Consider the following 44,939-nt stretch of genomic DNA (forward strand, 5'->3'; position numbering starts at 1 on the left):
TTCCTGGCGGCATGTTGTCGAACATGGAAAACCAGCTCAAGGCCCAGGGCGCGGGCGACCGCGTCGAAGAGGTCATGCGTGAAGTACCGATTGTCCGAAAGGACGCCGGTTACCCGCCGCTGGTGACTCCGAGCTCGCAGATCGTCGGCACGCAAGCTGTGTTTAACGTACTGATGGGACGCTACAAGGTTATGACGGCTGAGTTCGCCGACCTCATGCTCGGCTATTACGGGCAGTGCCCGGGTGAGCGCAACCCAGAGCTGATCAAGCAGGCAGCGGAGCAGACCAAGAAGGAAGAAATCACGGTTCGTCCGGCTGATCTCCTCGAGCCAGAGTGGGACGACCTGGTCGAGCAGGCCAAGGAGCTCGACGGTTACAACGGCACCGCGGAAGACGTCCTGACCAACGCACTGTTCCCATCTGTCGCACCGGGATTCTTCACCACGCGCGGCGAAGGGCCGAAGAACGTCGGCAAGACCGCCGAGCAGCTCAAGCGCGAGGCAGAGCAGGCCTCTGGTGCCGCCAATGCCATTCGTGAGCCAATTCGCTACAAGGTCACCGTCGGCGGTCGCTCGCAGACCGTCCAGGTGGAACCCGCCTAGGAACATCGGGAGAAGAGATAGCAATGTCGCAAAGTTCAGCAAACCAGCCGACTTCGGCGGATGCCGTCGCGCCGGGCGTCGATGCCTCGATGGCGGAGCGCCTGGATTATTTGGATGCTCAGCGTCGCCGTGTTGAGGCCGGTGGCGGTGAAGCCCGGCAGGCCAAGCAGCACGAACGTGGGAAGATGACGGCCCGCGAGCGTATCGACAACTTCGTCGACGAGGGCACTTTCCGTGAAACCGGCATGTTCATGACTCACCGCACCACCGACTTCGGCATGGATACTGCCGACGCGCCTGCCGACGGTGTGGTCACCGGCACTGCTGCGGTTCTCGGCCGGGCAGTGCATGTGGCCTCCCAGGATTTCACGGTCATGGGTGGCTCCGCTGGTGAAACGCAGTCCCGCAAGGTTGCGGCCACCATGCGCGCTGCTGCCGACAACGGCACTCCGTTCGTTTTCATCAACGACTCCGGTGGCGCTCGCATTCAAGAGGGAATTGACTCTCTGTCGGGCTATGGCCAGGTCTTCTACAACAACGTGTGGCTATCCGGTCTGGTGCCGCAGATTTCCATCATTGCAGGCCCATGTGCTGGTGGCGCTGCCTACTCGCCAGCGCTGACCGACTTCATCATTCAGACTCGCAAGGCACAGATGTTCATCACCGGCCCGGGCGTTATTAAGTCTGTGACCGGCGAGGAAGTCACCTCCGAGCAGCTCGGTGGCGCTGATGCGCACATGGCCAAGGCCGGCAATATTGACTTCGTTGCCGACGATGACGAGCAGGCCATCCTGATTGCGCAGAAGCTCTTAAGCTTCCTGCCACAGAACAACACGGAAGAGCCGCCAATCGTGGATCCGGTATTCGACGCCGAGCCGGATCCAGAGCTCCGCGACATCGTCCCCGTCGATGGCAAGAAGGGCTACGACGTCCGCGAGGTCATCATCCGTATCGCCGACAATGGCGATTTCCTCGAGTGCCAGGCGGGTTTTGCCACCAACCTGGTTGTCGGCTTTGGTCGAGTTTTGGGCCGTACCGTGGGCTTTGTCGCCAACCAACCGAACGTGATGTCCGGTGTGCTGGACATCAATTCCTCGGACAAGGGCGCAAAGTTCATCCGCTTCTGCAATGCCTTTAACATCCCGCTGGTCACCCTGGTTGACGTTCCTGGCTTCATGCCGGGCGTCACCCAGGAGCATGGCGGCATCATCCGCCACGGCGCAAAGATGCTCTACGCATACTCCGCAGCGTCTGTGCCTAAGGTGACCGTCGTCATGCGTAAGGCCTACGGCGGTGCGTACCTGGCGATGTGCTCGAAGGACCTCGGCGCGGACTACGTATTCGCATGGCCGACCGCGGAAATTGCGGTGATGGGCGCAGAGGGTGCGGTCAACGTGGTCTTCCGAAAGGAAATTGCCGCCGCGGGCGACGAGGAAGAGCAGGCGCGCGTGCGCGACGAGCGTATCGCCGAATACAAGACACGCTTCTCGACGCCGTATGTCGCCGCCTCGCGCGGACTGGTCGACGACGTGATTGACCCGGCGGAAACCCGCCTGCGTGTGGCTGACGCACTGTCGGTTCTGCGTAACAAGCGGGAGGTTCGCCCGGCCAAGAAGCACGGATTGGGGCCACAGTAATGTCTGACGGCATCGGTGAGATTAAGGAGCTGCGAGCGCTCGTCGCTGAACTGACCGACCGGTTGGATGCGACCTCGACAAGCTTGCAGAAGGCCACGGCACGACTGAATCAGGCAGAGAGCGAGTTGGCTGAACTGCGCAAACGCGTGGACGCAGATATCCCCGAGGATACTGTCATCGCCATTTCGGCAGCAGTGTCTGCGTACCTGGGCAATCGCGGCAAGGTGAAGGCAATTCGATACAACCGCCATAAGACGTGGGCTGCGCAGGGACGCCAGATCCAGCAGCAGCGCAACCTGCGTTAGTTGGAAATTTTCGATACCCGACTTAATTGAGTCTGACTCATTGACTTTTGCTACGTGAGGATTGTTGAGCCATGAAATTGAAAGTGACTGTCGGCGGCATTGCCTACGATGTCGACGTTGAAGTAGTTGAGGAGCCCAAGCGTCTTTCGCCCATCGTGTTGGGTGGATCGTCGAGCGCTTCCGTTGAGCCGGCCACCGCTAGTGTCTCGGGTGTCTCCGCCAATTCGGTGGTGGCGCCACTGGCAGGTTCGGTCAGCAAGATTTTGGTCGAGGAAGGCCAGAAGATTGAGGCTGGGGAGGTGCTGCTCATTCTCGAGGCAATGAAGATGGAAACCGAGATTACGGCCCCGGCTGCAGGCACCGTCGGCTCTATTCATGTCGAAGTCGGCGACGCAGTGCAGGGCGGCCAGGGACTCGTCTCGATTGATTAGCCGCATTAGCCGGGGTGTAAAGATTTTGGGGTGAAGTCTTTCTAGCCCCGGTTGCTGGAAATACTTAAGGTTGCCTTAATATTTTCCTTATGAATGCCGTTCTTCTCGCCGTTTTGGTGATGCTAATCCTGGCGGTCTGCCGGGTGCACGTTGTGCTAGCGCTGTTTATTGGCGCCTTAGTCGGTGGTCTTTCCGCCGGTATGGGGCTCGATGCCACAATGGTTGCCTTCCAGGAAGGCCTCTCTGGTGGTGCGAAGATTGCCTTGAGCTATGCCATGCTGGGTGCCTTTGCCATGGCAGTGGCATCCTCTGGGTTGCCCAAATTGCTGGCCGATTGGCTGATTGCCAAGATCGGTACGGAGGATGAAGGCGCTAAATCTAAGGCAGAGGCATGGACCAAGTGGGGTATGGTCGCCGGCATTTTGGCCATGGCGATTATGTCGCAGAACCTCATCCCAGTTCACATTGCGTTTATCCCGCTGATTATTCCGCCGCTGTTGCCGGTATTTAACCGCCTCAACATCGACCGTCGAATGATTACCAGTGTGATGACCTTCGGTTTGGTCACCACCTACATGTGGGTTCCGGTCGGATTCGGTTCCATCTTCTTGAACGACATCCTGCTGGGGAACATCGAGAATGCTGGCCTTGATGTTTCCAATATCAACATCATGATGACGATGGGCATCCCGGCTCTCGGCATGCTGGCCGGTCTGGCCATTGCCGTATTTTTCTCCTACCGGAAGCCGCGGCATTACGAAGATCGGCCGATTGCCGAGTCCTCACATACGGAATCCCAGTCTGACGAACCGGTGTCGAAGTACCGAGTTATCGTTGCTCTCGTTGCAATCGTGGTGACCTTCGTCGTCCAGATTGTGATGAATTCTATGGGGACCGATGCCGATCCATTGCTGATTGGTGCACTCACTGGTCTGGCAATCTTCATGCTCACCGGTGCCGTGCGCTGGCGTGAGGCGGACGACGTGTTCACCGCCGGTATGAAGATGATGGCCCTGATTGGTTTCATCATGATTTCCGCACAGGGCTTCGCCTCGGTGATGTCGGAGTCCGGCCAGATCGAGCCGCTGGTGACCGCTACTGCAGAGCTGTTTGCGGGCAACAAGCCTGCCGCTGCATTCGCCATGCTGGTCGTTGGTCTGGTGGTCACGATGGGTATTGGTTCGTCCTTCTCGACGTTGCCGATTATCGCCATCATCTATGTGCCGTTGTGTCTGTCGCTGGGCTTCTCGCCGATGGCTACCGTCGCCATCATTGGTACTGCAGGTGCTCTAGGTGATGCTGGTTCGCCGGCATCGGACTCGACGCTCGGCCCGACGATGGGTCTCAATGCCGACGGGCAGCACGACCACATTCGCGATTCGGTTATTCCGACCTTCCTGCACTTCAACCTGCCGCTGCTGGCAGCTGGTTGGGTAGCAGCTCTGGTGCTCTAGCGCCGGGGCTTGACCGTGAGCGTGATTGTTTCAGCGGGGCTTACTGACCTGCAACCCCCTTAGTCTCCGCAACCCCCGCAATTCCGGCGATAAAGAGCTCGGTTCCCAGTGCAATGCGCTGGCGGCCGAGCTCTTTTGTCTGTGTAGCCGTATCTTCAGAGGAAATCTCGACCTCAGCGTCCTTACCGGCGGTGTTCTCGCCACTGGCATCACCATTGTCGGAAACGCCCTTGGCGCCATTTAGATTAAGCGCGATGGCTGTCTGCTGGTCGACTGTCGCACCGAGAATGAAGTACACGAGGACAGACGCGGTATCAGCCACTGATGGGGTGCTGATGGAGGTTTCGGATGCGTTCTCCAGGACGTCGGCAAGCAGTTGTTCGGGGCGAATCGTGGCGGTGCCCGTAGCGAGCGCGGCCGAGACGACCTCGGCGCCATCCCGATGAGCGGTGAGGCAGGAGTAGAGCAGCTCGGCGACGGCTTCGATGTCGGCACGCCAATCGCCTGTGGCGGAAAACTCTGTGCAGGGAGCCAAGATGCGGTCAGCGACGGCGCCCAGCAGTGCCTGCTTGGAAGGGTAGTGCCAGTACATTGCGCCAGCGGCGGTACCCAAGTGGCGAGTCAGGCGGCGGATCGTGAGATCGCCGAGTCCGTACTCATTGAGAATGGTGAGAGCTGCGTCGACAATGATGTCCTTGGTCAATTGCACACTGCCTACCGTAGACGAAAGAAGAATCATCTGGAAGATGTCTCAAGGCTGAAATGGGGAGCGTAAATCCGCGACACGACGGGAATTGAACCCTGTTCGACATTCTGTAGCTGCGGTATTAAGTTTGATAACTGAACAACTTCTGAAACGGTGTTCAAGTTTTATCCCCAGCCTCAAGGAGCGTCACCCCCATGACTCAACAGCAGCAGGACATTTTGGAACTCGCCCGAGAAAAGGTGCTCGGCCGCGGTGAGGGGCTGAACTATGAGGAGACCCTGGCAGTTCTGAACCTCGATGACGACAGCATCGAGGATCTGCTGGCACTGGCTCATGAGGTGCGCTTGAAGTGGTGCGGCGAAGAGGTCGAGGTTGAAGGCATTATCTCGCTGAAGACTGGCGGCTGCCCAGAGGACTGCCACTTCTGTTCGCAGTCGGGTCTGTTCGAGTCTCCGGTGCGTTCGGCATGGCTGGATATCCCGGCACTGGTGGACGCCGCCAAGCAGACCGCAAAGTCGGGTGCGACTGAGTTCTGCATCGTTGCTGCAGTAAAGGGGCCGGACGAGCGACTGCTCAGCCAGATGGAACAGGCCGTCGCCGCCATTCAGGCAGAGGTTGACATTAATGTGGCCGCCTCTATGGGCATTCTGACGCAGGAGCAGGTAGATCGCCTGGCCAAGGCTGGTATTCACCGCTACAACCACAACCTTGAGACTGCTAAGAGCTACTTCCCGCAGGTCGTGACCACCCACACTTGGGAAGAGCGCCATGACACCCTGCGCATGGTCGGCGAAGCCGGTATGGAGGTCTGCTGTGGCGGCATCCTGGGTATGGGAGAGACCCTTGAGCAGCGTGCCGAGTTCGCTCAGGACCTGGCGGAGCTCAACCCGACCGAGGTGCCGATGAACTTCCTCGACCCGCGTCCGGGCACTCCGTTCGCCGGTCGCGAGCCGATGCCAGCCAAGGACGCACTGCGTGCCATCGGTGCCTTCCGTCTGGCTCTGCCGAAGACCATCCTGCGTTTTGCTGGTGGTCGTGAGCTCACCTTGGGCGACCTGGGCGCAGAAAAGGGGCTGCTCGGCGGTATCAACGCTGTCATTGTCGGTAATTACCTGACCACGCTGGGCCGTCCGGCGGAGCAGGATCTGGACATGCTTGGCAAGGTACGACTTCCAATTAAGGCCCTCAATGCAACTGTCTAAGCCTCGGACATCTAGCCCGCGTGCGACGCGGGGTAAGAAAGTCGACTCCACGGAGCTGCTCCAGGCCATGGTGCTGGGAGACGATCCCAAGTTCGATCCTTTTACCGGCGCCGACCTCGAAGCTGGTGAAGTGCGCGAACGCTCCTATGGTGCAAAAGCTGGACTGGAGGCGCCTCGATTCTGCCAGCTCTGTGGGCGCCGGATGGTGGTGCAGGTGCGTCCGGACGGCTGGACTGCAAAGTGCTCGCGCCACGGCGAAGTGGACTCCGTTATGTTGGAGCAGCGATAAAAGGCGCTGGTTGTGCTAGTGCGCCATTCGGGCACGCTAGTACTGGATGTGCGCCGTGAGGTAAGTTAGTCAACTATGACCATGAAAAATACCCGAGTCCCGCACGTTGAAAAGCAGAGCGTGGCAATGGCCTCGGGTATTGTTCTCTTCTCCGTTGTAACGGGAACGATAGCCGGAGTGGCCTGGGCATTCCTGCGCCCCAAGCAGCAGGTGCAAATGCTCCCAGATAACCAACTGGCGATTATTCAGGAAACGGTTGACGCTGGTTTTATCGGGCTGCTCTGGTTTGTTGCTGTCACTGCCATCAGCGGCCTGGTGCTGGGAATTACTACCTTCCGAAACCGTGCCATCACGACTCCTGTGCAGATGCTCACGGCAATTGGATGGGCAGGTTTCTCCGCGTTGATGAGCGCAGCAGTGACGTACCTCGTCGGTCAGTCGGTTGCGGCATTGCTCCAGCCGGATCTGGCGGGAATGCAGCCGGGCGATAAGTTCTCGGTGATTCCAGACTTCAAAACCTATGTAGCACTGCTGGTCGCGCCACTGGTTGCCATGCTCGCACTGTGGTCCCGGGTGCTGTTCCAAACGGACTTCACGGAAGGCAACGAGAGCGCTGCAGACAATGCTACGGACGCAGATTCGGTCACTAAGTGAGACGGTGATGTTCGGCGCGGGGGCCGTCGTAAAGCACTAATTCCTACTGAACAGGGGTAGTTATTGGGAAATAGGCTTATACAAGCCTTACAATTTTGGGAAATAGGTTCGTCCTCGATGTCAGTATTCGCCCCGATTTAGGGGCTTTTTCGATATTGTGTGGCGAGCTTAGGTCTCTTGCACTTGCCCGTTTGAGTCCGCTGCGAATGCCTCCGGGGACCGTTGCCGGTAACGGTGACGGCGTTTTCTCCGGTCGTAGCCACAGCCCATTGAAGTAAGGACGTAGTTTTCCGTGAATACCAGCCTTGCGGCCAATGCTTCCAGCCTGCCGCGCCTCGAATCGGATCTGTACGAATCGGTAGTCGATAAAGATGGCCGCTACGGTGGCGTAATTGCAGATGAACGCTGGGCCCAGGAGATTAAGCGCCTCGCCCGCGAACGCAATGCCGTAATTCTTGCGCACAACTACCAGCTGCCGGAGATTCAGGATATTGCCGACTACACCGGCGACTCCCTCGGACTTTCCCGCATCGCTGCGGAAACCGATGCCGACGTCATCGTCTTCTGTGGTGTCCACTTCATGGCGGAAACCGCCAAAATTCTGAGCCCTGAGAAGACCGTCCTTATTCCGGACGAGCGCGCCGGCTGCTCCCTGGCGGACTCCATCACCGCAGATGAACTGGCCGAGTGGAAGGCAGAGAATCCCGGCGCACTGGTAGTCAGCTACGTCAACACCACGGCAGACGTAAAGGCTCTGACCGACATCTGCTGTACTTCCTCCAACGCCGTCGACGTGGTCAAGTCCATCCCGGAAGACCAGGAGATCCTGTTCAACCCGGATCAGTTCCTCGGCGCACACGTCCGCCGTGAGACCGGCCGCGACAACATCAAGGTATGGGCTGGTGAGTGCCACGTCCACGCCAACATCAACGGTGAGGAACTCGCGCACCGCGCGGAAGAGAACGCCGATTCGCAGCTGTTCATTCACCCGGAGTGCGGTTGCGCGAACTCTGCGATTTACCTCGCAGGTGAAGGCACCATCGAGCCCGAGCGCGTGCAGATGCTCTCCACCGGCGAGATGCTGACCGAGGCGCAGAAGCTGAAGGAGAACAAGCCCAACGGCAAGGTGCTCGTGGCCACTGAGGTGGGCATGCTCCACCAGCTGCGCAAGGCCGCACCGGATGTCGACTTTGAGCCGGTCAACGACCGCGCTTCCTGCTCGTACATGAAGCTCATCACTCCGGCGGCTCTGCTGCGCTGCCTCGTTGAGGGCACTGATGAAGTCGATGTCGAGCCGGATGTCGCCGACAAGGCGCGCGCTTCGGTCGAGCGCATGATCGCCATCGGTAACCCAGGCGGAGGCGAGTAACACGTTTGGTCTGCGCCCATCATTCGACAGTTGGACACTGACGTGTGACTTCCTCGTCATCGGCGGGGGAGTCGCAGGGCTCAGTGCTGCGCGTCGGGCTCTTGAGCTCGGCCTCGACGTGCTGGTTATCGACAGCGTCGAGTGGCGCGTCGGTGCCCGCAAACAGCTGCGTTTCGCCGATGCTGCCACGAATCTCGCCCAGGGCGGGCTCGCGGTCGTCGGGCTTGACGACGACCCCAGCGGCCATGTGGCCAACGGGTTCGACGACACCACTGATTCCCATATCGCGGATACTCTCGATGCCGGTGCCGGACACGGCGATGAAGAGGCTGTGGCTTCCATCATCCGCGCCGGCGCTGCGGCGACCGAGTGGCTAATCGGGCTAGGCGCTACATTCGACCCGGCACCGGATAACCCGGCCGTTTATTCCCGCACTAAAGAGGGCGGACACCACGCGCGGCGCATCATTCATGCCGGCGGTGACGCCACTGGTGCTGAAATCGAGCGCGCCCTAGAAGCCTCAGTTACCGGCGTGCGAGTACTGCAAAACGCCACAGCGCGCCAGCTCATCGTTGGCAAAGACGGCCGCGTGCTGGGGGCGCTGGTAGCGGATCCCCGTGGCGGTGGCGCTATTCGCGCAGGCGCCACTCTGCTGGCTACCGGCGGCGTGGGCCATATTTACCGCGCGACCACGGCCCCCTCGGGTGCCCGCGGTGAGGCTATCGGCATGGCCTCCGATGCTGGCGCGGAGATTCGGGACATGGAGTTTATCCAGTTCCACCCGACGGTGCTCTATGACGAGCGCTCGGCATCAGATGGCACCGGCCGACGCCATCTCATCAGCGAGGCGGTCCGTGGTGAAGGAGCCATTCTCGTCGACTCCCGGGGCAACAGTGTGACCGCCGGCGTTGACCCTCGCGGGGACCTGGCTCCGCGCGATATCGTCTCGCGCGCCATCGCGACCCGCATGCGCCAGCTCGGCGAGGACCACGTCTTCCTCGACGCACGTCACATCGACAACTTCGCCGCCCGCTTTCCGACGATCACAGCGGGCCTAACCGCAGCGGAGATTGATCCGACCAAGGACCTCATTCCCGTGGCCCCGGCGGTCCACTACACCTGTGGTGGTATTGCCGTCGACCCATTCGGTGCAACTAGCGTGCTGGGTCTCTTTGCGGCCGGCGAATGCTCCGCAACAGGGCTCCACGGTGCCAACAGGTTGGCCTCCAATTCGTTGCTGGAGGGACTGGTCGTCGGCAAGCGGGTGGCCGAAAAAGTCGCTGAAACACACGCTGTGCCGGTCGGGGACGAGGAATTCGCAGCGGCCGTTGAAAGCCTGCCGCAGCCACGGCCAGAACTGGAACCACGGCAGCTTTTCCGGTTGCAGACGGCGATGCAGGAAGGCGCTGGTGTAAGGCGCAATGAGCAGAGTTTGCGGCAGGCGTTGGCGGTTATCGATCGGCTCCCGCAATCGGTTCAGGTCGTAGCCGCAAGGAAAGTCGTCGAAGCGGCATTGGTACGACCATATACTTTGGGGTGCCACACTTGGTTTGAAAAGGACGGGGATTAGCTAACCATGACTCTTGAGAAGGACACTCTGCGCGGGGTGCTGAACGAAAACATCACCCGTGGCCTCATTCGGACGGCACTACAGGAAGACATGAGCTTCGGGCCGGATGTGACCTCGCTGTCGACAGTCTCGGCATCTGCGCAGGCACGCGCCCGCCTGGTGGCCCGGCAAGAGGGCGTTATCGCGGCTATTGATGCGGTGGAGTGGACGCTGCAGGAGGTCATCTCGGGTGAGTTCACCGTCGAAAAGCACGTTGAAGATGGCACCCTGGTGCGTCCTGGCACAGTGCTGGCAACGATTTCTGCACCGACTCGGGGGTTGCTGACTGCTGAGCGGACAATGCTGAATATCCTCACGCACGCCAGTGGTGTAGCTACTGCGACGCGCCAGTGGGCTGACGCGATTGTCGGCACCGGTGCGCGGGTGCGCGATTCCCGAAAGACGCTGCCGGGGCTGCGCAACCTGGAAAAGTATGCTGTGACCTGCGGCGGCGGAATTAACCACCGCTACGCTTTGGGCGATGAAGCACTGATTAAGGACAATCACGTGGTGGCTGTCGGTTCCGTGTCCGGTGCGTTGAAGAGGGTGCGGGATCAGTACCCGGAGCTGCCGTGTGAGGTGGAAGTCGATACCCTCGCACAGCTCGATGAAATCCTGCCGATGAAGCCGGACATCGTCATGCTGGACAACTTCGAGGTCTGGGAGACCCAGATTGCGGTGCAGCGCCGCTCGCAGATTTCTCCGGCCACGCAGCTTGAGTCCTCTGGTGGACTGACCATCGATGTGGCTCGTGAGTACGCGTCCTGTGGTGTCGATTACCTGGCTGTGGGCGCGCTAACCCACTCGGCCAAGGTGTTCGATGTCGGACTCGACTTCGACGAGCAGTAGCTGAATCAGCCCCCGGTATCGCTTCGCAGCTTCGCCTACAGGCGACGGGCGATTTCTGCGCCAATCTCGCTTAGTGCCGACCCCCAGCGCTCTCGCGATTGCTCATCACAGGTTTCCTGTGCGCGGTAAAGCGCCTTCTCCGCAGCAGCGACATCACCCAAATACAGGTGGCACTGTGCAATTTGTGCAAGCAGAGGCACGGCCTGGATATTGAGCTTGTCGGACTGGAAAAGTCCCGCCGCCAACTCCAGGTGATCAATGGCGCGCCCCTGATGTCCTCGACGAATCTCTGCCTGGCCGTTCAAGGTGTGCCACATCGCCCAGCGCAGGTGGCGCGGAGGGGTGTCCGCAGTCGGCTCGAAGCCGTCTTTCTCCAGGTTATCCAGCAAATCCAACCAGTCCGCGGCCTTGTCCATCAGCTTTGGTGCAGAGCCACGGATGGGGCGCCCCAGACTGTCGGTCTGCGGAGCATCCGCCTCGTCGCCGAGCTCCTCGAACCCCTGCATCAGAGTTAGGGCTGCTTCCCAGAGGTTGTTTTCCTCAGCCAATGCCGTGGCGGCGTCGAAAAGCTGCTGCGGGCTAGAAGTCGCGGAATCACCAGAAGTAGTCATGACCTAACACTCTACTTTGTGCCACCGCCAGCACTGAAGTGGGCGGGGCGCTAGTATTCGTCGTCAAGCGACTGAATGATGATGACGTCAAGGGCATCGAGAACAGGATGGCCTTCCCACACGTCGCGGGGCAGAAGCTCTTCGACGCGCCGGGCGTAGGCGGCGGCACCGTCGGAATCACCCGCGTCGAGACGGTATCGAACCCCCGCCAGCAGCGCGCGGGCGGCTTCCTCGCCATCGCCGGACTGCAGGTAGCCCTTCGCGGCGGCTTCCACATGGTTGATGGCCAAAGTGTCGCGGCCAGCGGAGTAGAAGACGTAGGCGGCATCGTCGTGCCAGTCGGCGAGTGACCAGTCGTCGGAGATGAGCTTCTGAGAACGCAGCAGAAGGTCCTCAGCCTCGTTGAGCGTGTGGTCAATGACGGCGGAAGCGTCCTCGGAGACGATCTCGGCGGTGAATTCGGAGCCCTCTTCGGAAATGACCAGGTCAATGACACGAATGATGGAACGTGCAGCCTGGCGGTAGGCCTTGGCAGCGCCCTTGGTATCGCCGTTGCGTTCAAGGTGCTCGCCGTGTTCGATGAGCAGCTTTGCCGCCTGGCGGGGATTATTGCCGAGCCCCGCGGCTGCGGAGGCAATAGAAAAAGCCGCGTCGGTGCGTTCTTCATCGGCGGTAAATGCTGACCAGTGCGCAACTGGTTCGGCAAAGCGCAGCGCCTCGTCAACCTCGTCGGCGTCGAGGAGACTGCGGGCCAGAACGAGCTGGATATCCATGGTGATGGGGTTGACCGGAATGCCTTCGGCGCTGGCGAGCGCGCGGCGGGCAATTGCGGCGGATTCCGCGAAATCGCCGTGGGCGTTGAGAAGCGCACAGAGCAGACGCACGCTGCGAAGCACCGCGACCGTGAGTCCTGCATCGAGACCAGCCTGCACGATTGGGCGTAGCTGGCGGATTGCCTCCGCTTCCTCACCAGCTTCCAGAGAGAGGAAAGCCAGGAATTGGCGAGCTTCAATCGTCGTGGTGACGGGTTCCGACTGAGGGGCTGCCGCGACGCTGGCTGCGATGCGGGCGGCCCTGCGCAGCTCACCACGGCTGTGCGCGAGCTGCGCCTCCAATAGCTTGCGGTCATCAAAACTGCTTCGCTTTGGTGCCCAGCGTGCGGACCATTCAGAGAGTTGACCGGCGATTTCCGCCCGGCGCGCCAGCGATGCTGCGGCACCAGCAACAGCCGCGCTGACCAGGTAGTAATAGGCCTCCCCGGGCTGTGGTGTGGTGGCGACGATGTCCTTAGTAAGACTGATCAGCTCTGGGATTTCGGAGTCCTCGGGGCGCCGGCCGGTGATGGCATCACCTGGGTTGGCGTCGATGAAGGCCTCTGCCTCGGCGAATGCTCCGTAGGAGCGTGCGTGCAAGATCGCGGGGCGGATGTTGGCCTCAGTTGCCCAGCGCAGCCACTCGGCGCGTGCAGCAGCGGCTTCTTCTACTAATTCCAGTTGGTCGGCGACTGCGTGCCTGAGTGCGTGGAATTCGCCAACGACATCGGGGGAGTTGGTAGGCGCGTCGGCCAACCAGTGCGTGTGGGCGAATTTGGTGACAGCGCGCCAACTGGTGACGTGGTCGAGCGTGGCACCGGCCTTGCGGGAATTAACCAGCAACTCCGGGAGAGAGTCCGGTAATGCCTTTAGCGGATTGGGCAGGGGAGGAAAGTCCAGGGGTTCGGACGAGTTCTCCGTTGCTGATGCGTTTTCTGAATTCCCTGACGCGTAGTCGGCAGCGATGCCGGCATCCCAATCGCCAACTTGAATTTCAGACTCAGAGTTTTCTTCTTCCCACCAGACCATTGGACTATCTTCGCCCGTGGCATCGGGAAGATGCAAAAACTGCCTTGTTTTTCAGACCTGTGCAGTCGGGTGCGCTGTTAATCCGGGTTTGAAAAGCTACGCATTAGTCCACGAACTTCATCGCGCACTGGGTGATCCGGGCCGACTAGGTCGCCGATGCGAACCGCGAACCGGCGGGCGCGATCCTCATTGTTATCACTAGCAGCAGCACGCACCGCGATAGTCAGTGTGCGGGCGGCGTCGGCAGGGGCGTGGGCTTCTAAGAAAAGCTCGGCAGCTTCGTCGGCGTACTTGTACACGCCGTCGTTGTCCCACACAGACCAGCACAGCAGTGCCTGCGCTTCGTGCCACTTGGCCGATTCCCAGGATCCAACCACGTAGCCGCGTGAGCGTTCCATCAGGTGGTCGGTCAGCTCACTTGTGGCGCCCACGTTACTGAGCGATAGTGCGGCATCCATCAGAGTTTCCGCAGGCGAAATCGGGGACGAGTATCCGGCACGAATATCGGCCAGTGCGTCGAAGAGCACTGCAGCATGCTCAGTATTTCCCTCTTGGACTGCCGATTCCGCCGCAATGGCACAGGAAAAATCAGTACGTGCGGAATCCTGGGTAGGCTCAGACCACTTTGCAACCGACTCCGCTTCCTGGCCGGCATGACGGAAATCTCCGAGTTCGTACAGTGCCGTTGCCTTCAGCAGCGCGATTTCCATGGTGACTTCACAGTTGGGGTAGTCTGCCGACACATCCTGGGCGCGCTGAGTCAGCTTCAGCATCTCCGCGGCATCGGGCTTGTTATGTGCCACCTCGAAGTTGATGTCTGCCATCTCACGAACCGCGAGAATATAGTCAGTGTCAAGTCTGTGCTGGTCCGCGACTGCCACATTGTTCGACAGCATTCGGAACGCGGTATCGCTATTACCGGTCTCTATCGAGTACCGTGCCAAATTCTGCCTCAGCTCAAGGCCCGCGATTACGGAGCGGTTACCGATTGCATTGAGCTGTGAGGCGCAAAGTCGCGCTGCGTCGACGACTTTCCCGGCTCGGTGCAGCAGTGATGCCTCCGTCAGAGTCTTTGCCAGCGCAATCGACTCAAACTTATCCTCATTCGGCAGCGCACGAATCATCTCGTGCAGCTCCCGTGCCAAGTCCTCGCGGTTGACCTTTCGCAGGGCGCTTGCAATCCGAATCAGCGCGTCAGTCAGTGCCGCCCGCTTCTTCCACTGGCGTGGGCTAAACGGCTCCTCCGCTTCTTCGCTTGCCGACGATTCCTGCGGCCGCGGCCCATCCGCATCCGTGGTCACCGCGCTGTGACTGCTGGTTGGGGCATCCAGATCGTCGGCAAGCACGAGTGCCCGGTACGAGGTAATCTCCCTGCTCATGCGTGCGATGAGTGGGATTTCGGTCTCTGCGGCAGCAGAGGTGGGGCCATCGGCGATAAAGGTGGTGTAGCGGCGGGCTTCATCCGCCGCTAGCCGTGCCCGGGCGCGCCAGTACTCCGGGACGTTGTCGTTATCGGATGCCCATACCATCCAGTTCAGGGCGGCATCGTGCGCAGCCGTCATCATGCCGAGCGATTCGGTGACCTCGCGGACTATGCGGTAAAACGCGCCGACGTGTTCGGTAACGCCGTGGGCTTCCGGGTCAGAAAAGAGCTGTGGGTTGTAGAAATGATGCGCGAAAACTGATTCCAGTTGGCGCGTGGCCAGGGAATTGTCGGCTGCGGTCGCGTCTGCATAGGCTGCGACGAGCTCCGGCAAATCCGGGCTGTTTCCTTCCTGGTTCAACAGCTGACCTTTCTACGACTGGTTACTACTTTCCTTAACACTGTAATGGGTCACTGTGGCGGAGCTAACTTGCGCCACAGTATGAGGGGTTAAATGGGGCAATCGGTATGAACCTAACGTGAGAAAGATATGCTTAGTTCATACTCAAGGGTGCCTTTAAGGGCGAATAGTAGCGAAAACCGTGGATAAAGTCTTTGGCTTTGACCCAGATTTTCAATACTTTGTTGTCATTTCTTTGTCACTCTGAAGTGCTCACGTATGAATCCATCGTGCGAATAGGCGGTTACTAATTAATTATGTTGTCCACTATTGATCTTCGCGGTCAGACTCCCACCACCGCCACTCTGCGTCGAGTGTTGCCGCGTGGTGCGGCAGACGTTGATTCGATGATTCCCACGGTCAAGCCCGTTGTCGATGACGTGGCAGCCCGTGGTGTGGAAGCGGCGATGGAATACTCCGAGAAGTTCGACCGTATTCGTCCGGCATCCATGCGCGTTCCAGCGGAGGTTATCGATGCCGCGGAAGCTGCGCTGGAAGACGATGTCCGCTCTGCTCTGCAGGAGTCCATCGGGCGTGTGCGCGCGTTCCACGCTGCTCAGAAGCCGAATGATAAGACTGTTGAAATTCTGCCCGGCGGCATTGTCCGCGAGAAGTGGATTCCGGTTTCGCGCGTCGGTCTTTACGTCCCCGGGGGCAACGCCGTCTACCCGTCGTCCGTATTGATGAACGTCATCCCAGCTCAGGAAGCGGGTGTGGAGTCCCTCGTCGTCGCCTCTCCGCCGCAGGCCGACAACGACGGCTGGCCGCACCCGACCATTCTGGCCGCCTGCAAGCTGCTTGGCGTGACCGAGGTGTGGGCCGTCGGTGGTGCACAGGCTGTCGCACTGCTCGCATACGGCGATGAAAACGAGAGCCTCGAGCCGGTCGACATGGTCACCGGTCCGGGCAACATCTTCGTTACCGCCGCCAAACGCCTGTGCCGCTCGGTCGTCGGTATCGACGCCGAAGCTGGCCCGACCGAAATTGCCATTCTCGCAGATAACACCGCTGATCCTGTCTCCGTCGCCTACGACCTGATTTCCCAGGCTGAGCACGACGTCATGGCCGCCAGCGTGCTTATCACCGACGACGCCGATTTCGCCGCCACCGTCGACCGAGAGGTCGAAAACCGGTACGAGGTCACCATGAACGCCGACCGCGTTCGTGAGGCGCTGACCGGCGATCAGTCTGGCATCGTGCTTGTCGACGACATGAATATTGGCATCCAGGTTGCAGATGCTTACGCCACTGAGCACCTGGAGATCCACACCGAAAACGCGCAGGCCGATGCCGAACGCATTACCAATGCCGGTGCAATCTTCATCGGTCGCTTCTCGCCGGTGCCGCTGGGCGATTACTCGGCTGGCTCTAACCATGTGTTGCCGACCTCCGGCACCGCCCGCCACGCCTCGGGCCTGTCAACGCACACCTTCCTGAAGTCGGTCCACATGATTGACTACAACGAGGCCGCGTTGAAGGAAGTTGCCGACAGCGTAGTAGTCCTGGCCAACGAAGAACGACTGCCAGCGCACGGCGAGGCCATCCGTGCCCGCTTTGAGACGCTTCTCGGCTCTGAGAGCAATGGCGCAGAAAAGGGGAACAACTAATGAGCAACCAGCCTGAGAATCAGCCACAGCCGTCAGTAGCCAAGTTGGCGCTGGCAGATTTGCCACTGCGCGACGAACTGCGCGGCGAGGAAGCCTACGGTGCCCCGCAGCTCGACGTCGATGTTCGCCTGAACACCAACGAAAACCCGTACCCGCCATCCGATGACCTCATCGCCGACCTGGTGGCGCAACTGGAGAAGGTCGCCTCTGACCTCAACCGCTACCCGGACCGTGACGCAGTAGCACTGCGCAGCGCACTCGCCGACTATGTCACCCGCCAGACCGGCGTGGACATCACCGTCGACCAGGTATGGGCCGCCAACGGCTCCAATGAGATTCTCCAGCAGCTGCTGCAGGCATTTGGCGGGCCGGGGCGCAGCGCAATGGGCTTTGTGCCCAGCTACTCGATGCACCCGATCCTCTCGTCCGGCACGCAGACGGAGTTCATCGGCATCGACCGCGACCCGGAGACCTTCGACATCGACATGGATAGTGCGCTCGCGGCCATTGCCGAGCACCGTCCTGACGTCATCTTCATCACGACTCCGAACAACCCGACTGGCAACCTGACCACGCTCGCTGACCTGCGCCGCATTATTGAAGCCGCGCCGGGCATCGTCATTGTCGATGAGGCCTACGCCGAGTTCACTGAGGAGCCGTCGGCGACAACGCTGCTGGCTGAGTTCCCGTCGAAGCTGGTTGTCTCCCGCACGATGAGCAAGGCTTTCGACTTCGCCGGAGGCCGCCTCGGCTACTTCGTTGCTAACCCAGCATTTATTGATGCTGTGATGCTCGTACGTCTGCCATACCACCTGTCGACGTTGACGCAGGCCGCAGCCACGGTTGCACTCCGCCACTCGGATGCGACGCTGTCGACCGTCGCAAAGCTTGCCGACGAGCGTGACCGCGTCGTAGCCGCCCTGAACAGCTATGGCTACGACGTGATTGACTCGTACTCCAACTTCGTCTTCTTCGGGCGCTTCGCCGATGCCGCGACGGCATGGCAGAGCTTCTTGGATGAGGGAGTACTCATCCGCGATGTTGGCGTGCCCGGTCGTCTCCGTGCCACTATTGGTCTGCCCAGCGAAAATGATGCGCTGCTGGCGGCGGCCAAGAAATTGGCAGCGACCGCGCTGGCTTAAGCGAAATGCTGCCGGTACATCCCACTACAAGGAGAGATCTGACTTATGCACTTCAGTGATAAGGACCATCTGGAGGCAGAGCGCACTGAGCGCGTTGGCCGTGTCGAGCGCGCCACCCGCGAATCGAGCATCGTCTGCTCGGTGAATCTCGATGGCACCGGCAAGACCGATATTTCGACCGGTCTGCCGTTCTTCGACCACATGTTGACCGCTTTCGGCTCCCACGGCAGCTTCGACCTGACTGTGCACGCCAACGGCGACACCGAGGTCGATGCACACCACACGGTGGAGGATACCGGCATTGTGATGGGGCAGGCCTTCGCCCAGGCGTTGGGGGACAAGTCTGGTATTCGTCGCTTTGGTGACTGCTATATCCCGATGGATGAAACGCTGGCACACGCAGTGGTTGATGTGTCTGGTCGCCCGTACTTCGTTGGCACTGGCGAACCAGAGCAGATGTTGACTGCCGTCATTGGTGGTCACTACGCAACGGTTATCAACGAGCATTTCTTTGAGTCCTTCGCCCTAAATGCCCGTATTGCGCTGCATGTTCGCTGTCTCTACGGGCGCGATCCGCACCACATCACCGAGGCTGAGTACAAGGCTGTGGCCCGTGCCCTGCGTGCTGCCGTCGAGGACGACCCGCGCGTCCACGGTGTGCCGTCGACCAAGGGCACTCTGTAGGTCGCAGCTGAAGTAGACGGCCACTGTAGGAAACCGGAAAATCCGCCTTAGCTGGCATTTTAGGGGAATCGATGGTAACAACGTCTGTAGACGTGCTTTTAGCGCAGGTGTCTACCGCATCGACGCTGAGCACTTATTTTTTGTTCATTGTCGCTGGTCTGCTGGTGGGCGGAACATGGTCACTCTATAAATCCGGATCGAGGGTCGGAACAATTGTCCTTGGTCTCTTATCTGTGATCGCGCTCGCCGGCGCAATTTTGTGGTTGATAGGAGTGATGGAGTAAATGGCGTCCCGGGTGATGGACCGCAGGCAGTTGGACGAACTGGACAGCATGTGGAAAGCGCCCGGACTAGTACCTACGCTAGTCGCCGTGATGGCCGCCTTCGGTGGCTGGTCACTCCTCATGCCTGTCATTCCGCAGGCAATTCTTGACGATGGCGGTGGAACCTCGCTCGCCGGTGCCTACACCGGTGTTTTTATGGCCGCTACCGTTCTCACACAGACGCAGACTCCACGTATGTGTCGCCGTCTTGGCTACGGCATGACCATGCTGATTTCAGGTCTGTTTCTGGGCTTGCCGACGATTCTGCACATCTTTGGCACCGATGCTGCTTTGGTGCTCATCATTGCGGTTCTCCGCGGTATGGGCTTCGGTGCGTTGACTGTCGCCGAGTCCGCATTGATTGCCGAGCTAGTGCCAATGAAATTTCTGGGTAAGGCCTCTGGCGTTCTCGGTGTGGCAGTTGGTTTATCTGAGCTCATTTTCTTGCCACTAGGACTAATCATTGCGGACAAGACGGGTTCTTACACCCCTGTTTATGTCCTGGGCGCCGTCATCTCGCTTGTCGGTTCGTTGATGGCACTCTTTATCCCGAAGATTAAGCCAGCGCCGAAGGAGGGCAAGGGCGGCAAGGAAGACGTCGGCGATCCTGTGCCCGGATCTGCAGCAACTCAGCCGAGCCCCGTTGAGCACGTTGCCACATGGAAGCTGGTGGCCATTCCCGCGCTCGCAATTTGCACGATTGCGATGGGCTTTGGTGGTATTTCCGCATTCCTTGCCCCGGCAGCTCGCGAAATCGATCTGGTCTCCGGTGCGGTTGTGGCTGGCCTGTCGCTGTCTGTTCTCGGTGGCGCGCAGATGGTGTTCCGTTATTTCGCAGGAATCTACGCCGACCGGAAGTCGGAGGCTGGAATTCTGCTGATTCCGGCATTGATCAGTGGTTTTATTGGTCTGCTGATGATGTCCGGCGTGGTTCTCTTTGATTTGTCGGCCTGGCTGCTGCTGGTTGCGGCCGTTTTCTACGGCGCGGGCTTCGGCATAGTGCAAAATGAGGCTCTGCTGCTGATGTTTGCCCGCCTGCCGCGTGACCGTACTGCTGAGGCCAGTGCCTTCTGGAACATGTCCTTTGACTCGGGCACTGGTATCGGCTCGTTCGTTCTGGGAGCCGTAGCCGCGGCTGCACTCCGTCCGTACCCGGCTGTCTTTGCCTTTGCGGCAGCTCTGCTGGCAGTTGGCCTCATTGGTGCGGTGCTCGACCGAATCATCGGAAAGCACCGCGTGGCGGAGTACCAGAACACCCGCGCTACGCTGCGTCGTCTGGGGGATGCCGTGAAGCGTCGTACGCCGGAGGCCGCTGTGCGTGTTGCCCGCCCGGCAAAGAATGCAGTGACGCGTTTGACGGTTCGGGACCGCAAGAAGAAGTAACTACATACAAAGAGACGTTTGAAAAAGAGTGGCTGCGCAAGTTCTTGCGCAGCCACTCTTTTGGTTATTAGATGCAACCCCCGGTGTGGGGTCAGCCGTGCCTGTTTATGCGACGGCGACGTCCATCTCGGTGAAGAGAGCCCGCAGGCGGGTTTCGATATCGTCGATAAGCGACTGCAGCTCATCGTCTGTGAGACTGTCCGGATCTGCGACATCCCATTCCACGTAGCGGTCGCCGGGGACTGCTGGTGTCTCGTCGATGCCCATGAGCACGACAACATCGGCGCGGTGGGAAACGCGGGGAGTAATCGCCTTTTGGGTGAGGCGTGAGGTGTCCACGCCACGGTCGTGAAGAGCCGCGACGACGCGAGGGTTCAGGCCATCCTCTGGATTGAGGCCGATAGTGCGGATAAAGACTTCGTCACCAACCAGGTGGTAGGCCAGGGCAGTGGCAATCTGGCTACGGCCGGAACCGCGACTATCGGCAAAGAGAATCTCTTGGCGCGGGGCGAAGTCCTTGCATCCGCTCGCGGCCTTGATGCGTTCGGTGGCCTCGCGTTCGGCGAGGACGGGGAGGAAGTTAGTCACCTTCGCAGAGTTGGACAGCTCTGCAATGACATCGTCGAGGATGGAATCGATGGTCGCAGCATCGCAGGCTGCACCGTAGAGCCGGTGAAGGTCCTCGCGGACAATGGCAAATGATTTACTAAGAACGGATGCGGTAGTCATGGCGTCGGAGCCTCTCTGTGAAAAAGTAATCAGGGGTATTAGGGATAAATCAATAACTTAGTTAACCTGTTGTTAACCTTGAGTTTACCAAAGTATTCGGTAGTTGTATACCAGTGCTTCTGCCTATCCAGGCAGTTTTCTTGGGGTAAGTGGCAAACATCGATTCCCAGCGCCTTAAAATGTCCAACTATGGAACAAGTCTCACCTTCGACGAAGACCCCGACCGTTGCCATCCTTGATTACGGCTCCGGTAATTTGCGTTCAGCTGAGCGCGCTGTGGCCACCACGGGTGCCGAGGTTATTGTGACCGCCGATCCGAAGACCGTGATGGAGGCCGATGGTCTGCTCGTTCCCGGCGTCGGCGCCTATGCCGCATGCATGGAGGGTTTGCATCGAGTACAAGGGCCGCGCCTGATCGGCTCTCGACTCGCAGGTGGTCGACCAGTGATGGGAATCTGCGTCGGTATGCAGGTGCTCTTTGACCGCGGCGTCGAGTACGCCGACGGCATCCACGCAGCGGAGACCGACGCATCCGCAGCTGTCACCGGCACCCCGGGTTGTGGTGAATGGCCCGGTACTGTCGAGCGTCTCGAGGCGTCGATTCTGCCGCACATGGGCTGGAACACGGTTGAAGTACCGGAAGGCTCAAAGATGTTTAAGGGACTGGAGGGTCAGCGTTTTTACTTCGTCCACTCCTACGGTGTGCGCAAGTGGGACCTTAATACGGATTCTCGCATCGCTCCGCCGCTGGTGACGTGGTCTGCCCACGAATCCGATCGGTTTATCGCAGCCGTGGAGAACGGTCCGCTGTGGGCCACGCAGTTCCACCCTGAGAAGTCTGGTGAAGCAGGGTTGAAGCTGCTGCAGAACTGGGTGGACACGCTGTAGTTGCCCAATCGGTAGTATCTGCCCTAACCGCACTACCTGGTAGGTGACGGAGTTTCGCCACCTAGACCACCTATACTGAGATAACTAGCAACAAGCATCGTGGTGACAATCGCCACAACGCCCAAAAGTCGAAGAGAGTAGAGCCCCCATGAGTTTGACCCTGCTGCCCGCTGTAGACGTAGCCGATGGCCAGGCTGTGCGCCTTGTTCAGGGTGCTGCTGGAACCGAGACTTCCTATGGTGCACCGCTGGAAGCTGCCATGAATTGGCAGAACGCAGGCGCTGAGTGGATCCACCTGGTCGACCTCGATGCCGCGTTCGGTCGCGGTTCGAACTACGACCTGCTTGCCGACGTGGTGGGCAAGCTCGACGTGAAGGTGGAGCTCTCCGGCGGTATCCGTGACAACGCTTCGCTCGAGGCTGCGCTGGCCACCGGCTGTGCCCGCGTCAATATTGGCACCGCCGCACTGGAGAATCCGGAGTGGTGCCGCGAGGTTATCGCCAACTACGGCGACCGTGTAGCCATTGGTCTGGATGTTCTTAACGAAGAGGGGCAGTGGCGCCTGCGTGGCCGCGGCTGGGTCTCCGACGGCGGTGACCTCTGGGAGGTGCTGGAGCGCCTGGATGCTCAGGGTGCATCCCGTTTCGTGGTGACTGACGTCTCCAAGGACGGCACCCTGCAGGGGCCGAATGTGGAACTGCTGCGCGAGGTCGCCGCTGCTACCGATGCTCCAATCGTCGCTTCCGGTGGTGTCAGCAGCCTGGACGACATTGCAGCTATTGCCACACTGGTCGATGAGGGCGTTGACTCCGCAATTGTGGGTAAGGCGCTCTACGCAGGGCGTTTCACCCTGGAAGAGGCCCTGGCAGTAGCTCGCGGCTAAAGAGAACACTTTCGTGGCCGAGCCGGGGAGACGTCGTCAAGCGAAAGCGTTAACGAGCAAACGGCACCCCGGCTGAGACGGCGGATGAAGGACTTAGAAAAGTATGGATGCCCTGGAACCGCGGGCGATGCTCGCTATTGCTGAAGCGGCGCTCGATGAGGTTGAAGGCCTGTTCACTCAGCAGGTGGGCGCGGACCCGGTTGTCATGAAGCCGCGCGGAGATTTCGCGACGGAGACCGACCTGGAAATTGAGCGTCGTCTGCGCCAGCTCCTCACGCAGTATTCTGGCCTGCCCGTCTACGGCGAAGAATTCGGTGGCAAAGTCCCCGAGGAACATACCGCCTGGGTCATCGATCCGATTGACGGCACCACGAACTATTCCAACGGCTTTCCGCTGTGTGCCATGCTGCTCACACTCATGCATGAGGGGGAGCCGGTGGTTGGTATTACCTCCATGCCTCTGCTACGCCGGCGTATTACCGCAGCTAAAGGTAGCGGCACGTTCGTCAACGGCCGTCGCGTCAACATCGACGCCGAGGCCGGCCGCCCGGTTTCGATTGCCTTCGGGTCCGTCATCGCGAGTACCGACGGCACACTCCCGCGCAAGTGGCGCCAACTGCTGCTGTCAAAGGTGGGCGAACGCTATCCGACGATCCGAATTACTGGCTCTGTCGGAGTGGACTTGGGTTCCACCGCGATGGGGGCATTCGGCGGCACCGTGACTTTCTCACCGCATGTGTGGGATAACGCAGCTGGTGTACTTCAGATTTCCGAAGCTGGTGGCGTGGTCACAGACTTGGCGGGCAATCCTTGGCGGCATGATTCCGTAGGCGTGCTGGCGGGAACTCGCGATGTTCATGCCACGCTGCGGTCGATTATTGACCAACTGGGTCGTCCGGAGACTTTCCGGAGCTAAACCGTGGGCGACGTCCCGAGCTGGGTGGTTGCGCAAACCGTCGAGCCACAGCTTTGAGCTAACACGAGGAGAACTTAAAAACTATGTCTCTGGCAGTACGCGTGATTCCTTGCCTGGATGTCAACAATGGGCGGGTCGTCAAGGGGGTTAACTTTGAGAATCTCCGTGATGCCGGCGATCCGGTGGAGCTGGCTCGCCGCTATGGCGAGGAGGGCGCTGATGAGCTGACCTTCCTGGATGTCACGGCTTCCAAGGATGGCCGTGGCACCATGCTCGACGTGGTGCGTCGCACCGCAAGTGAGGTCTTCATTCCGCTGACGGTCGGCGGTGGTGTGCGCAGCGTCGAGGATGTCGACCAACTGCTTCGCGCCGGAGCCGACAAGGTCAGTGTCAATACCGCTGCGATTGCACGTCCGGAACTGCTCAGCGAGCTGTCGCGCCGCTTCGGTGCGCAGTGTGTCGTCCTGTCGGTGGATGCCCGCCGCGTTCCCGAGGGAGGCACGCCGCAGCCGTCGGGCTTCGAGGTGACGACGCACGGTGGTTCACGCTCGGCCGGGATTGACGCCGTCGAGTGGGCACGCCGTGGCGAGGAGCTCGGGGTCGGCGAGATTCTGCTGAACTCCATGGATGGCGACGGCACCAAGGATGGCTTCGACCTGGAGCTGCTGGAGAGAGTCCGCGCTGCCGTCGACGTCCCGGTGATCGCCTCTGGCGGTGCGGGCAAGGCAGAGCACTTCCCCCCGGCAGTGCGCGCCGGTGCCAACGCGGTTTTGGCCGCATCCATTTTCCACTTCGGCGAGGTCAGCATTGCTGAGGTTAAGGAAGAGATGGCCCGCGAGGGGATCGAGGTGCGCCAGTGACTGGTCTAGCCCCGGGCGCTGCAGCTCACGGCGCCGGAGACGATCCGCGTGAGTACACGCTCCCAGCAGATATCGCGAACATCGCCAAGTTCAACGCTGACGGCTTGATTCCGGCCATTGTGCAGGAAGAATCCACTGGTCGCGTGCTCATGATGGCATGGATGGATTCCCACGCGCTGGCGTACACCATCGCTACCAAGCGCGGCACTTACTGGTCGCGCTCCCGGTCCGAGTACTGGATTAAGGGGCTTACTAGTGGCCATTTCCAGACCGTGACATCGCTGGCGTTGGACTGTGATGGCGATACCGTGCTGATGCAGGTAGTGCAGGACGGCGCGGCATGCCACACTGGCTCGCATAGCTGCTTTGACGTGCATCCCGTGTTCGAGGGCTAATCAGTCGATCCGGGTTGCCGAGGTGGGGATTTCGTCGTCAAGCGCGCCCACCTCCGGTGAAGTCCGGGGTTAAGTGATGTGCAATCCGGGGTGCGTGGCACAATAGCGGCTATGACTCGTATCACCATGACCACGCGTGAGCGCTTTCGTGAACTGGCTGCACACCATCGGGTCGTGCCCGTGGTTCGCAAGGTTTTGGCGGACGGCGAAACGGCGCTGTCGGCCTACCGTAAGCTCGCGGCCGATCGTCCCGGCACTTTCTTGCTGGAGTCCTCCGATGTGGGGCAGTCGTGGTCGCGCTGGTCATTTATCGGTTGCGGCAGTCGTGCTGCGCTGACGGTGGATGATGCGGGGGAGGCAACCTGGATTGGCAATGCGCCGTCGGGTGCGCCAGAGGGCGGAAATCCGTTGGATGCTCTGCGTCGCACGCTGGAGCTGCTGCACACGGAGCTTCCGCTTGCCGACGATGCCTCGGTACCCAAGCTCACCTCTGGTCTCGTTGGCTACTTCGGGCATGACATTGTCCGCTACATCGAGCCACAGCTGCCGGATACCACTGACAATGATTTGCAGATTCCTGAGCTCATGCAGTTGCTGGTGGAGGACCTGGCTGCTTTTGACCACCACGAGGGCGTGCTGTGGCTGATTTCTAATGCAGTGAACTGGGACGGCTCGGATGAGCGGATTGACCAGGCGTATGACACCGCCTGTGATCGGGTCAATGCGATGGTGGAGCGGCTGTCGGGGTCCTCTGATCTGCGTCCGGCGGAAATTAGCTTCCCAGAGCCGGTGATTCGTCGCCAGCGCGCCGCCGACGACCACATGGATCGTATTGAGCGTTGCAAGGACCACATCCGAGCTGGTGATGCGTTCCAGATTGTGCTCTCGCAGCGGTTCGAGATGGACACGCAGGCGTCAGCATTTGATATCTACCGCATCCTGCGGGTTTCCAATCCGTCGCCCTACATGTTCCTGGTCAACGTTCCAACCAAGGACTTCTCCGCTACCGCTTTTCAAATTGTCGGTTCCTCCCCGGAATCACTCGTGGCAGTTCAGGGCAGTGAGGTCATCACCAATCCCATCGCGGGCACACGTCCGCGCGGTGCCACGGTGGAGCAGGACAATGCGCTGGAAGCTGATTTGCTGGCAGACGAGAAGGAAAATAGTGAGCATCTGATGCTCGTTGATCTTGGCCGCAATGACCTCGGACGTGTCTGCCGCCCAGGCAGTGTTGTTGTGCACGACTTCCGTCATATTGAGCGCTACAGTCACGTTATGCATCTGGTCTCTACGGTCACCGGCGAGCTTTCCAGCGACGCCACTGCCGTCGACGCGTTCGCGGCCACCTTCCCAGCGGGAACGCTGTCGGGTGCGCCGAAGCCTTCCGCGCTGAGCATTATCGACAAGCTCGAAGACACGCGTCGGGGTGTTTACGGCGGCACTGTTGGATACTTTGACTTCCGGGGCAATACCGATCAGGCAATTGCCATCCGCACAGGTGTGAAGAAGGGCGATACGGTCTATGTTCAGGCTGGCGGCGGAATTGTCAGTGACTCTGACCCGGTGGCAGAGGATGAGGAGACCCGCAACAAGGCCGCGGCCGTGCTGCGAGCTGTCGCGGCAGCTGAGACACTAGTCCCAGCGGAAAGGAGCTAGGTTTTCGATGAAGTCGACAACGATGCTCTCCGGTGGCCTCATTGGTGTGGCCGCAGCGGGAATGTGGTTGTGCAGCCGTAGTGCGTGGCTGACGGTCGATACTGTTGATGACAAGTCCGGTCCAGCGACCACAGATTTGGTGGGCGCAGTCTGGGCTCCAGAGTTGACGTCGATTGCGCTGGCAATGGTGGCTGCACTGTTTGCCACCACCATTTTGGGCTCACTGGGGCGCCGTATCGTCGGTGGCCTCGCGGCGCTGCTCGCAGTTGCGGCGTCGTGGACTCCGATGACTCTGCTTGCCAGCGGAGAAGACGGGGTGGATTCCCAGCGGGCACTGGATTTGTTGACGTCGGGAAGCGCCTCACAACGCGCCAGTGATGCGGTGACTGTGGCAGACTGGGCGCAGATCTCAGCGATTGAAGTGCATGCGATGGGGCCATCCCTGGCCTTGCTGTGCTGCGCATTGGCGCTGGTCGGGGCGGTATTGTTGGTGCGTCGACCGGGTACTGTGAAGAAGCAGAAGTCCAGCGCGTATGAGACCCCGGAGGTACGCCGTCAGCGTATCGCCGAGGACCTGGAGGAAGACCCACAGTCGGGTCGAGTTCTGTGGGATGCTTTGGATGCCGGTGTAGATCCTACGGATCTGGATAAGGAGTAAGGCCGTGGCTAACGTTCTGGACAAGATTATTGAGGGCGTGCGGGAAGATCTCGCTGCTCGGGAAGCCAAGATTTCCTACGGTGAAATCAAGGAGCTCTCGCTGAAGGCGCCGTCGCCGATTGATGCCGTGGCGGCACTGGCTAAGCCCGGGGTGCAGGTGATTGCAGAGGTCAAGCGTGCCTCTCCGTCGAAGGGAGAGCTGGCTGACATCCCTTCGCCGGAGGTCTTGGCGGCAGAGTACGAGCAGGGTGGCGCGGCTGTCATTTCCTGTCTGACTGAGGAGCGCCGCTTCCGCGGTTCGCTCGCCGACCTCGATGCCGTGCGCCGCGCGGTCAACATTCCAGTGCTGCGCAAGGATTTCATCGTCACTCCGTACCAGGTCCATGAGGCCCGCGCACACGGTGCCGACCTGGTGCTGCTGATGTGCTCCGCTTTGGATCAGCCGACGCTGGAATCCCTGCTGGATCGCACCGAGTCGCTTGGCATGAACGCTCTGGTTGAGGCGCACACCGAAGAAGAGGTCGAGCGCGCCGAGGCCGCTGGTGCCAAGATCCTCGGCATCAACGCCCGCAATCTAAAGACCCTCGACGTGGATCTCTCCGTGTACGAACGCCTTGCGCCGATGTTGCCGGATCATGTTGTGAAGGTGGCAGAGTCCGGTGTCAAGGGGCCGGAGGAACTGCGCTACTACGCCTCCCACGGCGCCGACGCGGTACTGGTGGGCGAGGGCCTGGTTACCGCGGGCAAGCCGGGTGAGGCTTGCCGACGTCTCGTTGCCGCCGGTGTCCACCCGACACTCCGCAGCGAGTAGTGATAGACCGCAGTTGCGATAAGCAGCTGTACCGCGCTGCGATCTGCGCCTAGTTTGGTTGCGTGTCGCACCTGTTGTGCTGGCACGCCACAGTTTCTTAGGCCTTATGTCCCCGCAACGGGTGGGGATAGTCCACAATAGATAACTGTGAGTGACCAAGATTTCAAGAATCATGATGCCCGCGGTGACCGCCTGCCCACGATGGGTGAGGTTATCGCGGAGACAACGAACCACGAGTCAGATGCCATTGGGCACTGGGGTAAGTGGGGCGGCCAGTTTGTGCCGGAGGCGCTGATGGCCGTTATCGGTGAGGTCACCGATGGCTACGCGAAGGCCCGCGTTGATCAGGATTTTCTCGATGAGCTCGACCGGCTGCAGCGTACTTATGTCGGACGTCCCTCGCCGCTGTACTACGCGGAGAAGTTTTCCGCTGATATCGGCGCTGACGTCTGGCTAAAGCGCGAGGATTTGAATCACACCGGTAGCCACAAGATTAATAACGTCTTGGGTCAGGTTCTGCTTGCTAAGCGCATGGGTAAGAAGAACATTATTGCCGAGACCGGTGCCGGCCAGCACGGTGTCGCAACCGCGACTGCCTGTGCGCTGCTCGGCCTTAACTGCCGTATCTACATGGGCAAGGTCGACGCAATCCGCCAGCGCCTTAATATCGCTCGCATGCGTTTGCTTGGTGCCGAGGTTATCGAGGTCGAGATTGGCTCGAAGACTCTCAAGGACGCGATCAATGAGGCCATGCGTTTTTGGGTTTCACACGCCGATGACACCTACTACTGCTTCGGCACTGCAGCCGGCCCGCACCCGTTCCCAACAATGGTGCGCGACTTCCAGCGCATCATCAGCGCCGAGGCACGCCAGCAGATCCTCGCGGAAACCGGCTCGCTTCCCGACGCTGTCGTGGCCTGTGTCGGCGGCGGTTCTAATGCGATCGGCGCGTTCCACCACTTCATCGATGATGAATCGGTTCGACTGATTGGCGCTGAAGCTGGCGGTGACGGTGTTGAGACCGGTCGCCATGCAGCACCGATTTCGGCCGCCGGTAATCCGGGTGTGTTCCAGGGCTCCTTCGCCGCCCTGATGCAGAACGAGGACGGTCAGATTACAGAGTCTCATTCGATTTCCGCCGGTCTGGATTACCCGGGCGTGGGCCCGGAGCACTCGTACCTGGCCGATATTGATCGCGCGTCCTACCTGCCGGTGACCGATACCCAGGCGATGCAGGCATTCCAGGACCTGACTCGGATGGAGGGCATCCTGCCCGCTATCGAGTCCGCACATGCGGTGGCTGCCGCCCGACTCATCAGCGGTGATCTGAATGAAGAGCTGGGCCGTAAGCCGCTGATTATTGTCAATGTTTCCGGTCGCGGTGACAAGGATGTCGACACCGCTGCTAAGTGGTTTGATCTGATGGAGGAGTCCTAAATGAGTCTGAGTGACGTCTTTGACAAGGTCCGTGAGGAAAACCGCGCAGCATTTATCGGCTACTACCCAGCGGGTTTCCCGACCACCGATAAGTCGATTGAGAACATCAAGGCGATTGTCGACGCTGGCGCCGACATCATCGAGGTTGGCCTGCCTTTCTCCGACCCGATGATGGATGGCCCAACCATTCAGGATGCCGCCAACGTGGCTCTGGATGCGGGCTTCCGCACCCGTGAGATTATGCGCGTGGTCCGCGAAGTCACCGAGCACGGCGGTACCTGTGTGGTTATGAGCTACTGGAACCCGATTCTCCAGTATGGTCCGGAGCGTTTCGCCGAGGACTTGGCCGCCGCTGGTGGTCGTGGCACCATTATCCCGGATCTCATCCCGGAGGAGGCCGGCCAATGGCAGCGTGCAGCTGAGGCCAATGGTCTGTCCAACATCATGTTGGTGGCCCCGTCATCGACCAACGAGCGTCTGCAGCTAACTGCCACTGCGTCGACCGGCTTCGTCTACGCCACCAGCCACATGGGTGTCACAGGTGCCCAGGCCAGCGTCGACTCGGCCGCAGGCAAGTTGGTTGCCCGCACGCGCGAGGTCACCGATACACCGGTGTGCGTCGGTTTGGGGGTCTCCAATGGAGAACAGGCCGCGGAGATTGCCGAGTTTGCAGATGGCGTAATCGTTGGCTCGGCACTGATCAAGGCCGCGATGAAGAGCACCGATGACCTGGTAACGCTCGCCCGTGAACTCGCCGCGGGCGTACGAGGAGAGAGCTAGCGCATTTATGAGTTCCACCCTTGTTCTCGCTGAGACTGCAACCACGTATCTGGCCAACATTCCCTCTCCGCCGCAGGGGGTGTGGCAGTTAGGACCGCTACCACTGCGCGGTTACGCGATTTCCATCTTGGTTGGCGTACTCGTCGGCATTTACTGGATGCAGCGCCGCTACGCGGCCAGGGGTGGAGACCCGGAGTTAGTCCTCGACATTGCCATTGCGGTTATTCCTGCGGGCATTATCGGCGGCCGTCTCTACCACGTCGCCACCGACTGGGAGAAGTACTTCGGCCCCGGCGCCAATCCCGCCGATGCACTGAAAATCACCAATGGTGGTCTCGGCATCTGGGGCGCGGTGGCGCTGGGAGTGCTAGCCGCGTGGGCGGTTGCTAAGTGGCGGAAGGTGCCGTTTGCGCCAGTTCTTGACGCGGCCGCACCCGCAATCATCCTTGGACAGGCCATTGGGCGTCTGGGCAATTGGTTCAACCAGGAACTCTACGGTGGCCCAACGTCACTTCCGTGGGGTCTGGAAATTTACCAACGAGTTGATGAGTTTGGTCGGGTTACCCCTGTCACCGGAACGTCGACAGGCGAAGTGCTGGCCGTGGTGCATCCAACGTTTCTCTACGAGATGGTGTGGAACGTCCTCGCCTGTCTGGTCATTGTGTGGGCGGACCGAAAGTTCAAGATGGGCGGCGGGCGCGTCTTTGCGCTCTATGTCGCGGCCTACACTTTGGGGCGTTTCTTCATTGAACTCATGCGCGTCGATGACGCAACGCTGATATTCGGTGTGCGTATTAATAACATCACGTCGCTCGTGGTCTTTTTCTGCGCTGTCATTGCTTTGTGGATTCTGCGGGCCAAGAGCCGCGAAACCGCAGCTGAAGTCAGGGGAGAGCGCGAGGCTGCTGAAGCTCACAGTGCTTCCAACTGACGCATAGCCCGTTAAGGGACTAGGCTGGAGGCCGTGCTTAGACGAACGAAGATTGTATGTACCCTCGGTCCAGCAGTTGCTTCGCTGGAGGGGATTACCGGGCTGGTCAACGCCGGCATGGATGTTGCCCGCCTGAATTTCTCTCACGGTGAGCATGAGGACCACGCTCAGAACTACCACTGGGTGCGTGAAGCATCCGACGCTACGGGACATGCCGTCGGTATTCTCGCCGACTTGCAGGGACCAAAGATTCGCCTCGGTCGTTTTAAGGAAGGCTCGACGTATTGGGCTGACGGCGAGATTGTCCGCATCACCGTCGACGATGTCGAAGGCACGCACGACCGCGTCTCCACCACGTACAAGAATCTCGCTGACGATGCCCGTCCGGGCGATCGCCTGCTTGTCGACGATGGCAAGGTGGGCCTGGAGTGCATCGAGGTAGATGGCAACGATGTGGTGTGCCGTGTCATCGAGGGCGGTCCGGTCTCGAACAACAAGGGTGTTTCCCTGCCGGGGATGAACATCTCGGTGCCGGCTCTGTCGGAGAAGGATATCGCCGACCTGCGCTTCGCTCTGAAGCTGGGAGTCGACTTCATCGCGCTGTCCTTCGTCCGTTCGCCTTCCGACGTCGAACTGGTCCATGCGGTCATGGATGAGGTTGGCCGTCGTGTCCCGATTATCGCCAAGCTGGAGAAGCCAGAGGCAGTCGAGTCTCTCGAGGCCATCATCCTGGCTTTCGATGCCGTGATGGTCGCCCGTGGTGACCTTGGTGTTGAGGTGCCGTTGGAAGATGTTCCGCTGGTTCAGAAGCGCGCTATTCAGATTGCCCGCGAGAACGCCAAGCCGGTCATCGTCGCCACCCAGATGCTCGACTCCATGATTTCGAACTCGCGCCCGACTCGTGCGGAGGCCTCCGACGTGGCCAACGCTGTGCTCGATGGCGCAGATGCCGTGATGCTCTCGGGTGAGACCTCGGTTGGTAAGTACCCGCAGTCCACGGTTAAGACCATGGCTCGCATCGTCACCGCCGCTGAGCGCGAGGGGGAAGTTCCTGCGCTGACCCACATGCCTCGCACGAAGCGTGGTGTGATTTCCTACGCAGCTCGCGATATCGGTGAGCGCTTGAATGCCCGCGCTATGGTTGCTTTCACCACCTCGGGTGATACCGCTCGCCGTGTGGCACGCTTGCACTCTCGCCTGCCGCTGCTGGTATTCACTCCGAATCAGCAGGTTCGTTCGCAGCTTGCGCTGACGTGGGGTGCGGAGACCTTCTTGGTGCGCGAGGTTAACAGCACGGATGAGATCATGCAGGTCATCGATGAGCAGCTCTTGACCATGGAAAACTACAACGCTGGCGACACGCTGGTCGTTGTTGCTGGTACCCCTCCAGGAAATGAGGGCAATACCAATATGATTCATGTCCACGTCATTGGTGAGGACGCACGCTAGCTCTCTGGCGCGTTTGAAAAAGCCGGTAAGTCCTTTTGGGGCTTACCGGCTTTTTGTAAGAGCCTTTCGACCTGGGCTGTTGGGCTGTTCGGTGAGGATCTTTGCGCGGTGCGCGGTGGAATGCGGCCGGCAAACGACCCTTACTTTGCCAAGTAGGACAGCACGGCGGCAGCGGCGGCAGAAGTTGCGGAGGTAGCCGTCGGCTTGAAATCCGGGAGGAATGTCGGCATGTGGTTCGACGGTACGTCTTCGACCACGCGGTCGGCAGCAACGGCGGCTTCCCACGTATCCCGAGGTGTGGCGCCAACGGTCCAGTAGACATATGGGCAGTTCAGTCCACGCGGCAGGTCTGAGAAGTCCTCCGATGCGGTCCACGGCACAGCGTCGGTGGAATCGTCGCCGAGCACAGCGTCCATGACCGGGCGAATCGTGGCAAACGCCTCCGGATCATTGTCAGTGACTTCGCCGTGATCGGAGTACTCAATCACAGGCTCAACCTCAGTGCCGGAAGCCAGGCATTCGCCACGAACAACGCGCTCAATGCCCGCAATGAGCTTCGCGCGCACATCGTTGGAGTAGTAGCGAATGTTCAGCACAATCTTGGCCTGGCCAGGGATTGTGTTATTCGAATTGCCGGACTGCAGCGTGCCGACGGACAAAACACCAAACTCGTGGGGAGGAATCTCGCGCCCTACAATTCCTTGCAAGCGCAGAACGACTGCGGCAGCCAAGTATGTCGGGTCAATGGCGTTGTGCGGCATAGATCCATGTGCGGAGCGACCTGTCAGCGTGATGCTAATGGTGTCACAGCCAGCAAGTGCCGGGCCGGGCATGGTCATTACCTGACCTGCGGGGCCGGGAACAATGTGCTGGCCGAAGCACACATCTGGGGTGGGGATGAGGTCTGCCAGGCCGTCGTCAATCATAGCCTGTGCACCACAGGCTAGTTCCTCGGCGGGCTGGAACAGGGCAATGAAAGTACCCGACCACTCAGACTTAGTTGCTGCCATCAGGCTAGCCAGACCAAGACCGGCCGTCATGTGCATGTCATGGCCACAGGCGTGCATGACGGCGGTGGCAGAACCATCGCGGGCGGTACCGGTGGCAGAGGAAGCGAAATCCACACCTGTTTCCTCGAACACCGGAAGCGCATCGATATCAGCGCGGAACAGCACGGTAGGGCCGGGGCCATTTTCCATGACACCAACGAGGCCGTGACCACCGATTCCCTCATACACCGTGTAAGTGCCCATGTCGCGAAGAGCACCGGCCAGATACGCGGCAGTTTTCTCCTCCGCCTGAGATAGCTCCGGGTGCTGGTGCAGGTAACGGTAGATTTCCCACTGCCTGTCCAATGGCACTCGATGAGTGGCGATGAGGTCGCGAATGCGGCTCAGTCGTGCTTCATTGTTGCTCACCTGGATTAAGACTCCTAACTTCTCTCTACTCTGTGCCAGAGAACTACAGTCGCGACCCGTCTTCGACGAGCGGGTTGTACTTCAGCGAGTTTGGCTGGCACTGGCACTCGGTCGCAATGTGAATGCTGTCCGAAATCTTTCCGGTCTCCCGTAAACGGTACATCTCCGGGACAACGCGGTCGCGCAGATCCCATGGGGAGATGGTGTTCAGATAAATCTTGGTGCCACCTTCAAAACCGGCCAAATTTGAGGTGCGCCACTTAATCATTACGCGCCACGGCATGCGGGCATCCAAATCGACAGGGCGGTGGTGCCATTCCTCGTTACACGGAATGGTGGGCCCGGCAGCGGCATGACATGCGTGAATCAGGTCCGACATTGCGTCTATCTCAGCCCGGGTTTGCAGCCACGGTTCGCAGACATCCGACTTCGAGAAGATCTCCAGCGTCGGGTAGCGGTGTCCGAATCCTGCGAAAGCCACCGCGTGCTCGTTTTCCGCAATAACCAGGTTGTGGCGGGCCGCATAGTCCACTGCGTATTCGTTGTAGATATTCGGGTTCTTGCGCACCGCCTGCACTTCGCGCTTGAGCTGCTCGCCGTGCTCATCGATGGCCACAAGCTGCTTGTGCAAGTGATCGAAGCTTGCGCCTGCCGGTTTCAGCCAGTTTTGGAAAGCGGCCACATAACGCACGTAGCGGTTCCGTCGGTACAGGTCAGCAATCGACTCGACGGTAAACGCAATGAGTGCGCGGTGCTCGGCAACGCTCAATGTGCCAGAAGAAGCCAGCTGGTTATCGTGGGTAGCGGCGTCGACAAAGTGGCGACGGGCAACAATCACATCGTGGCCGCCGGCGAAATAGCTTGGGGCGCGGCGCAGCAATTCCTCGTCGGAAAGCGCGTTGATTTCCTCTTCACTGCGTCCAGCGGCGCGGTATCGCGTGCGAATGATGTTGAGCACGTGCTCGCGGCCCTTCGGGTCATCGAGGTAGGCCTCCATACGTTGCTGAGTTTCGCGGTCGGGCTCGAAGCCATAGTTTTCCGACCAATAGTCATAGGAGACGATCTCGAACAGGTTGGGCACGCGACGGAACTCCGCAGTGGTGTCGAAGAGCTGGTCGGGCAGTACTCCGGTCACCGTGCTGTAGCCGCCGAATACCGATTCGTCGAGGACAACACGGGCCTTCTCAGGCGGGGTTTGCAGCAGGTTGTTCCAGCCAAAGGAGTCGCGGGATCCAAAATCCTCCTCGCTCAATGGCTGCGGATCCGTGTGCTTAATTCCCAACGGCCGATTGCCACGACCTGGGACTGTCCACACCTGGGTACCGGAAAAAGGATTGACTTGCTTCACCGTGCCGTCGGCAAGCGTGATGAGGGGATTGCTGAAAGCCTGCATAAGTCCAACACTACGTCTTTGCTGCCGGTCGGCGCGCCAACGTAGGGGGACAGGGCTTGACGACGGTTAGCTATTGTCTGGCCGTCTCGCGTGGCTTAGCCTGTGAAGTTATGTCGAAGATTGTTTTTCACTGCCTGGTGAAGCCGACCGAATCGGAGGCGCTGGCCGAGGCATTTCGTACCAAGTTGAGTGAGTTTGACCGCGCCGGGCGAATTAGTGACGTGGATGTTTCGGTGGCGTCGGCGGACACGGACGCGCAGTTGGTGGAGCAGTGGGAGCGTGAGAACCCGAAGGAGCCGTTGGGGGATAGGAAGGTATTCCGTTATCTCTTGAGCTTCGATCAGCACGGCGGTTCTCTCAATGAACTCGCTATGGACCTCTCTGAGCTACTGACTCCGCGTGCAGAATTGCCCCCGGACCCAGTGCTGCGTGAGTTCGACGAAATGCTCGAATCTGTTGCGACGTATCCCTGGAATGTTGCCGTATTTAGGTAATATCCTACCTAATTCGTGAAAAGTGTAAGCCTCCACAGAGTCAGTGATTGGCTTGGCCAACGGGTGTAGCGCGAATCGCTACGAGTTTTCCCAGCAATATGCCGTTGTATAATTATGTCCGCTTCAATATCTACAGTTGCCCAGTCCTTGTGCACACAACCTGTGCCACCGAGTTACGGCAACCGGAAAGTGGTTTACAACCGCTGACGGTTTGTTCTTCGTGGGCGCCATAATGGTTTCGCAGAGAGGTTTATTTTGAATATCGAGCAGAAGGTTTCGGGACTCTATGACCAGATTCTCACCCGAAACGCCGGTGAGCCGGAGTTCCACCAGGCAGTGGCAGAAGTTCTGGAGTCGCTGAAGGTCGTCCTGGAAAAGGACCCACACTACGGTGACTACGGCTTGGTTCAGCGTCTGTGTGAGCCGGAGCGTCAGATCATTTTCCGCGTGCCGTGGGTCGATGACCAGGGGAAGGTCCAGGTCAACCGTGGCTTCCGTGTTCAATTCAACTCTGTGCTGGGCCCGTACAAGGGTGGTCTGCGCTTCCACCCGAGCGTGAACCTCGGCATCATTAAGTTCCTGGGCTTCGAGCAGATCTTCAAGAACTCCCTGACCGGCCTGCCGATCGGTGGCGGCAAGGGTGGCTCCGACTTTGATCCGAAGGGCAAGTCCGAGCTAGAAATCATGCGCTTCTGCCAGTCGTTCATGACTGAGCTGCACCGCCACATCGGTGAGTACCGTGACGTCCCGGCCGGTGACATCGGCGTCGGCGGCCGCGAGATTGGCTACCTGTTCGGTCAGTACCGCCGTATGGCCAACCAGCACGAGTCCGGCGTTCTCACCGGTAAGGGCCTGACCTGGGGCGGTTCCCTGGTTCGTACCGAGGCCACCGGTTACGGCTGTGTCTACTTCACTGAAGAGATGATGAAGGCCAACGGTGCTGACATCAACGGTGCCAAGGTCATCGTTTCCGGTTCCGGTAACGTCGCCATCTACGCCATTAAGAAGGCTCAGGAGCTCGGCGCTACCGTCGTCGGTTTCTCTGACTCTTCCGGTTACGTCTCCACCCCGAACGGTGTCGACGTCGAGCTGCTGAAGGAAATCAAGGAAGTTCGTCGTGCTCGCGTCTCCGAGTACGTCGCTGAGGCTGAGGGCGCTGAGTTCCACGAGGGTGGCAACATCTGGGAGCTCAAGGCTGATGTCGCACTGCCGTGTGCAACTCAGAATGAGCTCAATGGCGAGTCCGCCAAGCTGCTGGTCGACAACGGCTGCCGCTTCGTTGCTGAGGGCGCAAACATGCCGTCCACTCCGGAGGCTATCGAGGTCTTCAAGGCCAACGGTGTCCACTTTGCGCCGGGCAAGGCTGCCAATGCCGGTGGTGTTGCTACCTCCGCTCTGGAGATGCAGCAGAACGCTACCCGCGATTCCTGGTCCTTCTCCTACACCGATGAGCGCCTGAAGCGCATCATGACCAACATCTTCAAGAACTGCGAAACCACCGCCGCTGAGTACGATCACGAGGGTAACTACGTGCTCGGTGCCAACATCGCAGGCTTCAAGAAGGTCGCTAACGCAATGCTGGCTCAGGGCGTCATCTAGTCTGCTAACGTTTCCGCTTTACGACGGATCCTCGGCGACCCCGCCCGTCGAAAAGCCAAAAAGCCCACGCTGTAAACTCCCTCCTATGGAGTTATCAGTGTGGGCTTTTGTCTTTATCGTGGCAACGATTTTCATCGGGGCTCTGATGCAGCGAATAGCCGGTATGGGACTCGGACTGTTGGGAGGTCCGGTCCTCTCACTGGTTGCAGGTCCCGTAGCAGGAATTTTGATTATTAACGTGCTCGCATCGGTCAATGCGATCATGCAGACCATCTCGGTGCGAGAGAACGTCGATTGGAAGAAGTTCTGGCTGATTGGCCCGGTGATGGCCTTAGGTGCGCTGCCAGGCGCCTGGGTGGTTCACAACACGCCCAGCGGGCCACTCCAGGTTCTGGTCGGCGGGCTCGTGCTACTCGCGCTGCTAGTGACATCCTTTATGCCTCAGCGCATGCGTGTCGACGGCCCACAATACGCCGTTGCCTCAGGCGTGGCCGGCGGTTTTATGAATACCCTGGCCGGCATTGCGGGCCCAGCCATTACCGTTTACGCACAGGCTTCCCGTTGGCCAGCGCAGACATTTGCAGCCACCCTGCAACCGCTCTTCTTTGTTTCCGGCGCGTTGTCCTTGCTGTTCAAGGAAATCAGCGGTGACGTATCTGTCTTCGCCACCACACCGGTTATCCTCTGGCCGCTGTGTTTGGTTGCCATGATTGTGGGTATATTTTTGGGCACTCGCGTTTCCCGACGAGTGCCCATTGTGCAAGCCCGAAAGCTCGCGGTCATTCTGGCGACTACCGGCGCGGCAGTCACTATGTTTCGCGGAATCTCCGCAACTTTTGGCGCTTAGGCTTGCTGTTACTTCAACAGCGAAGACAGGAAGTTGCGGGTGCGCTCGTGCTGCGGATTACCCAGCACCTCATCCGGGGTGCCTTTCTCCACGACCACCCCGTCAGCCATAAACACGACCTGGTCGGCGACTTCGCGGGCAAAGCCCATCTCGTGCGTCACGACGACCATGGTCATGCCCTTATCGGCCAGACCACGCATGACGTTGAGAACCTCACCGACGAGCTCGGGGTCAAGAGCGGAAGTCGGCTCATCGAAGAGCATTAGCTTCGGCTCCATGGCCAGGGCTCGAGCAATGGCAACACGCTGCTGCTGACCGCCCGAGAGCTGAACAGGGTAGGCATCGGCCTTGTGAGCCAGACCAACAGTCTCCAGCAGCTCCATGGCACGCTTTTCAGCCTGCTCCTGAGAGACGCCCTTTACCAGCACTGGTGCCTCGGTGATATTTCCCAGCACCGTGCGGTGCGGGAACAGGTTGAAGTTCTGGAACACCATGCCGATATCGCGACGCTGACGGGCAGCTTCTGCGGCGGAAATTTCGTAGAGGCTGCCGTTCTTTTCGCGGTAGCCAATCAGGGAACCGTCGACGTAGAGACGGCCGGCATTGACCTTCTCCAGGTGGTTGATGCAGCGCAGCAGTGTGGACTTACCGGAGCCCGAAGGCCCAATGAGGCAGGTAACCGTACCGCGTGGAACTTCCAGGTCGATGCCCTTGAGGACCTCGAGACGGCCGAAGTTCTTCCGAACCTTTTGCGCCTCAACCATCAAATCTTTGGTAGTCATTTACTGCGGATCCTCTCGGTAGAAGTGCTCTTCGTCCTTATCGACAACGCGAGCATTTGCAAGCGGCACACCTTCGGCGTCGGCAAGCGCGGCCAGCTGGCGGGCGGTGAGCTGACGGGTAGCGCCGCGGGCGAAGTAGCGCTCAAGGTAGAACTGTCCGACCATCAGAATTGATGTGATGACCAAGTACCAGGTGGCGGCGACAAGCAGCATCGGCACCGGCAGGAACAGCGCATTGGCGATGTCCGTGGAGCGGCCGTAGAGTTCCAGCGAGAACGGCACTGCGATGACCAGCGAAGTGGTCTTCAGCAGGGAGATGAACTCGTTGCCCGTCGGCGGGATGATGATGCGCATAGCCTGTGGCAAGATGGTGCGGCGGACAGTCTGCCACCAGCTCATACCCAGTGCCTTCGATGCTTCGGTCTGGCCCTCCGGGACAGCCTGGATGCCGGCACGGACAATTTCAGCCATGTATGCGGACTCATTCAAGCCGAGACCGACGAACGCTAACACAAAGGTATTGGACAGGACAGTGCTGAGATCAACCTCGGCAACGCCCAGGTCAATCGTCGAGTAGATAGTGCCGAGGAGGCCCCAAAAGACCAGCTGCACGTAGACCGGAGTTCCTCGGAAAACCCACAGGTAGAACCAAGCAACAGTGGACAGCACGGGGTTGTCCGACATTCGGAGTACGGCGACGATGGCACCGCCGACGATACCGATGAGCATGGCCAGGACCGTTAGTGCAATGGTCCAGCCAGCGGCAGCGGCGATTCGTGTGTCGAACAGGTACTGGAAGTAAACATCCCAGTGGTAGGCCTCGTTGCGGGCGGCACCGATGATGAACCACAGGAAGAGCACAAGCAGCACTGCTGCGGTGATCCAGCGACCCGGGTGCGGCAGCGGTTTGGCCTTAATTTCTTCGTTGAGTTCCGCCTGTGTGGCCTCGTAGCGGGCGCCAGACGCAGATGAGTCGCTCACTTAAAGTTCCTCTCCGTTAATAGTGGCGCGTTCCAAAGCACCGTCTTCCAAACCCCATGTGGTCAGGATTTGCTTGTACTGGCCGTTGTCGATGAGGTACTGCAGCGCCTGCTGGAGTACTGGGCCGAGTTCTGAATCCTTCGGAATAGCGAAGCCGAACGGGGCACCATCGTAGATATCTCCGGCAAGTTCGAGTTTGCCCTCAGAACGATTGACCGCGTAGGCACTGACTGGTGAGTCAGCTGCCAGCGCGTCAGCACGCCCCAGCACCACGGTGGTAGCTGCGGTACCAGCATCCTGGTAGGCCAATTTGTTAATTGGTGGCAAACCGCGATCCAGACAATCCTGATTCTTTACCGGCAGGTCCTCCATGTCAGCGACGGTATTGCGCTGAACAGCGACAGTTTTGCCACAGTAGTTGTCGGAGCTGGCGTCGCTGCCCGGGCGACGTGCCCACTGCAGGCCGGTATCCAGGTAGTCGACGAAGTCGTAGGTCTTGCGGCGCTCCTCGTTTGAGGTGAAGCCGGAGGCACCAACATCAACTGCGCCGGCCGACAGGGCCGGCAGAATCAGTGCGAAATCCTGTTCTTGGATTTCCAGCCGCAGATCCAGGACGCTGGCCATGGCCCGCATGAGGTCAATGTCGAATCCGATGATGGAACCGGCGGAATCCTTAAACTCTGCCGGGGCGAATGTTGGGTTGGTGCCGATGCGCAATACTTCGCGCTTACGAAGATCTGCTGGGACCTGTTTCGCCAGTTCGGGGACCGCTGCCGGTTTGATCTCTGACCAGCCCTCGGGGTTACCGCTTTCGTCATTGGTGACGCAGCCTGTAAGCCCTAAGAACAAGGTCGCAGTCAGCGTGGCAGCCGCCAATGCGATGGGTCTTTTCATATCTGAATATGTTACCTAGGCACAGGAATACCTTAAATTCGGTACCCCTATTCAGCTGCGTCTTAGGCTGGTGCAGGAAAACCGCACACTTTTCAGACTTCCCGGGGAATAGTCAGCGCCGGTTTTCTAGTTCGCTTCAGCTGCAGCAAAGCCATTGCCAGTGACGTCGAGCGGGCCGACCGCGCCGGAGGCCGGGTCGCTCAGCGCAGCATCGCGGACAGCCTTCGCCACGGCCGGCATGACGCGCGAATCCAGCGCCGACGGGATAATGCGGTCGGCACTCAGGTCTTCTACGCCAACATTTGCAATGGCCTGAGTAGCAGCCAGCTTCATGGCCTCGGTGATCCGTTTGGCACCCGCCTCCAGTGCGCCACGGAACAGACCCGGGAAGGCCAGCACATTATTAATCTGGTTCGGATGATCCGAGCGGCCAGTGGCCACGACGGCTCCGTACTTGCGGGCGACTTCCATCGGAATCTCCGGAATCGGGTTGGCCAGCGAGAACAGAATCGGGTCAGCGGCCATTTGGCTAATCGCATCCTCGCCGATACGGCCGGCAGAGACGCCGATGAACACGTTAGCGTCGACAAGCGCATCGTTGATCGAGCCGGTGATACCGCGTGGGTTAGTCATGCCGGCGACCCACTGCTTGATGTCGCTCAGTGGCTCGCGGTCCGGGTGGATGATGCCGCGCGAATCGACGACGACGATGTCGGACACGCCAGCGGACAGCAGCATCTTCGTCGCAGCGACACCAGCGGCACCAGCGCCGGAGATGACCACGCGGAGATCCTGGAAGCTGCGACCTGTCAGCTTGCAGGCGTTGATCAGGCCGGCGGCGATGACGATGGCGGTGCCGTGCTGGTCGTCGTGGAAGATGGGGATGTCGAGCTCTTGGTCGAGACGCTGCTCGATCTCGAAGCAGCGAGGCGCGGAGATGTCTTCGAGGTTCACTCCGCCAAACGACGGCGCCAGCGCCTTGACCGTCTGGATGATTTCCTCTGTATTGAGGGTATCCAGGACGATTGGCACAGCGGAGATGCCGGCGAACTGCTCGAAGAGCTGGGCTTTTCCTTCCATCACCGGTAGCGCGGCCTTGGGCCCGATGTCGCCAAGGCCAAGCACGGCGGTGCCGTCGGAAACCACTGCGACGTTCTGGCCGGTCCAGGTGTAGGTGCGGGCCAGAGCCGGATCTTCGTGGATGGCCTCACAGACGCGAGCGACACCTGGGGTGTAGCCGATGGAGAGGTCGCGAATTGTCTCGAGCTTCATGGTGGAGTGGGAGCGGAGCTTGCCGCCTCGGTGTGCCTCAAAGATTTCCGCATCGGTGATGGTCGACGGATCTGTGGGGGCGGTGTCCTCCGGTACTGCGTGAAGTGGCGTCTTAGCGGAGTTCGCGTTCGCAGTGTGGGCGGAGGAGCTAGAGGGGGAATTCGCAGCAGGCATGATGACAGTCCAAAACGTGTTGAGTACTGAGTACTTTGTACTTTGAGAAAACTCGACCGCGGCGTGAGCTGCTGGTGGGCAGTGCGTAAAGCCGGGAGCAAAGCTTGGCAGGTGATACGTAGTGGTGTGCGTAAAAACTAAACCAGTCTTGCTATACGGGATTGGTATCTCATTATATGGACAGTGGGGTGGAAAATAAAATCTTTGCGGTTGGGGGAGCGGGGATTTGGGAAGTGTCGTGGGGCTGGCGGCCGCGGGCGTGATGCCGGAACCCCGGCTTTTGCCGAGTTCGACGAGTCCTGCCATGGCATCGTTTGTGTTAAGGGCTACTCAGCTGCGTCGTTTGTGATGAAGGTGTGCATCGAGCTTGCTCGGAAGCATCTTTGTTAGGAAGTGCCTTCGGTGGGGTGTCTATGTGCTGTCGGGTTCCATATGGGCGGCTGTCGTTGGAGGGGCTCCATGCTTTGGCCGCTTTTGGCCTTCTATTGGTTTGGAAAATGTTGGCGATATTATTTGCCGATATTGAGTAAGCGCTGGCCGGGGTTGAAGGTTAGTTTTTAAAGAGATTAACCAGTTCCAAGCCCTGTTCTATGGGGTAGAGGCCTGGTTTTTTCTTACCTTCAGTGGTGCCTTATGGTTCGCGAATCGAAAATATTTGTGTAGTGCGGAAAGTTGAATCCGGAGTTCCTGGGATAGTTCCAACTGACGACAGAGAGCTGTTCGTTTATTGCAACTTCTACGCAGGAGGCTTCTTACGATGTCCGATTCCACTTTCCCCCAGAACCCGCAGAGTCCACAGAACCCGTATGGCTCCCAGAATCCGTACGGCTCCCAGAATCCGCAGGATTCGCTGGGGCAGCAGTCCTACCAGCACAGCCCGCAGGATCCGCTCGGCCAGCAGCCCTACCCGCAGGGTCCGTCGGCAGCGGGGCAGATGCCTCCGGCTCCGAAAGAAAAGAAGAAGGGTGGCTGCTTCAAATGGGGTGGTATTGCCGCGGGCGCTGTCGTGGTCCTCGCTGTGGCGGCCAGCTTGACTGGTGGCGGTGACACTGAGTCGGGTTCCGATTCTGAAGCTGCATCTCTCTTTGGTTCGGAGACTGCCGTTGCGGCTGATTCTGGGACTGTTGAGAATGCCGATTTCGCTGAGTCTTCCGAGGCAGGTGTAGATGAGCAGCAAGGTCAGACGGGGGAGCAGCAAAAGCAGGATGAGAAGGTCCCGACCGAATACAAGAATGCTCTCCGCAAGGCAGAGATTTACGCGAATCGCATGCACATGTCGAAGGCCGGTATTTATGATCAGCTGACCTCGGAGTACGGCGAGAAGTTCTCACCGGAGGCAGCCCAGTATGCAATGGACAATCTCGATGCGGACTGGAATAAGAACGCACTGGAAAAGGCGAGAATCTACCAGGATTCGATGGCGATGTCCCCGGATGCGGTTTACGAGCAGCTGACGTCGGAATACGGCGAGCAGTTTACTCCGGAGGAAGCTCAGTACGCGGTGGATAACCTGTAGCAGCGGGCTTCGTTTGTTGATGACGCCAATTGGCCAGAGTCCAGTTGGATGCCTGCTGCAAAAGAACGGCTTCCGCTTCACCAGAATGCATTTGCTGCACACTGAACGGCTGCTGGTGAAGCGGAAACCGTCTCGGCAGTTTTAATGCGTGACCGGGCAGTTGAGCGAGTGTCTGCAGCACAACTTCGGCGCGGTACAATTCGTGCCGTTTATCAACCGCGCCCGCATCGGCGACCGCGGCGGCAAATCAGAAGTAACCGCGACACTGCGCCGCTACGCAGTCGCAGCACCTATCTTGCAGAAGACATCGCTGAGTTTCGAGTCTCCATCACAGAAGAGCAGCGGCAAGCTTTGTTGAGCGGGATTTCCGAGTACTCCGATGGCGATGAAGAAGTTTTCAGAGCGTATGCTCGCCTGTTGAAATCATCGGACTCAAAAGCCATGGAGTAGCCACATTCGCGGGGTGCGAGTCCCCGCCATGGCACTGCCCCGTTCACTCAATCGATAGTGGCGGGGTTTTCTTATGCCCAAAAACAGATTCACCCAGGAGTTAACGCAGGATTCAACGTGCAATAAGTGGCTCTTTTTTGGCTCATTTTTGGCGCAAAATACCCGTGAAAGTACGTGAAAGTGCGTGAAAAAGAGTGAAAGATAG

At 59.5% G+C, this 44,939-nt stretch carries 43 protein-coding genes (1 of these 43 only partly in view); 32 read left to right on the forward strand and 11 right to left on the reverse strand.

The annotated features are described in order from the left end of the window. From HMPREF3130_RS06520 to HMPREF3130_RS06540, 5 genes are all read left to right on the forward strand, one after another. A protein-coding gene (locus tag HMPREF3130_RS06520; RefSeq protein ID WP_042388769.1) for a methylmalonyl-CoA carboxytransferase subunit 5S crosses the window boundary here: on the forward strand, window positions 1-602 show its final stretch. Its footprint begins 895 nt before the window's first position; only the last 602 of its 1,497 coding nucleotides appear in the window; the start codon falls outside the window, past its left edge; the stop codon is at window positions 600-602. Between the two features lie 23 nt (window positions 603-625). Further along, complete coding sequence (locus HMPREF3130_RS06525; RefSeq protein ID WP_070429579.1) at window positions 626-2,239, forward strand: acyl-CoA carboxylase subunit beta; 1,614 nt, start codon at window positions 626-628, stop codon at window positions 2,237-2,239. Continuing rightward, window positions 2,239-2,544, forward strand: coding sequence for a hypothetical protein (locus HMPREF3130_RS06530; RefSeq protein ID WP_016422965.1), 306 nt, complete (start codon window positions 2,239-2,241; stop codon window positions 2,542-2,544). Before HMPREF3130_RS06525 ends, HMPREF3130_RS06530 begins: the two co-directional genes overlap by 1 nt. A 71-nt stretch (window positions 2,545-2,615) precedes the next feature. After that, window positions 2,616-2,975 carry a biotin/lipoyl-containing protein gene (locus tag HMPREF3130_RS06535; RefSeq protein ID WP_016422964.1) on the forward strand — a complete coding sequence of 120 codons (360 nt, stop codon included), beginning with the start codon at window positions 2,616-2,618 and terminating at the stop codon, window positions 2,973-2,975. Window positions 2,976-3,064: 89 nt separating this feature from the next. Then, entirely contained in the window at window positions 3,065-4,429 is a 1,365-nt protein-coding gene (locus HMPREF3130_RS06540; protein ID WP_070429580.1) for a Na+/H+ antiporter family protein, read from the forward strand. A 40-nt stretch (window positions 4,430-4,469) separates the two neighbouring features. Here the strand turns inward: HMPREF3130_RS06540 and HMPREF3130_RS06545 are convergent, their stop codons facing one another. Further along, entirely contained in the window at window positions 4,470-5,138 is a 669-nt protein-coding gene (locus HMPREF3130_RS06545) for a TetR family transcriptional regulator (protein WP_224784038.1), read from the reverse strand. Between the two features lie 191 nt (window positions 5,139-5,329). On the opposite strand from HMPREF3130_RS06545, the gene bioB reads away from it, so the two are divergent. From bioB to nadC, 6 genes are all read left to right on the forward strand, one after another. Continuing rightward, window positions 5,330-6,337: a biotin synthase BioB gene (gene bioB, locus HMPREF3130_RS06550; protein ID WP_016422961.1), complete on the forward strand. Its 1,008-nt coding sequence runs from the start codon at window positions 5,330-5,332 to the stop codon at window positions 6,335-6,337. After that, on the forward strand, window positions 6,324-6,626 hold the full coding sequence (locus tag HMPREF3130_RS06555) for a biotin synthase auxiliary protein BsaP (protein ID WP_048734678.1): 303 nt from the start codon (window positions 6,324-6,326) through the stop codon (window positions 6,624-6,626). Before bioB ends, HMPREF3130_RS06555 begins: the two co-directional genes overlap by 14 nt. A 75-nt stretch (window positions 6,627-6,701) precedes the next feature. Further along, window positions 6,702-7,280, forward strand: coding sequence for a hypothetical protein (locus tag HMPREF3130_RS06560; RefSeq protein WP_049190416.1), 579 nt, complete (start codon window positions 6,702-6,704; stop codon window positions 7,278-7,280). 346 nt (window positions 7,281-7,626) lie between these two features. After that, window positions 7,627-8,649, forward strand: a complete 1,023-nt coding sequence (nadA, locus tag HMPREF3130_RS06565; protein ID WP_224433280.1) for a quinolinate synthase NadA — start codon at window positions 7,627-7,629, stop codon at window positions 8,647-8,649. Between the two features lie 10 nt (window positions 8,650-8,659). Then, on the forward strand, window positions 8,660-10,219 hold the full coding sequence (locus HMPREF3130_RS06570; protein ID WP_083276352.1) for an L-aspartate oxidase: 1,560 nt from the start codon (window positions 8,660-8,662) through the stop codon (window positions 10,217-10,219). 6 nt (window positions 10,220-10,225) lie between these two features. Further along, window positions 10,226-11,107 (forward strand): carboxylating nicotinate-nucleotide diphosphorylase, encoded by an 882-nt coding sequence (gene nadC / locus HMPREF3130_RS06575; RefSeq protein WP_049190033.1) that lies wholly within the window; start codon window positions 10,226-10,228, stop codon window positions 11,105-11,107. Between the two features lie 35 nt (window positions 11,108-11,142). Here nadC and HMPREF3130_RS06580 read toward each other — a convergent pair whose 3' ends face one another. The 3 genes from HMPREF3130_RS06580 to HMPREF3130_RS06590 are packed head-to-tail and all read right to left on the reverse strand — an operon-like array spanning window position 11,143 to window position 15,343. After that, window positions 11,143-11,718 carry a hypothetical protein gene (locus HMPREF3130_RS06580; protein WP_070429583.1) on the reverse strand — a complete coding sequence of 192 codons (576 nt, stop codon included), beginning with the start codon at window positions 11,716-11,718 and terminating at the stop codon, window positions 11,143-11,145. 50 nt (window positions 11,719-11,768) lie between these two features. Next, complete coding sequence (locus HMPREF3130_RS06585) at window positions 11,769-13,595, reverse strand: hypothetical protein (protein WP_246815122.1); 1,827 nt, start codon at window positions 13,593-13,595, stop codon at window positions 11,769-11,771. A 41-nt stretch (window positions 13,596-13,636) separates the two neighbouring features. Beyond that, window positions 13,637-15,343, reverse strand: coding sequence for a hypothetical protein (locus HMPREF3130_RS06590; protein ID WP_070429585.1), 1,707 nt, complete (start codon window positions 15,341-15,343; stop codon window positions 13,637-13,639). 296 nt (window positions 15,344-15,639) lie between these two features. Between HMPREF3130_RS06590 and hisD the strand changes: the two genes are divergently transcribed. From hisD to HMPREF3130_RS06615, 4 genes are all read left to right on the forward strand, one after another. Beyond that, a complete protein-coding gene (hisD, locus tag HMPREF3130_RS06595; RefSeq protein ID WP_070429586.1) occupies window positions 15,640-16,989 on the forward strand; it encodes a histidinol dehydrogenase in 1,350 nt (449 codons plus the stop codon). Then, window positions 16,989-18,131 carry a histidinol-phosphate transaminase gene (locus tag HMPREF3130_RS06600; RefSeq protein WP_070429587.1) on the forward strand — a complete coding sequence of 381 codons (1,143 nt, stop codon included), beginning with the start codon at window positions 16,989-16,991 and terminating at the stop codon, window positions 18,129-18,131. Before hisD ends, HMPREF3130_RS06600 begins: the two co-directional genes overlap by 1 nt. A 45-nt stretch (window positions 18,132-18,176) precedes the next feature. Continuing rightward, window positions 18,177-18,815, forward strand: coding sequence for an imidazoleglycerol-phosphate dehydratase HisB (gene hisB, locus HMPREF3130_RS06605; protein WP_005510321.1), 639 nt, complete (start codon window positions 18,177-18,179; stop codon window positions 18,813-18,815). 284 nt (window positions 18,816-19,099) lie between these two features. After that, entirely contained in the window at window positions 19,100-20,521 is a 1,422-nt protein-coding gene (locus HMPREF3130_RS06615) for an MFS transporter (RefSeq protein WP_016422949.1), read from the forward strand. Window positions 20,522-20,626: 105 nt separating this feature from the next. Here the strand turns inward: HMPREF3130_RS06615 and HMPREF3130_RS06620 are convergent, their stop codons facing one another. Beyond that, window positions 20,627-21,250 (reverse strand): arsenate-mycothiol transferase ArsC, encoded by a 624-nt coding sequence (locus HMPREF3130_RS06620; RefSeq protein ID WP_016422948.1) that lies wholly within the window; start codon window positions 21,248-21,250, stop codon window positions 20,627-20,629. A gap of 189 nt (window positions 21,251-21,439) precedes the next feature. On the opposite strand from HMPREF3130_RS06620, the gene hisH reads away from it, so the two are divergent. From hisH to pyk, 12 genes are all read left to right on the forward strand, one after another. Further along, on the forward strand, window positions 21,440-22,138 hold the full coding sequence (hisH, locus tag HMPREF3130_RS06625; RefSeq protein WP_049193971.1) for an imidazole glycerol phosphate synthase subunit HisH: 699 nt from the start codon (window positions 21,440-21,442) through the stop codon (window positions 22,136-22,138). A 148-nt stretch (window positions 22,139-22,286) separates the two neighbouring features. Further along, window positions 22,287-23,021 carry a bifunctional 1-(5-phosphoribosyl)-5-((5-phosphoribosylamino)methylideneamino)imidazole-4-carboxamide isomerase/phosphoribosylanthranilate isomerase PriA gene (gene priA / locus HMPREF3130_RS06630; protein ID WP_016422946.1) on the forward strand — a complete coding sequence of 245 codons (735 nt, stop codon included), beginning with the start codon at window positions 22,287-22,289 and terminating at the stop codon, window positions 23,019-23,021. A gap of 103 nt (window positions 23,022-23,124) precedes the next feature. After that, the gene (locus tag HMPREF3130_RS06635) at window positions 23,125-23,937 is read left to right on the forward strand and encodes an inositol monophosphatase family protein (RefSeq protein WP_048734639.1); all 813 of its coding nucleotides are present in this window, start codon (window positions 23,125-23,127) and stop codon (window positions 23,935-23,937) included. 83 nt (window positions 23,938-24,020) lie between these two features. After that, complete coding sequence (gene hisF / locus HMPREF3130_RS06640; protein WP_070429588.1) at window positions 24,021-24,797, forward strand: imidazole glycerol phosphate synthase subunit HisF; 777 nt, start codon at window positions 24,021-24,023, stop codon at window positions 24,795-24,797. Window positions 24,798-24,868: 71 nt separating this feature from the next. Further along, window positions 24,869-25,192 (forward strand): phosphoribosyl-AMP cyclohydrolase, encoded by a 324-nt coding sequence (gene hisI / locus HMPREF3130_RS06645; protein WP_172954653.1) that lies wholly within the window; start codon window positions 24,869-24,871, stop codon window positions 25,190-25,192. A gap of 111 nt (window positions 25,193-25,303) precedes the next feature. Continuing rightward, window positions 25,304-26,848 carry an anthranilate synthase component I gene (locus HMPREF3130_RS06650; protein ID WP_048734630.1) on the forward strand — a complete coding sequence of 515 codons (1,545 nt, stop codon included), beginning with the start codon at window positions 25,304-25,306 and terminating at the stop codon, window positions 26,846-26,848. A 7-nt stretch (window positions 26,849-26,855) separates the two neighbouring features. Continuing rightward, entirely contained in the window at window positions 26,856-27,506 is a 651-nt protein-coding gene (locus HMPREF3130_RS06655; RefSeq protein WP_049182100.1) for a TIGR02234 family membrane protein, read from the forward strand. Between the two features lie 4 nt (window positions 27,507-27,510). Further along, window positions 27,511-28,317 (forward strand): indole-3-glycerol phosphate synthase TrpC, encoded by an 807-nt coding sequence (gene trpC / locus HMPREF3130_RS06660; protein WP_016422942.1) that lies wholly within the window; start codon window positions 27,511-27,513, stop codon window positions 28,315-28,317. A 201-nt stretch (window positions 28,318-28,518) separates the two neighbouring features. Further along, window positions 28,519-29,754, forward strand: coding sequence for a tryptophan synthase subunit beta (trpB, locus tag HMPREF3130_RS06665; protein ID WP_050773595.1), 1,236 nt, complete (start codon window positions 28,519-28,521; stop codon window positions 29,752-29,754). Next, window positions 29,755-30,534, forward strand: coding sequence for a tryptophan synthase subunit alpha (trpA, locus tag HMPREF3130_RS06670; protein ID WP_070429589.1), 780 nt, complete (start codon window positions 29,755-29,757; stop codon window positions 30,532-30,534). A 7-nt stretch (window positions 30,535-30,541) separates the two neighbouring features. Then, window positions 30,542-31,465, forward strand: a complete 924-nt coding sequence (lgt, locus tag HMPREF3130_RS06675) for a prolipoprotein diacylglyceryl transferase (protein WP_049170326.1) — start codon at window positions 30,542-30,544, stop codon at window positions 31,463-31,465. A 33-nt stretch (window positions 31,466-31,498) separates the two neighbouring features. Beyond that, window positions 31,499-32,914 (forward strand): pyruvate kinase, encoded by a 1,416-nt coding sequence (pyk, locus tag HMPREF3130_RS06680; RefSeq protein WP_016422938.1) that lies wholly within the window; start codon window positions 31,499-31,501, stop codon window positions 32,912-32,914. Window positions 32,915-33,054: 140 nt separating this feature from the next. Here pyk and HMPREF3130_RS06685 read toward each other — a convergent pair whose 3' ends face one another. Together HMPREF3130_RS06685 and HMPREF3130_RS06690 are read right to left on the reverse strand one after the other, a co-directional pair. Continuing rightward, complete coding sequence (locus tag HMPREF3130_RS06685) at window positions 33,055-34,332, reverse strand: amidohydrolase (RefSeq protein ID WP_070429590.1); 1,278 nt, start codon at window positions 34,330-34,332, stop codon at window positions 33,055-33,057. Window positions 34,333-34,375: 43 nt separating this feature from the next. Continuing rightward, the gene (locus tag HMPREF3130_RS06690) at window positions 34,376-35,725 is read right to left on the reverse strand and encodes a DUF4921 family protein (protein WP_070429591.1); all 1,350 of its coding nucleotides are present in this window, start codon (window positions 35,723-35,725) and stop codon (window positions 34,376-34,378) included. A gap of 110 nt (window positions 35,726-35,835) precedes the next feature. Here HMPREF3130_RS06690 and HMPREF3130_RS06695 point away from each other — a divergent pair, with 110 nt between their 5' ends. The 3 genes from HMPREF3130_RS06695 (at window position 35,836) to HMPREF3130_RS06705 (ending at window position 38,665) form a co-directional block, all read left to right on the forward strand. Continuing rightward, on the forward strand, window positions 35,836-36,219 hold the full coding sequence (locus HMPREF3130_RS06695; RefSeq protein WP_042388759.1) for a hypothetical protein: 384 nt from the start codon (window positions 35,836-35,838) through the stop codon (window positions 36,217-36,219). Window positions 36,220-36,474: 255 nt separating this feature from the next. Continuing rightward, window positions 36,475-37,818, forward strand: coding sequence for an NADP-specific glutamate dehydrogenase (gene gdhA / locus HMPREF3130_RS06700; RefSeq protein WP_016422934.1), 1,344 nt, complete (start codon window positions 36,475-36,477; stop codon window positions 37,816-37,818). Between the two features lie 85 nt (window positions 37,819-37,903). Beyond that, on the forward strand, window positions 37,904-38,665 hold the full coding sequence (locus tag HMPREF3130_RS06705; protein ID WP_042388756.1) for a sulfite exporter TauE/SafE family protein: 762 nt from the start codon (window positions 37,904-37,906) through the stop codon (window positions 38,663-38,665). 8 nt (window positions 38,666-38,673) lie between these two features. Here HMPREF3130_RS06705 and ehuA read toward each other — a convergent pair whose 3' ends face one another. The 4 genes from ehuA to HMPREF3130_RS06725 form a co-directional block, all read right to left on the reverse strand. After that, entirely contained in the window at window positions 38,674-39,447 is a 774-nt protein-coding gene (gene ehuA / locus HMPREF3130_RS06710) for an ectoine/hydroxyectoine ABC transporter ATP-binding protein EhuA (RefSeq protein ID WP_016422932.1), read from the reverse strand. Next, window positions 39,448-40,428 carry an amino acid ABC transporter permease gene (locus HMPREF3130_RS06715; RefSeq protein WP_016422931.1) on the reverse strand — a complete coding sequence of 327 codons (981 nt, stop codon included), beginning with the start codon at window positions 40,426-40,428 and terminating at the stop codon, window positions 39,448-39,450. Then, the gene (locus tag HMPREF3130_RS06720; protein ID WP_016422930.1) at window positions 40,429-41,322 is read right to left on the reverse strand and encodes an ABC transporter substrate-binding protein; all 894 of its coding nucleotides are present in this window, start codon (window positions 41,320-41,322) and stop codon (window positions 40,429-40,431) included. 126 nt (window positions 41,323-41,448) lie between these two features. Next, the gene (locus HMPREF3130_RS06725; protein ID WP_016422929.1) at window positions 41,449-42,768 is read right to left on the reverse strand and encodes an NAD(P)-dependent malic enzyme; all 1,320 of its coding nucleotides are present in this window, start codon (window positions 42,766-42,768) and stop codon (window positions 41,449-41,451) included. A 757-nt stretch (window positions 42,769-43,525) separates the two neighbouring features. On the opposite strand from HMPREF3130_RS06725, the gene HMPREF3130_RS06730 reads away from it, so the two are divergent. Together HMPREF3130_RS06730 and HMPREF3130_RS06735 are read left to right on the forward strand one after the other, a co-directional pair. Further along, window positions 43,526-44,284, forward strand: coding sequence for an Ltp family lipoprotein (locus HMPREF3130_RS06730; protein ID WP_080969583.1), 759 nt, complete (start codon window positions 43,526-43,528; stop codon window positions 44,282-44,284). 148 nt (window positions 44,285-44,432) lie between these two features. Further along, window positions 44,433-44,642, forward strand: coding sequence for a hypothetical protein (locus tag HMPREF3130_RS06735; protein ID WP_049190013.1), 210 nt, complete (start codon window positions 44,433-44,435; stop codon window positions 44,640-44,642). The last annotated feature ends 297 nt before the right edge of the window (window positions 44,643-44,939 follow it).

The organism is Corynebacterium sp. HMSC14B06 (genome assembly GCF_001807075.1).
Lineage (GTDB): Bacteria > Actinomycetota > Actinomycetes > Mycobacteriales > Mycobacteriaceae > Corynebacterium > Corynebacterium jeikeium_D.

Excerpts from the sequence above, each read along its gene's own strand:
- HMPREF3130_RS06525 (WP_070429579.1), top strand. The coding sequence starts at position 626 with ATGTCGCAAAGTTCAGCAAACCAGCCGACTTCGGCGGATGCCGTCGCG.
- HMPREF3130_RS06530 (WP_016422965.1), top strand. The coding sequence starts at position 2,239 with ATGTCTGACGGCATCGGTGAGATTAAGGAGCTGCGAGCGCTCGTCGCT.
- HMPREF3130_RS06535 (WP_016422964.1), top strand. The coding sequence starts at position 2,616 with ATGAAATTGAAAGTGACTGTCGGCGGCATTGCCTACGATGTCGACGTT.
- HMPREF3130_RS06540 (WP_070429580.1), top strand. The coding sequence starts at position 3,065 with ATGAATGCCGTTCTTCTCGCCGTTTTGGTGATGCTAATCCTGGCGGTC.
- bioB (WP_016422961.1), top strand. The coding sequence starts at position 5,330 with ATGACTCAACAGCAGCAGGACATTTTGGAACTCGCCCGAGAAAAGGTG.
- HMPREF3130_RS06555 (WP_048734678.1), top strand. The coding sequence starts at position 6,324 with ATGCAACTGTCTAAGCCTCGGACATCTAGCCCGCGTGCGACGCGGGGT.
- HMPREF3130_RS06560 (WP_049190416.1), top strand. The coding sequence starts at position 6,702 with ATGACCATGAAAAATACCCGAGTCCCGCACGTTGAAAAGCAGAGCGTG.
- nadC (WP_049190033.1), top strand. The coding sequence starts at position 10,226 with ATGACTCTTGAGAAGGACACTCTGCGCGGGGTGCTGAACGAAAACATC.
- HMPREF3130_RS06580 (WP_070429583.1), bottom strand. The coding sequence starts at position 11,718 with ATGACTACTTCTGGTGATTCCGCGACTTCTAGCCCGCAGCAGCTTTTC.
- hisD (WP_070429586.1), top strand. The coding sequence starts at position 15,640 with ATGTTGTCCACTATTGATCTTCGCGGTCAGACTCCCACCACCGCCACT.
- HMPREF3130_RS06600 (WP_070429587.1), top strand. The coding sequence starts at position 16,989 with ATGAGCAACCAGCCTGAGAATCAGCCACAGCCGTCAGTAGCCAAGTTG.
- hisB (WP_005510321.1), top strand. The coding sequence starts at position 18,177 with ATGCACTTCAGTGATAAGGACCATCTGGAGGCAGAGCGCACTGAGCGC.
- HMPREF3130_RS06615 (WP_016422949.1), top strand. The coding sequence starts at position 19,100 with ATGGCGTCCCGGGTGATGGACCGCAGGCAGTTGGACGAACTGGACAGC.
- HMPREF3130_RS06620 (WP_016422948.1), bottom strand. The coding sequence starts at position 21,250 with ATGACTACCGCATCCGTTCTTAGTAAATCATTTGCCATTGTCCGCGAG.
- hisH (WP_049193971.1), top strand. The coding sequence starts at position 21,440 with ATGGAACAAGTCTCACCTTCGACGAAGACCCCGACCGTTGCCATCCTT.
- priA (WP_016422946.1), top strand. The coding sequence starts at position 22,287 with ATGAGTTTGACCCTGCTGCCCGCTGTAGACGTAGCCGATGGCCAGGCT.
- HMPREF3130_RS06635 (WP_048734639.1), top strand. The coding sequence starts at position 23,125 with ATGGATGCCCTGGAACCGCGGGCGATGCTCGCTATTGCTGAAGCGGCG.
- hisF (WP_070429588.1), top strand. The coding sequence starts at position 24,021 with ATGTCTCTGGCAGTACGCGTGATTCCTTGCCTGGATGTCAACAATGGG.
- HMPREF3130_RS06650 (WP_048734630.1), top strand. The coding sequence starts at position 25,304 with ATGACTCGTATCACCATGACCACGCGTGAGCGCTTTCGTGAACTGGCT.
- HMPREF3130_RS06655 (WP_049182100.1), top strand. The coding sequence starts at position 26,856 with ATGAAGTCGACAACGATGCTCTCCGGTGGCCTCATTGGTGTGGCCGCA.
- trpB (WP_050773595.1), top strand. The coding sequence starts at position 28,519 with ATGGGTGAGGTTATCGCGGAGACAACGAACCACGAGTCAGATGCCATT.
- trpA (WP_070429589.1), top strand. The coding sequence starts at position 29,755 with ATGAGTCTGAGTGACGTCTTTGACAAGGTCCGTGAGGAAAACCGCGCA.
- lgt (WP_049170326.1), top strand. The coding sequence starts at position 30,542 with ATGAGTTCCACCCTTGTTCTCGCTGAGACTGCAACCACGTATCTGGCC.
- HMPREF3130_RS06690 (WP_070429591.1), bottom strand. The coding sequence starts at position 35,725 with ATGCAGGCTTTCAGCAATCCCCTCATCACGCTTGCCGACGGCACGGTG.
- HMPREF3130_RS06695 (WP_042388759.1), top strand. The coding sequence starts at position 35,836 with ATGTCGAAGATTGTTTTTCACTGCCTGGTGAAGCCGACCGAATCGGAG.
- HMPREF3130_RS06705 (WP_042388756.1), top strand. The coding sequence starts at position 37,904 with ATGGAGTTATCAGTGTGGGCTTTTGTCTTTATCGTGGCAACGATTTTC.
- ehuA (WP_016422932.1), bottom strand. The coding sequence starts at position 39,447 with ATGACTACCAAAGATTTGATGGTTGAGGCGCAAAAGGTTCGGAAGAAC.
- HMPREF3130_RS06720 (WP_016422930.1), bottom strand. The coding sequence starts at position 41,322 with ATGAAAAGACCCATCGCATTGGCGGCTGCCACGCTGACTGCGACCTTG.
- HMPREF3130_RS06725 (WP_016422929.1), bottom strand. The coding sequence starts at position 42,768 with ATGCCTGCTGCGAATTCCCCCTCTAGCTCCTCCGCCCACACTGCGAAC.
- HMPREF3130_RS06730 (WP_080969583.1), top strand. The coding sequence starts at position 43,526 with ATGTCCGATTCCACTTTCCCCCAGAACCCGCAGAGTCCACAGAACCCG.